General features: G+C 45.9%; 40 protein-coding genes, 1 other RNA gene and 1 pseudogene. 13 read left to right on the top strand and 29 right to left on the bottom strand.

The window, feature by feature from the left end:
- Window positions 1-402 precede the first annotated feature (402 nt).
- Window positions 403-774: a helix-turn-helix transcriptional regulator gene (locus tag QUA70_RS20980; protein WP_333326132.1), complete on the top strand. Its 372-nt coding sequence runs from the start codon at window positions 403-405 to the stop codon at window positions 772-774.
- A 432-nt stretch (window positions 775-1,206) separates the two neighbouring features.
- On the opposite strand, the pseudogene QUA70_RS20985 reads toward QUA70_RS20980, so the two are convergent.
- Window positions 1,207-1,402 (bottom strand): annotated as a pseudogene (locus tag QUA70_RS20985) (IS701 family transposase); the annotation flags it as partial.
- A gap of 117 nt (window positions 1,403-1,519) precedes the next feature.
- Between QUA70_RS20985 and QUA70_RS20990 the strand changes: the two are divergent.
- A complete protein-coding gene (locus QUA70_RS20990) occupies window positions 1,520-1,663 on the top strand; it encodes a hypothetical protein (protein ID WP_333349611.1) in 144 nt (47 codons plus the stop codon).
- A gap of 468 nt (window positions 1,664-2,131) precedes the next feature.
- Here the strand turns inward: QUA70_RS20990 and QUA70_RS20995 are convergent, their stop codons facing one another.
- A complete protein-coding gene (locus QUA70_RS20995; protein ID WP_333349612.1) occupies window positions 2,132-2,326 on the bottom strand; it encodes a hypothetical protein in 195 nt (64 codons plus the stop codon).
- On the bottom strand, window positions 2,323-2,583 hold the full coding sequence (locus QUA70_RS21000) for a hypothetical protein (protein WP_333326138.1): 261 nt from the start codon (window positions 2,581-2,583) through the stop codon (window positions 2,323-2,325). Before QUA70_RS21000 ends, QUA70_RS20995 begins: the two co-directional genes overlap by 4 nt.
- Before the next feature lie 276 nt (window positions 2,584-2,859).
- On the opposite strand from QUA70_RS21000, the gene QUA70_RS21005 reads away from it, so the two are divergent.
- Complete coding sequence (locus QUA70_RS21005) at window positions 2,860-3,510, top strand: Uma2 family endonuclease (RefSeq protein ID WP_333349655.1); 651 nt, start codon at window positions 2,860-2,862, stop codon at window positions 3,508-3,510.
- Between the two features lie 22 nt (window positions 3,511-3,532).
- Here the strand turns inward: QUA70_RS21005 and QUA70_RS21010 are convergent, their stop codons facing one another.
- Entirely contained in the window at window positions 3,533-4,477 is a 945-nt protein-coding gene (locus tag QUA70_RS21010) for a glutathione S-transferase C-terminal domain-containing protein (protein ID WP_333349657.1), read from the bottom strand.
- Between the two features lie 234 nt (window positions 4,478-4,711).
- Here QUA70_RS21010 and QUA70_RS21015 point away from each other — a divergent pair, with 234 nt between their 5' ends.
- Both QUA70_RS21015 and QUA70_RS21020 read left to right on the top strand, forming a co-directional pair.
- Window positions 4,712-4,936 carry an addiction module protein gene (locus QUA70_RS21015; RefSeq protein WP_333349614.1) on the top strand — a complete coding sequence of 75 codons (225 nt, stop codon included), beginning with the start codon at window positions 4,712-4,714 and terminating at the stop codon, window positions 4,934-4,936.
- A 3-nt stretch (window positions 4,937-4,939) separates the two neighbouring features.
- On the top strand, window positions 4,940-5,239 hold the full coding sequence (locus QUA70_RS21020) for a type II toxin-antitoxin system RelE/ParE family toxin (protein WP_333349659.1): 300 nt from the start codon (window positions 4,940-4,942) through the stop codon (window positions 5,237-5,239).
- 59 nt (window positions 5,240-5,298) lie between these two features.
- On the opposite strand, the gene QUA70_RS21025 is transcribed toward QUA70_RS21020, so the two are convergent.
- A complete protein-coding gene (locus QUA70_RS21025) occupies window positions 5,299-6,201 on the bottom strand; it encodes a hypothetical protein (RefSeq protein WP_333349616.1) in 903 nt (300 codons plus the stop codon).
- A 331-nt stretch (window positions 6,202-6,532) separates the two neighbouring features.
- On the opposite strand from QUA70_RS21025, the gene QUA70_RS21030 reads away from it, so the two are divergent.
- Both QUA70_RS21030 and QUA70_RS21035 read left to right on the top strand, forming a co-directional pair.
- Window positions 6,533-7,468 (top strand): class I SAM-dependent methyltransferase, encoded by a 936-nt coding sequence (locus tag QUA70_RS21030; protein WP_333349618.1) that lies wholly within the window; start codon window positions 6,533-6,535, stop codon window positions 7,466-7,468.
- A 303-nt stretch (window positions 7,469-7,771) separates the two neighbouring features.
- Window positions 7,772-8,095 (top strand): hypothetical protein, encoded by a 324-nt coding sequence (locus tag QUA70_RS21035; protein ID WP_333349620.1) that lies wholly within the window; start codon window positions 7,772-7,774, stop codon window positions 8,093-8,095.
- Between the two features lie 32 nt (window positions 8,096-8,127).
- On the opposite strand, the gene QUA70_RS21040 is transcribed toward QUA70_RS21035, so the two are convergent.
- From QUA70_RS21040 to QUA70_RS21080, 9 genes are all read right to left on the bottom strand, one after another.
- On the bottom strand, window positions 8,128-9,480 hold the full coding sequence (locus QUA70_RS21040; protein WP_333349622.1) for a cytochrome P450: 1,353 nt from the start codon (window positions 9,478-9,480) through the stop codon (window positions 8,128-8,130).
- 106 nt (window positions 9,481-9,586) lie between these two features.
- Entirely contained in the window at window positions 9,587-10,456 is an 870-nt protein-coding gene (locus QUA70_RS21045) for a methylated-DNA--[protein]-cysteine S-methyltransferase (RefSeq protein ID WP_333349624.1), read from the bottom strand.
- Window positions 10,457-10,722: 266 nt separating this feature from the next.
- Complete coding sequence (locus QUA70_RS21050; RefSeq protein WP_190733295.1) at window positions 10,723-11,232, bottom strand: MogA/MoaB family molybdenum cofactor biosynthesis protein; 510 nt, start codon at window positions 11,230-11,232, stop codon at window positions 10,723-10,725.
- A gap of 83 nt (window positions 11,233-11,315) precedes the next feature.
- Window positions 11,316-11,651: a photosystem II reaction center protein Psb28 gene (gene psb28, locus QUA70_RS21055; RefSeq protein WP_333057059.1), complete on the bottom strand. Its 336-nt coding sequence runs from the start codon at window positions 11,649-11,651 to the stop codon at window positions 11,316-11,318.
- Window positions 11,652-11,860: 209 nt separating this feature from the next.
- Window positions 11,861-13,321, bottom strand: a complete 1,461-nt coding sequence (locus QUA70_RS21060; protein WP_333349625.1) for a DUF1565 domain-containing protein — start codon at window positions 13,319-13,321, stop codon at window positions 11,861-11,863.
- A gap of 307 nt (window positions 13,322-13,628) precedes the next feature.
- Window positions 13,629-14,225, bottom strand: a complete 597-nt coding sequence (locus QUA70_RS21065) for a Uma2 family endonuclease (protein ID WP_333326161.1) — start codon at window positions 14,223-14,225, stop codon at window positions 13,629-13,631.
- A 154-nt stretch (window positions 14,226-14,379) separates the two neighbouring features.
- Window positions 14,380-16,119, bottom strand: a complete 1,740-nt coding sequence (locus QUA70_RS21070; RefSeq protein WP_333349627.1) for a hypothetical protein — start codon at window positions 16,117-16,119, stop codon at window positions 14,380-14,382.
- Window positions 16,120-16,278: 159 nt separating this feature from the next.
- Window positions 16,279-17,259, bottom strand: coding sequence for an SMP-30/gluconolactonase/LRE family protein (locus QUA70_RS21075; RefSeq protein WP_333349629.1), 981 nt, complete (start codon window positions 17,257-17,259; stop codon window positions 16,279-16,281).
- 266 nt (window positions 17,260-17,525) lie between these two features.
- Window positions 17,526-19,250 (bottom strand): zinc metalloprotease HtpX, encoded by a 1,725-nt coding sequence (locus tag QUA70_RS21080; protein ID WP_333349630.1) that lies wholly within the window; start codon window positions 19,248-19,250, stop codon window positions 17,526-17,528.
- A gap of 226 nt (window positions 19,251-19,476) precedes the next feature.
- On the opposite strand from QUA70_RS21080, the gene QUA70_RS21085 reads away from it, so the two are divergent.
- The 3 genes from QUA70_RS21085 to folB all read left to right on the top strand — a co-directional run bounded on the left by QUA70_RS21085 (window position 19,477) and on the right by folB (window position 22,820).
- Window positions 19,477-20,760 carry a glutamate-5-semialdehyde dehydrogenase gene (locus QUA70_RS21085; protein ID WP_333326168.1) on the top strand — a complete coding sequence of 428 codons (1,284 nt, stop codon included), beginning with the start codon at window positions 19,477-19,479 and terminating at the stop codon, window positions 20,758-20,760.
- Window positions 20,761-20,942: 182 nt separating this feature from the next.
- Window positions 20,943-22,310 carry a serine/threonine-protein kinase gene (locus QUA70_RS21090; RefSeq protein WP_333349632.1) on the top strand — a complete coding sequence of 456 codons (1,368 nt, stop codon included), beginning with the start codon at window positions 20,943-20,945 and terminating at the stop codon, window positions 22,308-22,310.
- A 153-nt stretch (window positions 22,311-22,463) separates the two neighbouring features.
- Entirely contained in the window at window positions 22,464-22,820 is a 357-nt protein-coding gene (gene folB / locus QUA70_RS21095) for a dihydroneopterin aldolase (protein WP_333326172.1), read from the top strand.
- 276 nt (window positions 22,821-23,096) lie between these two features.
- Here folB and QUA70_RS21100 read toward each other — a convergent pair whose 3' ends face one another.
- From QUA70_RS21100 to QUA70_RS21155, 12 genes are all read right to left on the bottom strand, one after another.
- Complete coding sequence (locus QUA70_RS21100; protein ID WP_333349634.1) at window positions 23,097-24,647, bottom strand: AGE family epimerase/isomerase; 1,551 nt, start codon at window positions 24,645-24,647, stop codon at window positions 23,097-23,099.
- 299 nt (window positions 24,648-24,946) lie between these two features.
- Window positions 24,947-25,252, bottom strand: coding sequence for an NADH-quinone oxidoreductase subunit NuoK (gene nuoK, locus QUA70_RS21105; protein ID WP_228042566.1), 306 nt, complete (start codon window positions 25,250-25,252; stop codon window positions 24,947-24,949).
- A gap of 82 nt (window positions 25,253-25,334) precedes the next feature.
- On the bottom strand, window positions 25,335-25,961 hold the full coding sequence (locus QUA70_RS21110; protein WP_333326175.1) for an NADH-quinone oxidoreductase subunit J: 627 nt from the start codon (window positions 25,959-25,961) through the stop codon (window positions 25,335-25,337).
- Window positions 25,962-26,076: 115 nt separating this feature from the next.
- Window positions 26,077-26,652, bottom strand: a complete 576-nt coding sequence (ndhI, locus tag QUA70_RS21115; protein WP_333326178.1) for an NAD(P)H-quinone oxidoreductase subunit I — start codon at window positions 26,650-26,652, stop codon at window positions 26,077-26,079.
- 103 nt (window positions 26,653-26,755) lie between these two features.
- Window positions 26,756-27,874: an NADH-quinone oxidoreductase subunit NuoH gene (nuoH, locus tag QUA70_RS21120; RefSeq protein ID WP_333326180.1), complete on the bottom strand. Its 1,119-nt coding sequence runs from the start codon at window positions 27,872-27,874 to the stop codon at window positions 26,756-26,758.
- A 611-nt stretch (window positions 27,875-28,485) separates the two neighbouring features.
- Window positions 28,486-28,876: a transfer-messenger RNA gene (ssrA, locus tag QUA70_RS21125) on the bottom strand.
- A 234-nt stretch (window positions 28,877-29,110) separates the two neighbouring features.
- Window positions 29,111-30,871, bottom strand: coding sequence for a protein kinase domain-containing protein (locus QUA70_RS21130; protein WP_333349636.1), 1,761 nt, complete (start codon window positions 30,869-30,871; stop codon window positions 29,111-29,113).
- Between the two features lie 60 nt (window positions 30,872-30,931).
- Complete coding sequence (locus tag QUA70_RS21135; RefSeq protein ID WP_333349638.1) at window positions 30,932-31,168, bottom strand: type II toxin-antitoxin system prevent-host-death family antitoxin; 237 nt, start codon at window positions 31,166-31,168, stop codon at window positions 30,932-30,934.
- 161 nt (window positions 31,169-31,329) lie between these two features.
- Window positions 31,330-31,572 carry a hypothetical protein gene (locus QUA70_RS21140; RefSeq protein ID WP_333349640.1) on the bottom strand — a complete coding sequence of 81 codons (243 nt, stop codon included), beginning with the start codon at window positions 31,570-31,572 and terminating at the stop codon, window positions 31,330-31,332.
- A 137-nt stretch (window positions 31,573-31,709) separates the two neighbouring features.
- On the bottom strand, window positions 31,710-32,237 hold the full coding sequence (locus tag QUA70_RS21145; RefSeq protein ID WP_333349642.1) for a GNAT family N-acetyltransferase: 528 nt from the start codon (window positions 32,235-32,237) through the stop codon (window positions 31,710-31,712).
- A gap of 43 nt (window positions 32,238-32,280) precedes the next feature.
- Window positions 32,281-34,218 (bottom strand): glycosyltransferase family 39 protein, encoded by a 1,938-nt coding sequence (locus QUA70_RS21150; RefSeq protein WP_333349644.1) that lies wholly within the window; start codon window positions 34,216-34,218, stop codon window positions 32,281-32,283.
- A 321-nt stretch (window positions 34,219-34,539) separates the two neighbouring features.
- Window positions 34,540-35,118, bottom strand: a complete 579-nt coding sequence (locus QUA70_RS21155) for a hypothetical protein (RefSeq protein ID WP_333349645.1) — start codon at window positions 35,116-35,118, stop codon at window positions 34,540-34,542.
- Between the two features lie 489 nt (window positions 35,119-35,607).
- On the opposite strand from QUA70_RS21155, the gene QUA70_RS21160 reads away from it, so the two are divergent.
- On the top strand, window positions 35,608-35,940 hold the full coding sequence (locus QUA70_RS21160) for a DUF565 domain-containing protein (RefSeq protein WP_333349647.1): 333 nt from the start codon (window positions 35,608-35,610) through the stop codon (window positions 35,938-35,940).
- Between the two features lie 60 nt (window positions 35,941-36,000).
- On the opposite strand, the gene QUA70_RS21165 is transcribed toward QUA70_RS21160, so the two are convergent.
- Window positions 36,001-38,205, bottom strand: a complete 2,205-nt coding sequence (locus tag QUA70_RS21165; RefSeq protein ID WP_333410664.1) for a hypothetical protein — start codon at window positions 38,203-38,205, stop codon at window positions 36,001-36,003.
- A gap of 370 nt (window positions 38,206-38,575) precedes the next feature.
- Between QUA70_RS21165 and QUA70_RS21170 the strand changes: the two genes are divergently transcribed.
- Window positions 38,576-39,712, top strand: a complete 1,137-nt coding sequence (locus QUA70_RS21170) for a glycerate kinase (RefSeq protein WP_333349651.1) — start codon at window positions 38,576-38,578, stop codon at window positions 39,710-39,712.
- Window positions 39,713-39,944: 232 nt separating this feature from the next.
- Here QUA70_RS21170 and QUA70_RS21175 read toward each other — a convergent pair whose 3' ends face one another.
- Window positions 39,945-40,310, bottom strand: coding sequence for a hypothetical protein (locus QUA70_RS21175; RefSeq protein WP_333326202.1), 366 nt, complete (start codon window positions 40,308-40,310; stop codon window positions 39,945-39,947).
- A gap of 327 nt (window positions 40,311-40,637) precedes the next feature.
- Here QUA70_RS21175 and QUA70_RS21180 point away from each other — a divergent pair, with 327 nt between their 5' ends.
- Entirely contained in the window at window positions 40,638-41,165 is a 528-nt protein-coding gene (locus QUA70_RS21180; protein ID WP_333326204.1) for an orange carotenoid protein N-terminal domain-containing protein, read from the top strand.
- Between the two features lie 610 nt (window positions 41,166-41,775).
- Here QUA70_RS21180 and QUA70_RS21185 read toward each other — a convergent pair.
- Window positions 41,776-43,122 (bottom strand): ABC transporter ATP-binding protein, encoded by a 1,347-nt coding sequence (locus QUA70_RS21185; protein ID WP_333349653.1) that lies wholly within the window; start codon window positions 43,120-43,122, stop codon window positions 41,776-41,778.
- Window positions 43,123-43,194: the final 72 nt, after the last annotated feature.

Raw genomic sequence — 43,194 nt, forward strand, 5'->3', positions numbered from 1 at the left:
TGTTCTGAGTGCAATTTATCTCACTTAGCCCCAGTCTCCCATAAAATAGGTACTTTATTTCCGCCATGCTGTACTAGATACCATACTCTGCCATTAGTATTCAAATCTTGCCTTTCGTTTCGTAAAACAAGCCGCAGCCATTAGACATCACCGATGAGGAGTCTACAAGCCTTATTGCGTTAAGGCTGGAAGCTTAAATTCGGTTGGCGTCTATTGTGCTCAGGGCAAAATAAAACTGCGCCGACACTACATTATGCGGGCAGAGTTATAATTGATTGAGTTATTAAAGCTGTTAAGCTGTTACTGGGGCTATTGACCGATAACTTCAGGACAATACCACCGCTCAAGGCTAATCATAGATTTTTGTCACAAAACGTTACAATGATTTCCGAAATTTTTAGGATGACTATTGAACGCTACGGGATATCTGGAAAACAGTTATCCAAGTTTTCAGGCGTTAGCGAGAATCATATTTCTGAGTTTCGGCGGGACAAGACAGGCATCTCTACGGAGGTGCTGTGGAAATTAATCGAGGCAATGGACCAGATTAAGCCGGGAGCCCGCGTTTACTTCTGTAATCGGCTGACGGGTGGAGAGGGATTTGGCAACAGCAGCCAGATGTCAGTGCCAAAGCAACTAGAGTCTTTGTTAGATATGCAGATATTGGTTGATGGACTCTCTGACGACAGTTTGGCCTTGCTACTGATGGTAGTGGCGGCGCGGATTAAGAATAGTGTTTCCTCTCCTGCTAAGGGTTTTGAGCTAATTGGCTAATAATTTAACGGCCTGTTTGTATAGGCAAGAATTCCACAGCTCTTGCCTCATTAGACCTCTCCGAAATAAAAATTGCTAGTGCGATCGCCGATAGTATAAAATAGGATTTTACCGTTACCAAAAATATGAGTCAGCTTCAGGAATATATTGATAAGCCTCCATCTGAAACTCAAAGGTTGCTAGGTATGAACTACGAACAACTAGATAAATTTAATTAATTGTTCACGCTGAGGGTTTACACGCTCAAAAACAAGCAGAAATAGAGCAAAAAAACGAGACTTATTAAGGCGGCATGGGGCCGCCATCGTAAGTTAACAGATGCTACTGAAATTCTATTAACTTTATTTAACTTGCATCAACTTTCGATATTTAAAATGTTAGGAATACAATTTGATGTGAGTGAAACAACAGCTAGCGGGACTTAAACAAATTTTAAGCCCAAACCAAGCCTAAACGATCTTTATATGCAGCTTGGGCGTCCATGTTTTCTTGCAGCCCGCGCACAAATCTATAAGATATAGCTCTTCTCAAAGAAAGCTTCTAAGGCCTCACTAAATGTCTCTAATGGTTCCTTGGTTCATCGTCGTCTCAGTCCCCCAGTTAATTGATGCCAAACAATAAAACTGTATTATCCCAATTGGTCGCCTGTTCCTTGTTTGAATCAAATTGATAGTATAGCAGAAAATTTATGGGCAAAGGCCGATGACAGTCGAGCGATGGGGTAAATTCTAGAGATTTAATCGACTTGGCTATTCAAAGGTTAGCGACTCCGATTCCTCAAAAGGCGATCGACAAAGCTGAAGCAGCTTATCAAGTTATGGAACCGATCGATCGATTCAGTATTTTCAAGATCGTCCTGATTATCGGGAAAAATGCTATGAGGTTTTGAGTATCGCAGAGCCAAATAAAGTTATTAACGGTATAGATTTACTCGCTCAGGATTTAGGCGGCGAAATAACAGTCAGGACATTTAGCGAGACTATAAATGATCTTGACAATCCTTCGTTTCCAGGCTCTACGCCGACTTTAGCCGAAATTTGCATAAAAATAAAATTTTGCCGGATAGATGTATACCCCCCATTTCTCTAGAGCGCGGAAATTCAAAGTGAATCAAAAAGCTAGTCTGTAAGCAGCGATCTAAAAACCCGGTTTTTTCAAAAAACCGGGTTTTTAATCAAGTTTTGAAGGTTTCTTAATAAGCTAAAACACATTTAATTTGCACAAACAAAACCAATAAAAATCTTGTGTGGTGTCCCGCCCGCCCTTTCATCCATCCGCCTCCATCGTCCCGCCTGTGCGAGGGATCGGTTCAAAAAAAGCGATCGCGTTCCTTAAACTTTTTGTGGCTTTGGCTAATTTACAATTCTGCTGTTGAGCTATGGAGCAATCGCCTGACTCGATTCAATCTTTGCTGACGAAGCTGTTCGGCCAGCATGGCGTTAATTTCTCCTAATTCTAAATTGACTTCTTGAACCTCCATCCGAGTTCGGCGGAGGTTAGATAGCAAACGTTTGGATGTTTCGGGAGCGGGGATGCGCGGTTGTTTATTCATGGCAAATTATATTCCATCTTAACTTCTTCAATACTACGCTCCAGTGCCGGAATCTTTGCTTGGGTTCGTGCTATAGCTCGTTCTAGTAATTGTAGCATATCAGGAGACGCAACAGGTTGAGATTGGGCAATTTGAAGCTGGATAGTAGATAGTTGAGAGTAAGAGGATTCAGCATCTTCGGCTGCACTTTTCATTTCATCCAGTGCGGTAATCGTTGCCTCTGTCTCTCCACATAGTTCAAAAATGGTTAATTCCAAGGCTAAAGCTTCATTGACAATATCTAAACCCTGCTGTTTTATTTGAGTGATAATTTCACTGGTTCCTGATGTAAATCAGCCCTATTTACACCCCCTATAAAAACTTATTGTCATTAAATTTTAGCCTAAAATAGTGTAAAAGAAAAACGCGATGGCTGTAACATCCCCGATTTATTTAAGAAGCAGTCGGGCTGGTGAGTGTTTTTTTGAGGTGGGTCTACTTAATAACTTATTTCATGTTATCATAAAATCACTTGAGAGCAGAAGGGAATGGCAATGCAAACCCAAGAAAAACCAGCAATCGAAAAGCAACCACAAACAGAGAAACGCTACTACACGCCAGAGGAATATCTCGCATTAGAAGAAAGTGCGATCGACAAAAGTGAATACCTTGATGGGGAGATAGTACCAATGTCAGGCGGAACAGCAAACCACAACAAAATCGCTGGGAACTTTTACAAAAAATTCCCCTTGACTGTGAATGGTCAAGATTACGAGACATTTATCAATGATGTGCGCCTGTGGATACCCCAAACTCGCCGCTACGTCTATCCCGATATCATCGTCATTCAAGGAGAACCAGTCTATCAAGGAAGTAACAAAACAATTGTCACAAATCCTCTGCTAATCGTCGAGGTTTTATCCAATTCAACCAAAGACTACGATCGAGGTGGTAAATTTCTCGCCTATCGCTCAATCCCGGAATTTCGAGAATACATTTTAATTGACCAATACAGCTATCACATGGAACAATTTGCTAAAAATTCTAATGGAAAATGGGTATTAACAGAATATGATTCAGACGAATCTGTATTAATCCTAGAATCCGTAGAATTTCATATGTCGCTGAGAGAGATTTACGCACGAATTGATTTTGATGTTAAAGACGAAGAAGTCAACCAGCCAACAAGTGAAATTCAAGCATAAGATCGAGTCCGCGCCAACTTGTTCAAACACCTGGTTTGTGTGGGACTTTTTCTCGATCGTGAGGTTTGAGCAAGCTCGCCGGATCGGGCCCTGCGGGGATAATGCAGCCTGGATTCAGCGGGAATAAATTGCCGTAATAATCACGCTTCACAGCCTCTAAATCGCAAGTGCCAGCAACTCCCGGTAACTGATACAAGTCGCGCAGATAAGCTCCCAAATGCTCGTAATCCTGAATGCGGCGCACATTGCATTTGAACAAGCTGTAGTAAACTGCATCAAAACGGAATAGAGTAGTAAATAGCCGCACGTCTGCTAACGTCACCCGATCGCCACAAAGGTAACGACTCCTCAAGAGCGATCGATCGATCTCGTCTAAAACAGCAAACAATTCACTACCAGCCGAGTCATAAGCAGCTTGAGATTGCGCGAAACCGCAGCGATAAACGCCATTATTCACCGATTGGTAAATCTTCTCATTCCACTCGTCAATTTGTTCTCGCAAATCCAGAGGATAAAGATCCATTTCAGGATTGCTAGCAAACTCGTTAAACTCCGAGTTTAGCATTACAATAATTTCCGAACTTTCGTTATTGACGATCGCCTTTTTCGAGTCATCCCACAGCACCGGCACTGTACACCGCCCCTGATAGCCCGGTAAAGCCAACTGGTAAAGTTCCGGCATCGTGTTGCAGCCAAATGTCTCCGACTCCATCACCCACATTCCCCCTTCAGAGGGATAGACAATAGACACGGATATCGCATCTTCAAGCCCTTTGAGCGCTCTCGTCACCAGTGTGCGGTGCGCCCAAGGGCATCCCGTACCCACGAAGAGGCGGTACCGTCCCGCAGCGGGCCCGTGAGGGTTGTCTGGTGCAGTGCTGACAAAGTTGCGGAAACTGCTGCTGGGGCGAATGTATGCTCCGGTGCGATCGGGTGGTGCTAGTTTTGACATCATTAATTGCCACATTGATGTCCAGACAAATTTGCCGAGCTTGACTGTTACGGATGAAGGAAGCGATTTGTTTTTCACAATGCGATTAAAAGAGGTTTGCTAAACATAATCTGCTTATTTTAACTCACATTGCGAGGTTTATTCCCTCGTCCCTAGGATCTGCCTGGAAACGCAGATGCTTTGGCTCTGGCTCGAGCTTGGTTTTGAGTTATAATAATCTACTAAGTCCTTGGCGCTTAACTCAAATTTATGGATTTCACAGGCACTTTAAATCAGATCGTCGCCCTCAGCGTTCAAGATCGGATTCGTCTTGTACAAGCAATCTTAGACAGTATAGCGGCAGAACAGGTTCACCCAGACCTGACAGACTTTCAAAAGCAGGAAATCGATCGCCGAATTGATGATTCTGAAGCAAATCCTGATAATGTGCTGACTTGGGAAGGAGTTAAAGCTTCAGTCAAAGCACGAAAATAAACTATCAATTATGCGTTAGTATTCCGTCCAGAAGTTCGTGAAGAAGTTGATGAAGCATACACTTGGTATGAAAGTCAGCAACTAGGACTTGGTGACGAGTTTTTAGACTGTATGGACGAAATGCTCGATCAAATTTGCCAGATGCCGGAGTCCTATCCAGTTGTCTATCGCGATCTTCGGCGATCGGTGGTGCGTCGCTTTCCCTATGCTGTGTATTATCGCATTCTATCAAGCCGAGTGATAGTGACCGCCATTTTTCACGGGCGCAGAGACTCAACAGCATGGCAAACGCGAACCTACTAACAAGTTCCCTCGTTACCATGCTCTGCCTTCCTCTGTTCCCTCACCTGGGAACGACTTTTCTAGGATCGGCCGGAGGCTATTTCAGCATAAGCTCGATCGATCAATCGGCGAGCAACCGTCTGAATTCCCGTATGTTCGTAATAATTGGTAGTCATGTCTAAAAACGCCGCCACATAATCCAATTTGTCATCGGTAACATCAACGTATTGCTTGAGATGGCCTAAAACTATGGCGGGAGTTAAGCCGCGAGACTGTACTAAATTGTTCATCCAACCTTGGGCTGAAGCGAAAGTTGTTGTCACAAATCCGAACTTTTGTGAATTATTTGCACCGGGAATTAGGTTGCTGATATTTTGGAATGTTGAGTTTTGCTGCAAGGTTGAAGGATTCAATCCGCCTAGGGTATTTTGTGCTACTCGAATGAAGTCCGGGCCAAGGGGAATTAAACCGTCAGCACAAACTAAAGCAGCCATCCGCATCAGAGATTCGCCTTTGTAATGGGATAAATAATTACCAAAGCTTCCCACATTGTCAAGGGAAATATTGTTAAGTTTGCAGTAGGCAATTAGCTCGATCGCCACTTTGACGCACAAGTCGATCGTTTGAGTTGTGTCAGCTTTGGGAGTGAGGCGGTTGAGAAAGGAAAGAAAGCCAATGTTTTCGCCGATTTTATTCGCCATAGCCGTTGCACCTAACGCAGTATCGGCGCTGTCTGCTAACTGGTAAAGCCTGACTACGCCTTGATATGGCTCGTTGGGGTTAGCGTAAAGCTCGATCGCGCGATCGCGAATTTTCTCAACTAATTTGCGCTTTGTTTCCCCTGTCACCGCTTGAATAGTATTATCAAAACCCGTGAGATTGTTCCACTCCCCCGGAACCACAAAATCGAGGGATTTGAGCATCATCACAGTGACGCCCCCAGACGGCAAATTGTCAACCAATTCCACAATAGATTTGCTCATCACAAACTCCTGAATAGCCAGATTTAAAGTGTTCTTCCAAATACTCCAACTTCGGCAAATCCGATTCCAGATTCCAGATGAATTCCCCAGAAGGAAGTAGGTAAGCACAAATAAATATTATACCACCCGATCCACTTTTGCCCTACTCTGATCTTTTCTCTCTTCTCTAACTCTGCGTTCTCAGCGCCCTCTGCAGTTCATTTAAAAAAGTCTTTTTCCCAAAACATTTGCATTTCACTCGCCCTCACCAAGTTAAGTTTCATTATATCGATCGACTCAAAATCCTCGCACTGTGTTAAAATAAGTGGCGCAAAATAGAAAAACATAAAACATGACGGTTGCAGTTAACAAAACTCCGGGATTAGCCTCGCGCTTAGTAAATGGCGTCCTTTCCATCAAGCCTTTGGCTAATCTAGCCAAGCACCAAGCGCGGGAAATGATGATAACAAGAGCCGAAAAAATTGGAGTGCATTGGCGACAAGAATCGCAAGCACTTTTAGCTCGAAATTGGGATGCAGAATTGCTCAGTGTCCAAAATTCCGATCTGGTTTACCCGAAATATTATCTAACTTCATTTCACGCTTATGAAAAAGGTAATATGAGTTGGGAAGCTGCTACAGAAGTAGAAGTTGCCGCCCGTACAGTTCACGCGGGAATTTGGCCGGAAGCGGGTGCAGAAGGCGATGCTAAACTCCGCGCCAGCTATCACGAAGTCATCAAATCTCAAATTGCTTCTTCACCGCAGGATATTGTTGATTTGGGATGCAGTGTGGGAATGAGTACCTTTGCCCTTGGGGATGTTTACCCGGAAGCGAAGATGACTGGGGTGGAGTTGTCGCCTTATTTTTTAGCAGTTGCTAAATACCGTTCCCAACAGCGAGAATCTGAATCTTTAAATCAAAAATCTCCGACTTGGGTTCACGCTGCTGCTGAATCTACTGGTTTGCCGGCGGCGGCTTTTGATTTAGTTTCTATTTGTTTAGTTTGTCACGAATTGCCGCAGAAAGCTACTAGAGAAATATTCCGGGAAGCGAGGCGTTTGCTGCGTGTTGGCGGACATTTGACAATTATGGATATGAATCCTCAGTCGGAAGTGTATGCCAAAATGCCTCCTTATATTTTGACTTTGCTCAAGAGTACGGAGCCTTATTTGGATCAGTATTTTGGGTTAGATATCGAGCAAGCTTTGGTAGATTCCGGTTTTGCACAGCCGACAATTACTTGCAATACAGTCCGACACCGGACTATTGTTGCTAAGGCAATATAGCGGTTTTCAGTAAAGTGAAGTACAGATATCGGGTAGGACACGGCACTGCCGTGTCTAAAGCTGTATTTATTTAATTCGATTGAAAACTGCTATAAATGGTAAAGTTGCATAGATATTATTCAATCCTTGGGGCGGTGCGTGAGTGTAAATAGTCTAATCTGTGGATTTAAAAATTTCTGCTATCGCACCCCCTACTGATAAATAATGGCGATGCTACCGGATTTGATATTAGACAGCCGTAGAAGCTATTCACAGCACCATTTGTTAGACATTTTGATAGAACCCTAAAAGAAGGACATGAGCATGAACCCGACCGACCCCTCTCAAAACATCATCGATTGTTTGCAGGTTATCTTGGATGCCACTGCATCGAAAAATTACGAGCTTTTTACTACAGTCGGTGATGCAGGCTACAAAGCGAGCATTACACAAAAAATGTTTGACGATGTTAGCGAGCAGCTTGCTTCCCGCCTGCAAAAGGGATACTCAATTAATTATTTTGGTGAGATAAAACAAGGTAATTTTCCGATTTATTTGTGGAAGCTGAGTTTTGAAGATGGTGGAGATGAATTTGTGGCACACATGACTATGAATGGAGACAAAGTTGCGGGGATTTTCATCGAATAATATATCTTGCTTGAGACGGCGTTTTACTGAATCTAACGCCGATCGCCCACAACCGTTAATCGAAATCGATCGGGCGGCACAAAGGTGATTCCCCGGCGGGCGGGACGAATTGGCCGATCGAGATTCGATACAAACTCACGGGAAGACAGCACTGTGGCTAAAACCAGCTTCATTTCAAACAGCGATAACGCCATCCCGATGCAGCTTCGACTCCCGCCTCCAAACGGTAAAAATTCAGAGGCGGAAAACTTGCGGTCTAAAAAGCGATCGGGATTGAACCCGGCGGGATTTTCGTAGGTTTCAGGGCGACGGTGCGCCAAATAGACACAGGGGATTAAAATCGTTCCCGGTTGATATGTATAGCCTTCGAGTTCGATCGTCCGTTTCACCTTGCGCGGCTGCGAAATTAAGGCAATTGGATAAACCCGCAGCGCTTCCTTGCAGACTGCTGTTAAGTAGGGCGACTGCGAAAGTGCGATCGGATCGGGATTTTCGCCCAATTCATCCAATTCCTGCCGCAACCGACTAAGGCATTCGGGAAACTGATGCAGCCAGTAAAACGCCCAAGTCAACGCCGATCCAGTCGTTTCATGTCCCAACAACAACAGCGTCATCAACTGATCGCGCAATTCTCGATCGCCGATCGATTCGCCGGTGTCGTAGCGGGCCATCATCAACACTGACAGAATATCCGTGCGAGACGAATCGAGAGAATGCGATCGCCTCTCGGCAATTTCCGCATAAATCAGCGAGTCAATCTGCGCCATCTGCTCCAAAAACTGCCCCCACGGGCTCCAAGAGCCCAAATTTTGCTGCAACGGTTCAAAGAAAAATTGTATAGAGTACAGCTCAGAAGTGATCGCCTCTAAAAGCTTACTGAGCAATTGTTTCAGCCGTTCGTAGCGCTCTCCCGGCACTAATCCAAACACGACTTGCAAGATTACTTGCAGTGAAATTTCTGACATTTCTTCGCGGACTGCGATCGCATCTGGGGCTTTCCAGTCGATCGTCTGCTTTTTCGTCAAATCAACAATCAAATGCCCTTGACTGTGCAACTGTTCGCGATGCAGCGCGGGCATTAATAGCTGTCGCTGTCGCAGATGTCGCGGCCCTTCATTCATAATTAGGGATTCATTTCCCACCAGCGGGCGAAATACGTTGGTCACTTTGCCAAACTCAAAGGCATCGGCTAACGTCGTAAACACCGCCTGAATCGCTTCTGGACTGCCCAGAAACACCACGGGGGGCGAAGCGGGCCCCAACACGCGGGCGGTAAATGTATCGCCGTATTTGGCAGAGTAGCGATCAAAAAATGCGATCGGGTCAGCTACCAGCGAAAGCGTTTGGAACAAAGCAGGAGAACGTGATCCGGTAGGCAGGGTCATTGAAAAACTGGCGATACAGCAATATTTCTAGTGTATTATCGATCGACCTTGCACCCTGAAATTTATCTGCGATCGATTGCTTCGGCAAGTAGCAAAAATAGTAATGCTATCGGGATCGATCGCAGATTGTACGGCTAGCTTCCCAACCTAACATGACTGTTTTACGCTCTACTCCCCAGCCATAGCCACCGAGTTCTCCAGATTCTCGAATGACTCGGTGACATGGAATTAAATAGCCGATCGGATTTTTACCGATCGCATTTCCTACAGCTCTAGCAGCAGTTGGGCGTGCTACCAGTTGAGCTATAGTTTGATAAGTTGCGATCGCACCAAATGGCAATTGCAAAAGTGCTCGCCAAACTTGAATCTGAAAGTTAGTGCCTTTTACCAAGAGCGTTAGTGGTTTTTGCTCGCTGAGAGTTTCTGAATTGAAAATCAGGTCACGCAATGATTGAGTCGCTTGCTCATCACGAATGATTTCAGCGTTTTTCCATGCCAATCGAAGTCTTTGTGCGGCGGTTTGTTCGTCTGTTGTCTCCAAAAAATAAAGATTACAAATACCACGGGTAGTTGTCGCGATTAGAGATGTGCCAAAGGGGGTATCATGAATGCCATAGCGAATTTGCAAACCTGCTCCGCCTGCTTTGAACTCCCCTGGTGACATTGCTTCTAAGCTCACAAATAAATCGTGTAATCGTCCGGGACTCGATAGTCTCACGTCCAATGTTAGGTCTAGAAGGCTTTTAGTCTGAGTGATTTGTGACTTGGCATATTCAACTGTCAGATATTGCAAAAACCGCTTGGGGCTAATGCCGGCCCATTGAGTAAATAGCCGTTGAAAATGATATTCACTAAGTCCTATGTGCTGGGCCACAGTTGCCAGATTGGGCTGGTTTAGGTAATGTTGTCGCATAAAGGCGATCGCCCGAGCAATCCGGTGATAATCTTCGCTAGCATAGACACTCGCATTCTGCATCGAAATCATCTAGTCTAAGTCAAGGGAATTTTAATGTTTCCTTACTTTAGCCATAGAGTAGGCTCAAAGCCACCCGTTTCTTGCGGTGAATGCAGTCAGTCGATTTGAGATTTGAGATTTTAGATTTTAGATTGAAGAAAGCGACTTCACTGCTAAACCCGGGGGCTTGCGATGAGGATTCAAAGCTTTTTTCTCACTCCACGGATTCCTCGGGCGATTTGTAACCAAATTTCTTAATTGTCAATCCATTAACCGAACTTTCGCTCTCACCCTCCGCGCAACTGCGTCACCAAGTGAACTAATTCGGGTAAAATTAGCTTTTCCACAGCTAGTTTCACACCATTGCTAGATCCCGGAAGAGAAAAGACTAACTTGCCTTGATACACCCCTGCAACTGCGCGAGAGGCGATCGCCCTCGAACCAATTTCTTGATAGCTCAAAAAGCGAAATATCTCCCCAAATCCCGGTAAAATCCTGTCAAGCAAACTCTCCATCACATCATAAGTCGTATCTCGGGGAGCGATGCCCGTGCCGCCGTTAAAAATGATTGCATCCACATCTTCACGCTGGGAAAAAGCCTGCATTTGCAATACAATTTTGGCCGCATCATCTTTAACAACAGTGTAAGCTACCACAGAGTGACCCGCATCTTTTAGCAGCTTCTTAGTTAACAAGCCACTATTGTCTGTTTCTGCCGAGCGCGTGTCGCTAACAGTAATGATAGCGCAATTGACGGTTATTTTAGATAAGTCGGGGTGAGGAATTTGCGTCGTCATAGTTTCTTCTTCTAAGTAATCGGCAATCGGCAAAGGGCGATCGGCTAACTACCAATTACCAATTACCAATTACCAACTACCCATTATGCCTTGCTAAATCCTAAGCCGTTTGATTCCGAGTAGCGTTCCATAAAACGCATAAATCGATCCCATTCTTCGGGACTTCTCATTAGATAAAGAGCTTCCAAACCCGCAGGCTGACCGTTGATAAACTTAGCCTTAACCTCGCGAGTGAGGAGTTCGCCTTCTTCGTCGATCATGTACATTCCAGTAATGTCTTCGGTACTGGTGCTGCTGAGAGCTTTGGGATTTTCAAAGATAAACGTGGCAGTGCCTTGAGCTCCCGTTTTAGAACGGGTTAGGCGCACTTCGGGCACAGCATCTTCGTCTATACCCCGAGAGAATTGAATTTTAGCCATAATTTGACAGTCGAACCTTAAGGATTGCTTAATTTCTTAATGTTTAATCATAAAACGATTCGGGTACTCGCAAATCAAGACTTGGGAGAGTGGAAGTGGGTGAGAGTGGGTGAGAGTGGGTGAGAGTGAGGCAATCGGAGACAAGGGCGAGGGGATATGGGTTGGTTCTTTGTACCCCAAGTTCTCCTCTCCGTTGTCTCCCAATTCCCTTAGACGATGTAAGGAGAGTTAATAGGATCGGCCCGCTTTGTGGCTACCAGAGTTTGGTAGATGAGGGCGGATATCTCGCCACGGGTGATGTCGTGGGTGGGGGAAAGCTTTTCGCGCGCGGGATAGTTGACCACGATTTTGCGCTCTGTGGCGGTTGCTATCTCATCGGTGGCAAAACTGGGAATCTGAGCTCGATCGACATAAACGCTCAAAGAATTGGGGTTGCCGCCGCCCAACTGCAAGCCGTTTACCAAAGATACGATCGCCTGAACTCTAGTCAAATTCTGCTCCGGGCGAAACGTGCTGTCTGGATATCCAGCCAAAAAGCCAGCTCGATTAGCTTGGGCGATCGCTCCCTTGGCCCAAAAATCCGCCGCCACATCCTTAAAAACCGTCGCCTCACGGCGCGGCACCAATTCAAACGCCTTAGCCAACATAGCCGCATACTCAGCTCTAGTTACACTCTCGTAAGGTTGAAAAGTGCCGTTGGGAAACCCGCTAACAATATTCATCTTTGCCAAGCGATCGATAAAATCCTTAGCCCAGTGCGTGCTGATGTCGCTGAAGTTTAGCCCGCCAGGAGTCGGAGTTGGCGTCACATTGCCCAAATCAAATAAACCTTTCACCCGTGAAGAATTGAGCTGATTTCCCACCGCAGAAATCTTAACGCCAGTCGCATTTTGCAAGTCTAATTCACCGTTATTCAGAAAAATATTGCCGCCCAAATCTTGAGCCGTACCAATATCTGGCAGCGACTTCCCCACCGCAGTCAAACCATCTTCAGTATTTTTTTCAATGCGATTCTTGCGTAAAATCGGCTGAGATTCCCCCGCTAAAACTATACCGGAGCGATTTTCCAAAATTTGGTTATCAGCAATCAAAGGAGCCGACTGAGCTTGCAGAGAAATGCCGAAACCCGTCTTTTGAAAAATATTGCGCCGTATTGCTCCTTTAGCAGTTCCCGCCGTAATTATGCCAGCCGCTGAGTTTTCTACAAATATGTTGTCGAGAATCGCAAGATTAGCGGTTCCCGTGGCAAAAATGCCTTCGCGCTTGCATTGAGTGAAAGTGCAGTTAGCCACAGTCGGAGAAGTGGACTCAATCCAGACTCCCGTGCCGCGACTATCGAGATTAGTAACAGTTACTCCGCGCAATTGGGAATTAGTTGCTAGCAGTATGGTGATATTTTGACCCGCAGCGCTGGGACTGACAAATTTGCCGCTTCCTTGAATTAGAGTGCCTCTACCTTTGTTAGTTTCATTGCCAATAACTTTTACTACTGAGGGAATTTCCAAGGGGAATTGTTCGCCACTAGCTGCGCTGTAAGTTCCCGGTGCTAGTTGAATCGTAGTTCCTGATGCAGCGCGGGCGATCGCACGGGCTATAGTTTTGAATGGGGCTGATTGGCTGCCGACTGCGGAATCGCTGCCTGTTTGCGGGTTGACGTAAAGTGTTGTCATGTTTGTGCCCAAGAGATAATTGGCGATCGAGCTTTTGTGCAATTTTCATTGTCTGTGAACTTGACCCCGGATCTATATTCAGCTTTGATTGCGGAGATTATTTAATTGCACGATATCTGCAACATTACCAATTAGGAGTTGCAACCACAGGGGGATTCCCCCTACAAAAGACTGTATTTCTCGTTCCCAGCAACAGCATAACCAGACTTATTTAAGAAGTCCCGGATATAGGGAGGCTATTTTTTCGAGATGTTGCCAAAACCACTAAAATTTCGATCGCGAATTAGGAAAATCGAACGTTTTGCTGTCATGTACGATCGAGCGAGATTCCCTGCCCAAAAACCTTAACCGCTTCAGCTAAATCAGTTTCACCCATTAAAATGCAGCGTCTTAGCAAATCGATATCTAGCGTTTCCAATCCTGACAGTTGACTCTGAATTACTTGCTCGTAGCCATCTTCCCCAAGATGATACAGCCGCAGCGTGCCATCTTCCCAAAACCAGATTTCAGGCACGCCCAAAGCGCGATATTTTGGCAACTTGCTCAGTCCACCGCTAGTATAAATCACCTCGATCGACAAATCGGGAATCAACTTAGGTTCTCCCAAACAAAACGATTTGTCTGCTTGAGTTGAAGCTTCTGGCGTCTTCTCCTGCGTCATTGAACCAGAAGGGTAAAACTTAATACCTTGTTGCAGCAGAAAAGTGGTCACCAAATAACCGATGATTTCAGAAAAATTTTCGTGTTGGAATCCCGGCATCAGAATCTCGATCGCCCCTGCAAAAAAAGACAACTTTATGCCAGGGGAATCTTCCGAAACCTTCTGGATTAACTTGAATTGCTCCCAAGTGCCGTTGAGCACCACTCGCCCATCGAGAGTTTCCCGATCGAGAACTTGTGTCATTGACCCGCACCATTATCTCCTATCGGCATTATAACGCATTGTGCGATCGCTCCTACAGAAGATCCGTGCAGCAAATGTAGCTTCAGAATCCGAACAGTGCTTTCTAGTTCCCAGGCTATTCCTGAGAACGCAGATGCTTGGGCTCTGCCTCGCCTTAATTCCCGGTCAATTTCACAATACAAGACGCATCCAAAACCACTACAATTTGATTCTGAAAAACAGTACAACTTGTGATTGCTGAAGCTAAGGCGGGAATTTTCCCTTGTTTTAGAGAAAGCAGCGCCTGCGGTGTAGAATTAAATTGATTTAGCCAGCCATCATCCTTTACATACTGAAGAGTCAACGCCTTGCGATCGATCATCCAAAAATCAACTCCATAGCTATTAATAAAACTTTGCAATACAGCTCGATCGGGAGTGTATTGAGCGCGAATTAAATCGTTAAGTCGCTGCCGATATCTGCTGTAGTAGCCTTTCTGGTACGGCACTGCATATTCCTTTGCCACCAGAACCGAACGCTGACTAAATGTTGGCAGATGGTCAGTCTCTGCCGCGATTGAAGCAATCAAGATATCTTTAGGTTGTTGCTCAAAAAACTTGTACAAACTCGGCATTTTACCTTCTACATACCCAACTGTGGGAAATTTTTCGACCAAGCAGGGATAAAGGACAACGGCGATAGCGATTGTCGCTGTCGTAATTAGTGCAACTAGACTTTTAAAATGAAATGTTGTTGCGGTTTTTGATGCCCAATGACCGACTCCATCGATAATTAAAGTGAGAGCGATCGCACTTATCAACACAACAATAAATCGCAAGCTGTAGGCAGTATAGCGGCCTGGTTGATACAGCTTAAAAATGGTAGCGTGAGCCGCAAGAAACATCGCCGAGGATGCTAAAAATAGCTGAAGCAAAAGCCAGATTTTGCTTTGAATCTGATTTGCTAAGGGAAAAGCCGATCGCAAAAACAGCAGCAACGGAAATAGCAATCCGACACAGTGAGTTACAGGCGTAAACAGCGACTTGGGAAACATCCCGCTACCCCGCCCTGTCAACCAATAATCTTTGGGGTTTGGACGAAAAAAAGCATTTCTGCCGTTTGGTGCAAATTCAGCCATTTGCTTCGCTTCTGCTGCGGTATAAGTTGGGCCAAATTCAGAGTTATCTAAGGCGTAGGGCAGCATTACTAAAAAGATTACTCCCAAACCTGTAGTGCAAAATAGGTAATTAGTTCGATCGCCCGACAAGCGCAAACCGCCGTTTTTCCAGCATAGCAGCCGCAAAACTAAAATGCCGGCAGCAACCAAGGCGTAAGGAGGATAGAATAGTCCGATAAGTGCGATCGCTCCCAAACAAGGCAGCAAGGAACTGCGCGACAAATAATATAAAAAAGCCAGAAATATCGGATATATAAAAGCTCTTGCTGTTGCGGAAGCCAAATCGTCGGTCATCCACATATGCTGATTTAGCAGCAAAGATGCAATAAATCCAGTCATCGGCACTGGCAGCATTTCTAGGCAAAGGCCAAAACAGTAATAAGTGGAGATTAAGCCGAGAAATAGCGGCAATATTTTGTGAAAAAATAGCGGGTTAATGCCAATTGTTGCGGCTAATTTGTAGAGCGTGCTGTATCCTGCGGGGGCGACTGATTGAAAGTAATTAGCAATGAAATCGTTGGGGAATAATTCAGGATCGACAAACCGCATCATCCAGAAAACGTGCTGCCTCGCATCGTCTTGCACCATATACTCGGCGCTGAAGACCTGCTTGAGTCCTAAAATAGCATAAAGTGCGGTAAATGTCAAGCTCAAAGTCAACCAAAATATTGTGTGAGATCGGGATGTGCGATCGACTGTAGCAGTGAGAAATTTGTGCAACCGAGCTATTAATACCATTTGAGATTTGAGATTTTAGATTAAAGAATTGAGCAGGACTGATTCTCAAAACTGAGATTATATCATGCCCGCTCAATTACCTCTAATAAAAAGTGTTTGTAGTCAGGACTAAAGTCATCACTACAAACCGCTTTACTTTCAACTTCGCCTTATTTTAGATTATTTTCCAGCCCGCACGCCCGCAATTTTAAGCCGAATCCGATAAAGACTTTTACTTGCACTAATGTAAAGCGTTTTGCGATCGCTTTCTCCCCAAGCCACATTAGTCGCCGTCTCAGGTACAGAAATCTTCCCCAAAAGCTTACCATCCGGCGAGAAAATCCACACTCCCCCCGGCCCGGTGCTGTAAACATTCCCCTCTACATCAACTTTTAAACCGTCGGGAACTCCGCCTTGACTAGCGTCTTTTAACTCCGCAAAAAGCTGCTGGTTGGTAACAGTTCCGTCTGGTTTTACATCAAAAATGGCAATGTATCCCGCTTCCGAATTGTTGACATAAAGTTTTTGCTCGTCTGGTGAAAAAGCGATACCATTCGGCACCACCAAATCCTTAACCAACAGAGTTAATTTTCCGTCGGCTGCCAGCCTGTAAACACCGTAAAAACCCAACTCTTCCTGCTCTTTACTAACACCGTAGGACGGATCTGTGAAATAAATGCTGCCGTCGGATTTAACAACCAAATCGTTCGGACTGTTGAGCCTTTTTCCGTCATATCTATCCGCCAAGGTGATAACTTTGCCGTCTTTTTCTGTGCGGGATACGCGGCGATTTTCGTGTTCGCCAGTAAGTAGGCGGTTTTCTTTGTCTAAAGTATTCCCGTTGGCTTTTCCCGAAGGGCTGCGAAATACCTCAACTTGCTGATTTGAGCCGAATTTATAGATAATATTGGCGGGAATATCGCTAAACAGCAAAAAGCCGTCTGGATGCCAAATCGGGCCTTCTATAAATTGGAAATCGCTAGCTAGTTTTTCTAATTTAGCGCTGTCATCGAGAATACGTTGCATGGTATTTTTTTTGTCCGGGTTTTCCGTTTGGGCGGTCAATTTTGTTAAGTTACCCCTAACTTTTTGGCTAGGGTTGCTGACTGCTAAAGTTAATACTATCAACAACCAACTAATTGTAGCAACTTTGATTGTCATATTTGCTCATCAATGAATTACTTCTTTCTCACCATAAGATCACCGATCTCCCTCTTTACTTCTTCCTTCCTTCTTTCTTTTCTACAAAAGCGCTATCGCGCCCCTTCGCTAACAAATCTAAAGCGGTTCGTAAACTAACTATTTTGGTCATAAAAAAAGATAATTGAGAGCACTATTCAATTCGATAGTACCGTATGTAACAAAAAAATAAGCTCGAAAATGCGAGCTTAATTATATTTAACTTAAAACGTTTTACCTGTCAACAGTTAAGCGGGAAATGAAACAAATAGCGCCGCAATACCAAGAACGATCGCACCGAGACCCATCACAAAAGACCAGAAGCGGTGATAACTGTTAACCACCGTACCGCTATCGCTTTCAAGCTGAATTAAATCCATCCAAGGTGCAACACCCCGGCGGAACCAACCCAAAGTCCTAACATCCATTCCAATCAAACTTTCAACCCGTTTCATGCCAAACAGAAAATTACCAATTGGCCCAAAACGAGAAGCATATCGCAGATAAATCATTCCCGTTCTATCTTGCAATTTCAAATCAGATCCGAAGGTATAACCCGCATCGCCGCGACCAATTAATTCGCCTTGCAGTTGCGCCGGTTGACCCCGCAAAGGACTTGCATAAGGGTCAGACATTAAGGTTAAAACATCCAAATGTTCTGCTTGTTGGTAATTCGGGAACATCACCAAAGTCTTGAGCAAAATTCCCACGCCCAAACCGATTAAAGGACAAGCAACCATCATCATCGGATTTACAGCATACAGGGAAATGCCGATGGCAAAACCCACCGCTAAGCCCAGAGTTTCTGCACTGTACAGCAGCAAATCGAACACAAAATTGCCGTACAATCTCCGCTTGCTCAAATCGTTGCCTTCGCCGATAATTCGGCCCATGTCAAACTCAACATCCAAGCCTAATTGTTCGGCATAAGTGCTCAAAGCGCGAACTCGTTTACCAGTCAGCGGGTGAGTCGAGTTCAACTCCATCCACCAACCCCAGGGATTAAACATATCCCACAAAAACACTCGCCCAATCTTTTCTGGTTCCGAAGAAATCCTGTAAGCAGTGCCAGTAGATGTGGCAGCTTTGGCATCGTAAATGCCTAAAGCGCGAGTTCCTTCTAATAAGCGGCTGGGTTCGGTGGCTCTTTGTCCTTCTTCCAAAATACCGTAAGCAATTTTTACCAAAGCGCGAGACAAAGCGTTGGGATTTCCGGTTGTTTCGGCGGCAAAATGATCGGCAAAATATTCTCGCGTCCGCGACAAATACAGCAATAAATAAGTGCCGGCGATGTAAAACAAATAAGCAACAGCAGCTACACTACCCGCCGCATCTTTAGCTTTGTTGCCACCACTTCGACCCATCCTTTGAGCTGTAGTGTAAATTAAATAAGTAATCTGCACCAAAGTCGAAGCTAAAGTCATTACTGCAAAGTCCCAGTGGACGATGTGACCGAGTTCGTGGGCGTAAACAGTGGCAATTTCGTCGTCGTCTAAATAGGTAAAAAGACCTTGACTGACGACTAAGCGAGCGCTGTTGGGAAAGGAACCGTAAGTAAAAGCAGTAGGGTTTTGGTCGTCAATAATTCCTAAACGCGGAGAAGAGAGTTTTTTCTGCTTGCAAACCTTCTGAATAACTTTAGCTGTTTCGGGACTTAGGCTTTCAATTTCTGCTAGGGAAACCCAGCGAGTATTGTATAGCCAATTTTGGCTTAAGTCCATCAAGTAAGGGGATAGGAAAAAAGCAGCGATGTTAAAAATCAGAGTTATGGGAAGTGCGATCGCCAATCCGGCGACTGGATCGGGGCTGTTGAGAATCAAAACAGAGGCTAAAGATAGCGCTAACACCATACCAAACAGCATGGTGATGGTGACGCCGGAAGCTAAAACGAGATTCCCGCCAGTTTTCTGTATCAGTTTAACGCCGGCTTTGGCGGCTCGCCCTGCCTTGCGTAAAGGGGCATGAGATGACATAATAATCTCCAAAGGTTATTGACAAATGGAAATGACCGTGGGATTTTATCTATACTTCACTGTTTTAGCCTGTTAATGCGGATTGCTGTAAGGAGTCTCAACAAAAATATAGAATTTCCTCTAGAATTGTTAAGACTGAAAACCGCCCCGAAATTTATTTGTGCGGATTCAATTCCACACTCAAAATTCAAAACCCAACAATCAAAACTATTTAAAAGTTACTGCCATGTCTATTATTGAAATTGCCCAAAAAACGCGCGTATCTGCTAGAAAATTGGCAGTTTTGTCCGCTGAGTCCAAAAATCAAGCTATTGAAGCTATTGCGAAAGCTTTAGAAGCTGCTGCGCCGGATATTGTGGCGGCGAATGCTGCTGACTGCAAGGCGGCTGAGGCGGATGGAATTGCGAAACCGCTGTACGATCGCCTAAAGTTGGATGAGAGCAAGTTGAAAAGTGCGATCGCGGGCGTGCGCGACGTTGCCAAACTCCCAGATCCCGTAGGTTCCGTGCAAATTCACCGTGAATTGGATACAGGATTAATTCTGAAGCGCATCACCTGTCCTTTGGGCGTTTTAGGCATTATTTTTGAAGCGCGCCCAGAGGCGTTAATTCAGATAGTATCCTTGGCAATCAAATCAGGAAATGGCGTCATCCTCAAAGGCGGTAAAGAAGCAGTCCGTTCCTGCGAAATATTGACAAAACTGATACATCAAGCATTAGCAGAAACAGCGGTTAATCCAGAAGTCGTGCAGTTGCTAACCACGCGGGAAGAAACAATCGAACTGCTGAAAATGGATGAATATGTAGATTTGATTATTCCCAGAGGTTCTAATTCCTTCGTGCGGTTTGTACAGGAAAATACGCGGATTCCCGTGTTGGGGCACGCAGACGGCATTTGTCATTTGTACGCAGACAAAGCGGCGGATATTCAGAAAGCAGTAGAGATTTCTGTCGATGCAAAAACTCAGTATCCAGCCGCCTGCAATGCCATTGAAACTTTGTTAGTTCACAGTGCGATCGCCCCGAAATTCCTGCCCGCTATTGCCGAAGCTTTGCAGCAGAAAAAAGTCGAATTGCGGGGAGACGAAAAAACTCGCGCCATCCTCGAAAATATTGCCGAAGCAAATGAAGCGGATTGGTCTACAGAATACAGCGATTTAATTTTGTCAATCAAAATAGTAGATTCTGTGGAAGAGGCAATTAGCCATATCAATACTTACGGTTCCAGACACACAGATGTTATTGTTACCGAAGACAGCGAAGCCGCCAAAACATTTTTAAATGGAGTCGATGCGGCCGGAGTTTATCACAATTGTTCGACTCGATTTGCCGACGGTTTCCGCTACGGTTTCGGTGCTGAAGTGGGGATTAGCACGCAGCAAATGCCGCCTCGCGGGCCAGTTGGTTTAGAGGGATTGATTACCTATAAGTATCGAGTTGTTGGAGATGGCCATGTTGCCGCTAGTTATGTAGGGAAGGATGCGAAGGGGTTTACTCATCGGGATTTGTAAATCCTCGATAGGCGATAAAACCAGACACTGAAAAAGCCTGTAGATACTGAATCTTAACCAAAGTGTCCCTTCTCCTTCATCCATCCCAAAAAAAGCGATCGCCCTCGCATTCAAACAAACTTAGCTACAATAAGCTATACTGTGCTCGGCGACTCCCCAACTCGAACAATTTTCCGTTGTTTATGTCTAACTCCTCCCTCCTCGCCCCCGGTTCAACTCTCGAAAAACGCTACCGCATCCTCCGCGAATTAGGCCGCGGTGGCTTCGGCCGCACTTACCTCGCCGAAGATATCAACCGCTACAACGAACATTGCGTACTCAAAGAGTTTTCTCCGGTAGTTCACAGCCCGAAAGCTGCCGAATTGTTCGATCGCGAAGCGAGTATGCTTTACAACCTCCAACACCCGCAAATCCCCCGGTTTCGAGAACTCCTGCGAACGGATTTGGGTGGGAATCCATCTTTATTTTTAGTGCAAGATTATATCAAGGGTCAAACCTACGAAGAAATATTGATATCCCGCCAGCAACAAGGTAAAAATTTTACCGAAGCCGAAGTTACTCAACTGCTATTTCAGCTTTTACCAGTTTTAGAATACATCCACTCAAAAAATTTAATTCACCGCGATATTTCCCCGGATAATATTATTCAGCATGATGCTGACAAACTACCCTTTTTAATTGATTTCGGTTCTGTTAAGCAAATCGCAGCAAATGCCGTACTTCAGTTTAACGGACAATCGGATACGGCGATCGGCAAACAGGGTTATTCGCCAGCCGAACAAATGCGGCTGGGTAAAGTTTCTGCAGCTAGCGATTTGTACGCTTTAGCCGTCACGGCTTTGGTACTGCTAAGCGGTAAAAAGCCTCAAAAATTGTACGATATCAATAATAAAACTTGGGATTGGCGATCGCACGTCAGTGTCAGTCAAAATCTCGGTACTGTGTTGGATAAGATGTTAGCAGACCAGCCGGGCGATCGCTACCAATCCGCAAAAGAAGTCCGCGAAGCACTCAAAGATCCAAAACTCTCTCAAATTGGCAGTATAATTTCCCAAATGGTGACAATGAACTTTGTCGGCCGCCCCTTCAAAAATAGCACTCCAACTTCTACCAGTAATCATACTCCTGTTCACCAAAATCCTCAACTGGTTAATAACAACAGCACATTCAAGTTAATTCCTTGGAAAACCCTAGGGAGTTTAAGTGTGGTTTTGGTGCCAGGAATCTTAGCTTTTAGTGTAGTCAAATCTGGTTTCACATTGCCCAAGTTGCCGGATTTACCTAAATTTTCTTCGCGCCAGCAACCTCCCGATACATCCTTAGAGGAAGCCGAAATAATTCGTCAAGAAAAGATTGGGAAACGACGCAAAAATCTCAACATTAATCAAGATATATTCTATCAAAAAGTTGATGAATTATATTACAATAAATATCCCGAATTCCAAGGTCGTACCTTGACAGAAAAGCCAGAAGATGCTGAAATTAGGCGGAAATGGTATGAAGTTGCTGAGGATTTACTGGACAAGTTGGAGAAAGGAGGAGAGTTGTAAAATTTAAGATAGTATAAGAGTGATTTAACCGCAGAGGGCGCAGAGGGCGCAGAGGGAGAAGGAAAAGGGCCAACAAAGAGAGGGAAGAGAAAGATAACTTTATCTGGTTTAATACAACTTGGTATAGGCAACGCACTTTTAGTTTATTGCAAAATGGATTCTATTCAACTTACAGGAATTCGCTGTTACGGATATACGGGCTATCTGCCTGAAGAGCAAGTTTTGGGGCAGTGGTTTGAAGTGGATGTTACTCTCTGGCTGGATTTATCGCAAGCTGGAAAAAGTGATGATATCGAACATACTCTTGATTACCGCAGCGCAATTACTCTGATTCAACAGCTAGTCAAAGACTCGAAGTTTTTATTAATCGAGCGCCTAGCAGATACTATTGCTCAAGCGCTTTTACAACTACCCTTAGTGGAGAAAGTTAAACTACAACTCTCCAAACCTGCTGCCCCCATCCCTGATTTCGGGGGCCGAATTACTCTAGAAATTACTAGAAGTCATTAGTCAGTAGTCATTAGCGATCAGCCATCAGTCATTAATATTTAGTCAGTCTACTGTCTTCCCAAGCCCCGCTAAGGCGTGTTTTCAAACTACTGAACGTGAACTTCACGGCTCGAAGATTCCGCTAAATTCCCCTTAAAAATATCCAATTTGAGGCCTTTGCTTCCCCTTTTTGAAGGGGGGCTGGGAGGAATATAAGGCTTTGAAAACACGCCCTAGTTCCTAGGCACAGTCAAAACCAATCTCCGCGAGCGCACTTGATTAATCTCTGTACAGCTATTAATGAATATCTGAGAATTTGATTCTGTATACACTGTCTGTTTCTTGATTAGTCACAGGTTCGATTTTATCAATCTTGCCTTTATAGAAATAGGGTCGGATTGTATTAACGGATGGGATGTGCTTGAAGGCATAGTACAGTACCACTGGTTCCTGATGAAACTGACCGGTCGTAATATAGCCAACTAGAGCGTGTTCAAAAGAATGGTAAGCATTTTTCCAAGGCCACTGTTTGGGTAGCTCCTGAAGATTTTTGTTCGTTGAACCATCAACGCCAGTCCAAACTTCACCGTACTTCCGATCAACAAAATAGTTAAACCAGTAATCGTAAGTTTGTGGAAGGTAAATTGCTAAAGAGTGGTTTTCTAGAGCCAGTGAGGCAGTAAATTGGTCTAGTTCTGCATATATCCACCAATCTTTATTTATGTTAACTTTACCCCCTTGATTGATTTCGGATGCCCAGGAACCCGATTTAGGGAGATAGGCTCGTTCTAGAACCTTCGGCCCATTTTTTTCGGCAAACTTGACCAGTGTCTGGTTGCCACTAAGTAAACCAGCCATACGGATCATCCACATCGCTTTGATAGTGTGTCCAAAATCAACTTTTATGTTTTGGATATCCCTATCTAAGGGTGAATTGGCGGCATAAAAAAACAAATTATCATTAGGAGAATAGAATTGGTCAAGCATAATATTTGAAATATCTACCAAATCCTGTTTCCATTCCGCTTGGTATGGTTCAGGCAGGATTGGAGTAATCAGAACCATGTATGCGTTCATCTGGTCTAGTTGAGCAGTCAAACGCTTATCAAGAGCTTTCCCATCGTCTCCGTCTTTTAACTGCCACTGTAGCGCCTTCAGTTTTGGGTTATAGTATGTTTTGAGAATATAATCTTTGACGGCTAGAATGTCGGGCAAGACTTCTGGATCACGGGTCAAGTAGTAATAAAAGCTGATGCCCAGAAGAGAATAAGCCAATTCTTGAGGATTGCGGTACTCAACCGATGGTTGCCAGGACTTTGTTTCACCCTCCCAGAAGGCATAGGTTCCGCCATGTTTGCGATCGAAACTATTCTGACGTAGATAATCTACACCTGCTTTCGCATACTGCAAATACTTGGGGTCACCCGTTAAGTGGAAGGCTACTCCATAGCCATAGATTTGCCGAGATATAGAAACAACATAGTTGCGATTCATTATCAGCCAACTGTTGCCTTTAATTTCCGGGCAGGGATTGCTACGGTCAAGCAGTGTTCCATCGTTACAACGAACAGAAGGGAAATTGCCGATTGGATCTCCTAAGGCAGTCGGCATCGTCCAGAAGGGAAGAAGTTCATTCTGCACATGATTCAACCAACGTTGGGCAGTTGGGAGTTGGGAGGGAATATGGTTAGTAGAGGTTAGGAGAGGCAGAATAACTTGATGCTGAGAATAACCTTGTCGCCCATTGGTAGCCCCAGAAGCAACTCCAAAGTAGCTACCGAAAGGTAAAACGCACAGCAAACAAACAGCTAAAGAAGTGATGGTAAATTGGATCGGATTCCAACGCATATTTGTATAGAGGAAGAGCGAAATGTTTGTTTGTTTACTCGATCGCTATCGGGCTAAGAAAGTCCTTCCAAGAGGCAAATAACCCAAAAATCGCTAAGCCCCCCAAAACATCGGGGGGGGACAAGAGTATTTCTCAAAGTCCCCCTTATTAAGGGGAGTCGCTGTTGCCAGAGGGGTATCCCAAGTATCGCGGTGCGACGTGGATTTAGGAGGCTCTAGACTCGACTACAAGCGAGATTTACAGAGGTTTTCAGTCTTAAGTTGACACCAATGCCTACTGCCTATGACTAACTGACTAATTACCACTTCAGCAAATTAAATTCTTCCATGTCTACGGTATTGCGGTTGCGATAAATCGCCAATACAATTGCCAAACCCACCGCAGCTTCAGCCGCCGCTACCGTAACTACAAACACGGTAAATACTTGGCCCTTAATTTGTACAGGGTCGAGATAATTGGAGAAACCCATCAAATTGAGATTGACAGCATTCAGCATCAACTCGATCGACATCAACACGCGCACTGCATTTCTGCTGGTAATCAAACCGTAAATACCAATACAGAAAAGTGCCGCGGCTAATAACAGGAAATACTGGAGTTGCAGTTGCATAAATTTTGTTGGCGATTTTCTCTCAATCAATATTACTACCAAACAGACAGATAGGTGCGCCGCGCGCACCCTACTGTTACTTAGATTCGGGCGAAGAAACATCTCCGGCAGAAACTAATTCGCGAGGTCTTTCTTGCAAACTAAAAGCTGGTGTTTCAGATAGCTTGTTCGACGACAATTCATCGGGCAAGAAATCGCGGCGTGCTAGCACAATTGCTCCTACCATTGCCATCAACAAAAACACTGATGCTAACTCAAAAGGTAGCAAAAAGTCAGTGAAGAAATGTTTGGCGATCGTCACGATCGAACTTTCGGCTGGTGCTCCTGTCGTCGCCACAATAGTCCAAGGAGTAGACACTACCATCGTACCCAAAAGCGCAAACAAGCCTACGCAAACTACTGCTGTTGCTACTTGACGCACCCAAGCGTTGGGAATAGTGCGGAAATCTTCTCGCTTGTTCACCAACATAATCGCAAACAAAATCAAGACGTTAACAGCGCCAACATAAATCAATACCTGCGCTGCTGCTACAAAGTCGGCATTCAGCAACAAGTACAAGCCGGCAATGCTGGTAAATACGCCGCACAGCAAAAAAGCTGAGTAAACGATGTTGGAGAACAGCACTACTCCTAATGCTCCTGCAATCATCATTACGGAGAGTATGCCAAACGAAACAATTTGAACCCCTTCGGCTAGATTCACAATTTTTAATCCTCAATCATTAGTTTTCTATTGTTCGTTTTTACTCATTAGTTAGCAGCCATTCATAATTGTTATTTCACTAATGACTGATGACTGCTGACTAATGAGTAATTACCTATTTTTCGAGAATTTCCTCTGAAGGGAGACCTGCGCGCCGATCGCTGCTGGGAACTTCATGAGGGTTGATCACACCTTTCGGCAAATAAGCGAATTCCCGCAGCGGTGTCACCATCGGGTCATCTGTAACCTTGTAGGGCAAACGTCCGAGGGCCACGTTGTCAAAATTCAATTCGTGACGTTCGTAGGCAGCTAACTCGTATTCTTCTGTCATGGACAAACAATTAGTCGGACAATATTCTACGCAGTTGCCGCAGAAGATACAAACACCGAAATCGATACTGTAGTGCTTGAGTTGTTTCTTCTTACTTTCTTTGTTAAATTCCCAATCCACTACAGGTAAGTTGATCGGACATACCCGAACGCAAACTTCGCAGGAGATGCACTTGTCAAATTCAAAGTGAATTCTGCCCCTAAAACGTTCGGACGGAATTAATTTTTCGTAAGGATACTGCACCGTAATCGGGCGGCGTCTCATGTGGTCAAAAGTAACAGATAGCCCTTGACCGATATACTTAGCAGCTTGAAGAGTCTCTTTGGCGTATTCGCCTACTTGATTGAGGAATTTTAGCATGGTGTTCTCTCTCTGTACTTGAGTTTTTGGTAATTGCTAATTAATAATAGGTAATTGGTTAACAGCTATTTTTGTTGAGCTGTTGCCCTTTACCTATTATTAATTAACCGCCAAAAGCAAAGGGAAAGGCAAGTTTCAAAGCTGCGGTCAATAGCAAATTAACTAGAGAAACAGGAAGTAAAAACTTCCATCCCAAATCTAGCAATTGGTCGATCCGAACTCGTGGCAGAGTCCAGCGGAGCAGAACTGCCAGAAACAGGAAAAAGTAGGCTTTCAGCATGGTCATCGTAATGCCCAGCGTGCCGGTAATTACCTGCAACCAAGGAGTCGTCTCGCTCAATCCCAGGGCATTTGTGATGACTCCGACCGGAATCGGGCATTCCCAGCCGCCGAGGTACAAAACTGCTACTAGCAGGCAAGAAAGGACGAGGTTAACGTAGGAAGCGATATAGTACAAAGCAAATTTCATGCCTGTGTACTCAGTCTGATATCCTGCTACCAATTCTTCTTCTGCTTCTGGAAGGTCAAATGGTAAACGTTCGCATTCTGCGAGTGCTGCGATCCAAAAAATCAGGAAACCCGCAGGTTGCCGCCAAACGTTCCAGCCGACAATGCCGTAGCCTGCTTGTTGATGTACGATGTCGATCGTACTGAGACTATTGGACATCATCACAACTGCCAATACTGCCAAAGCTAGGGGAATTTCGTAGCTGAGGGATTGAGCCGCGGCTCTGAGTCCTCCGAGGAGGGCGTATTTGTTGTTTGAAGCATAGCCGGACATCAGCAAGCCGATCGGCTGAATGCTAGACAGGGCAATCCACAGAAATATCGCTGTCCCCATATCGGCGATCAGCATATGCTCTCCGAAGGGCACGATTAAGTAGGAGAGAAAAACTGGAATCACCACAATTACCGGGCCTAGGGTAAACAGCAGCGCGTCAGCTTTTGCCGGTACAATGTCTTCCTTGAATACCAACTTCAGCCCGTCAGCAACGGGTGCTAGCACTCCCAGAGGGCCGATGAATTCCGGGCCGATCCGCTGTTGAGCGGCGGCGGAAATTTTCCGTTCCAGCCAGACGCTAGTGAGTACCCCGAAAACGGCAGCGACAATCATCAGCACCATTGGCAGCGGTAGCCAAAGCACTTGGGCGATGTCCGCCGGTAAGCCCCAATTCATGAGGGCTTCTACGAAACTTCCTTGTAAGTCAATTCCTGGGTTCATTTGTCCAGCTTTTGAGCGATCAGCATATAATTTTTCACCCGTCCTTCGTAGGAGTAGGCTTAGAAATCGGGGTCTTTGTAAAGATTTTTAATGCTTTACCGCCTAATAGTATATCGCCCGACAGGCTCCAAGAACGCACAGACAGGGTGAAGTTCTAATTATATGAGCCTGCAGCGTAGCTAATAGGTTGGTAATTTATGTTTGATGGTTGACTGTTGACTGTTGACTGTTGGCTGTTGGCTGTTGAGTGCCCGATCGATTTTGAGTAAGAAATCAATCTGGATTTATGCACTCTCGTGTCTCAAACCTCGATCCCTCCTAGCCCCCCTTAATAACAGGGGGAAACAATATCTGTAGGGGCAAACCCCCCGTGGTTGCCCCGATGCCTGAAACGGCCATTGGATGGTCGTGGGGGGTAGGCACGGGGGCACTACCCCTACAAAACCCTGATTTTCCTGAGAATGAAACAGCCCTGGGATGCGAGGGGGATCTAGACTCAGCTATAAGCCAGATATAGGCCAAACAAAAGGGCCCAGAGTTAACTCTGGGCCCTTTTAATGCTTTAAAGTGGCTTTCAAATGGTTTAAACCATTGATTTTACGTCACTTTTTTTATGGAACTGGGCAGAATCGAACTGCCGTCCAAAGCGGGTATTTACCTTCCGATCGTTCACAGGTTTATCCCTTCTAATCCTCAGGGCGGGAACCATCTTTATCCCAAATGGGGGGATTTTCTAGTGATTGCTTTCCCAGCTAGCCGACTAGAAACGTTTAGCTAGGGCATCCGTTGGGGGTTGTTATGCTACCGTTAACGGAGTGAGGTGGCATACACTCTAAACCAAGCTCAAGAAGTTTTTAGGCTACAGCTACGGCTTTGCGAGCGAAAGGAACGATGTTGTTCGCATTTACTATTTTTTTTGAGCCGATATTAACGAGAGTAGACTCCCTCTCGACCTGCATCACGGAGCAGCTTTCGCCACCCTGTCGAAACCATTACAGCCCCTCGTGTGTTCTTTTATGATAGACAATATTTCGTGTTGCGTCAAGTCGATTTTGGATTTTCGATTTTGGATTTTCGATTTTGGCACAAAGCTGAGTCGGGAATATTTACATCGTGTACCATTTTCTTGAACAGGCTTTCCGGCCTTTTGCACAAGAGTTAAGTTTTCCTGTGGGGTGGGCCGAAGAGCCCGCCCAGGTTTCTTGACAAGGGTACAAAATGTCAGCCATGCCAAGTTTAATGCAAGTTGTCGTCCCAGACGCCGATGTAAATCCGATCGCGCTCATTGCGTTCGATCATCCCTTCGAGCGAACCCTTCCTAAACGTAAACCGATTACTCCGGCGCTGCTGCACGTCGCCCAAGCCTTGCAAAATCTCCCCGCTGGCGCCGCCCACCATCCCGTTTAAGGCGGTTCGCACCACCAAATCGTCCACCGACTGGGCAAAAGAACCCTCTGTTTGTACTAGCTCGCCCGAATCGCGCTCGTAAATGTAGCCGAGAGTAATCCGGTTCGGCAATATTTCGTAGAGTGCGGTGCGAGTATTTGGCCAATAGCCCCGCGCTTGAGAGTCAGTCGGTTCTCCCAATTCGGATAAAATCTGACTTTCCGCCGTACCAACGGCATACCCAGGGATTGTGGGAGTCTTCTGATAATTGGTTCCCGGTTGTTCGCTGGGTGCGGGCGATCGATCTGGCGGCAACTCTTTGTCAACAAGTTTTTCTGTTGGTGTGGGTTCTACCGCCTCGGGAGTTGGCACTGGTGTTGGAGTTTCAGCAGCAGGCGCTGGAGTTTCAGCAGCAGGCGCTGGAGTTTCAGCAGCGGGCGCTGGAGTTTCAGCAGCAGGGGCTGGAGTTTCTCTGCGAGTCGGCGAGAAAGGCGTTGGTGTCGGCGCGGGAATTGGTGCGGGGCTTGAGCGCGCCTGTGGATCGGCCGGGGCCGAAGTGCGATCGTCCTGGGCCACCGGTGCGGGTTCCGAAGACGGCCGGCTGAGGAAAACCCTAGCAATCCCGACCAAACCTGCAACAATAAGTGCGATCGCCACGAACCCCAAAATCCACCAAACCTTGCGGTTGCCTTCCCCTGAAGGCACCACAGCAGGCGCTGTTCTGGAACCCGCAGGCGACTGAGGCCCGTGTCCCGGAATCACCGCCACCGTCGGCCCGGTGCTCGGCGACGCAGCACCCCCCTGCCCATGCAGCAACGACAGCCACTCATCCACACTAGCAGGGCGATTTTGAGCTTCTACCGTCATCCCCCGCATCACAGCAGAACTGACGGTTGTACTTAGCTGAGGCCGCAAGTCGCGGGGTGAAGGCATCGGTTGGCTGGTGCGGAGAATTGCAGCCACCGGCACTTGTCCTGTCAGCAAAGTATAAAGCGTCGCGGCCAGACCGTAAACATCTGTGGCGGGCGTGTATTTTCCTTGGGCAAAATACTGTTCTGGCGGCGCGTAGCCATCGGACACCATATTAGTGTGAGATTGAGTTGCACCGGGAGTAAACTCGCGGGCAATTCCAAAATCAATCAGCACGACTTCCTGAGTACCTTGGCGCAAAATAATGTTTTGTGGCTTGATATCTCGGTGCAGCAAACCCTTTTGATGAACCGCCTTCACAGCAGCGCCAATTTGAGTTATGTAGGAAATTGCGAGTTCTTCTGGAAGCGGTCTATTTGGCAACACTACATCGCCCAAATTCTGACCGGCTATGTAATCCATCACCATGTAAGGCTGCCCGTCTTCGACAAAAAAATCGCTGACGCGCACAATATTGGGATGGACGCAGGAAGCCAACCGCCTCGCTTCGTCTTGAAACTTGCGATCGAACTCAGCAAAATTGGGTTGCTGCCGCAGAGATTCGTTGAGGGTTTTAATGACTACAGGCTGTCCTAAATAGCGGTGATTTGCCCTGAAAGTTATTCCAAAGCCGCCGCGGCCCAATTCTTGTTCGAGGGTGTACTTTCCACCCTGTAAAGTTTTGCCGATTAGCGCATCCATAGGTTCAGGCGATCGCGACCAGATAATATGGCTGATTATGGCACGTCTAGTGGGTTCTCCTCACCACTCCAAAGAGCGATCGCAATCCTCGATCGGCGTTGCCAGTCCTTCCCGAATCGATTCCCGCATCCCCGCCACTGAGAGAAGATACAGTGTTTCCTCAACAGAGGCGGAGTCTGATTCACAGAATAATACTGTATTGCTAGTCTGTCCTGCGATCGCGATCGGTTGAAGTGACTGACTCATGGGAGCGATCGACTGCTGTAACTGCTGTTGAGCTTCATTGATTGGAATCATAATCTTCCACTTTTCTAAATACGCTTTTCTCGATGATGTTGGGTGGCTGTAGACACTCCCTTAATTATGAGCATATGAAGCCCAAATTATTTCATGTGCTGTGATACTTGCTTTGTCTCAGGATTCATCTAATCTACTCCGTAACGCTAGTTAACTCACGATCACTGATTGACATCTTGAGCCACCATCATTGCATTGATATGGGTAAAGATGCGATCTAATTCCCCAATGGCGTCGAGTTCCGCTGCCTCATCTGCCATTAGTTGGTCTGCTTTCTTCTTCTCTAACAATTGTTCCATGCGCTGTTGGAGCGATTCACTAAATTTGAACAACTTCCACCGATCGACTTTTTCAATGCAAATCTCATGGATTAACGAGGAGGGTTTGTTGAGAATTGAAACCATTATAGGCTCCGAGCTTCGGGTTTTAGGTAGTGACTAGATTATAGCTTTTATTCAATCTGGCAGACTTAATGCTCCAACCGAGAACCTTCAAATTACCGCCAAAACCAGTGACTAAAACAGCCAAACGGCGTTACACTTCAAGTCGGATGATATTCATCCCTGCTTATTTGCCATCGCCATATCTTGCCTTCTTCAGGATCGTTTACCTCTGCAATGAACTTCATTCCCACTTTTTGCAACACGCTATTCGAGGCATTTTTTTCAGCTAAAGTGTGGGCGATGACTGCTTTAACCTCCTCGTGAGCGAAAGCATAATCGATAATTCCCTGGGCTACCTCAGTTGCAAATCCACGATTCCCATATTCGGAAGCAATTTCATAACCTATCTCTATAGTCCCCGACTCATCAGGTGAGCCTTTGAAACCTCCGTTGCCGACCAGCAATTCATTTTTTGGATGAATAAAGAAGTAGTTGCGCCAGTCAGTTGGAGGCGGATTGGATTCGCAAGATTCGTCAGCAGGGAGGGAAAATGCTTCCGGGAAATGAGGCCAGCTATTAGGCACTATGACATTTAAAATTGCTGCAAGCTCGCTTTTATTGCGCAAGAAAGCTTCTACGTGAATCCTTTCGACGGGAAGTAGTTGAAGATTGTTAGTTTTAATCATTTTTCTACCTTGTTTAACCCATTATGAAATAACACTATAGACGCTATCGAAACGCAGTTCTCGGAACCCTAGCGAGTTGGTAAGCCCCCCGACTGTCCACCAATTGATATTGATTGGGCTGCAATCCTAATTGCACAAATTTCTCTGGATATCCCAGCACCAAAATAGAGGGAGAAGTTGGGTTTTTAGATTCCTTAATGTAGTCGATCGCCTTTGTGACAGCTCGGTAGTAAGTCACCTGCCCTTGGGTATAAAAAACTAGACTTGGTTTCCAGAAACCAACCATAATAAACTCTTCCCCAGGCAGTTTTTGTTGAACCGCAACCTGCGCTAGCTGTCTCAGGGGTAACTGGCGGTTGATATCGACCACTTTGTAGGCAGGAGTAAGACCGAAGATGATAAATGCTACTAACCCGATAAGGTTAGCAACCAAAATCCAGCGCTGTTGCCGCTTCCAGAGTAAAAGTGCGATCGCCACCGCTGTAGTTATCCAAATCGCACCGCCGACAATCAGCAACCCCGACTGCTGAATTGCTTGGGGAAAATTGGGCATAGCCGGGTCGTCTCCGAGCCAGTTGTAGCAGTAGAAAGTTGCTCCGGCTATAATTAATAAAAATATGACATTGAAAATGTATGTAACTAACAGCCCTCGCGGTAAAGAATTAGGGTTTTTTTCTAACTTTGCCCGCCTGTTTTCTGGTTCGTTGCCTGCAATAATATCGCTCCACAGCAGCGTTACCAAAATCGCAGCGGCGGGGATTAAAGGCAATACATAACTGGGCAATTTGGTCACGGCGATCGTGAAAAAGCCAAAGATGCAGCCGAACCAAAATAGGGCAAATAAACTCAACTGAGCCGATCGCGGTTGACGACGCCAGTAACTGCGCTGCCAAAAACGGGTACGGGCGAGCGCCACAGGCAAATAAATCGACCACGGTGCAAAACCAACTAGCACTACAAAAAAGTAAAAATACCAAGGGGCAGAGTGCTTGTTGACTACTCCAGTAAAACGCTGGAAATTGTGATAGCCAAAAAAGCTGTCAATATAAGTTTGACCATTGGCTAAAATAACGAAAATGTACCAAGGTAGGGCGATCGCCAGAATAATCAAGATTCCCGACACCGGACGCATTTCACGCCAAAGTTGCCGAAAATTTCCCAAATAAAGCCCGAAGCTGCCAACAATCAGCGCTGGGACGACAATTCCCACAGGCCCCTTAGCCAGAATTGCTAAGGCAATTAGTACGTAAAAAGTCAGATACCACTTATTGGGAAATCGGGAAGCGGAAACAGTGGAAAATTCTGCTTGTTCTCTCTGTTCTTCTAGAGTGTAACCGAGGAAAAATGCGAGTAGTGCCGAACACATACAGCCGACTAATAGCATATCTGAAACCCCAGTCCGTCCCCAGGCAATAGTTTGGGGATTTAAAGCTATTAGGGCAGCACCAATCCAAGGAGTAGAAAAAAAGATTGGGAGATTGGGGGAGTGTCCGAGGGGGGGAGTGTCCGAGGGGGGGAATTTTGCTTCTTCCTCATTCTGTCTTCCTTCTTCCTTCTTCCTTCTTCCTTCTTTCTTCGATTTTGATAGGGTATAAAATCCGAGGCAAGTCAGCCCGATCGCGCACAAAGCCGAGGGAAGACGCACGGCCAATTCGTTAACGCCCAGAGTGCGGTAAGCCACCGCCATCAGCCAGTAAATCAACGGTGGCTTGTCAAACCTGGTTTCGCCGTTGAAATAAGGAGTAATGAAATCCCCTGTCACCGTCATTTGACGGGCGGCTTCGGCAAACAAGGGTTCCGTTTCGTCAACTAAACCGATGTTGCCGAGATTCCACAAGAAACCCACCCAGGCGATCGCGCACAGCCATAAAATCGATAGCAGCAAAGGTGCGATCCTCTTCGTTGGCGTAGCCCCCGTAGGGGCGGGCTTCGCTAACGGGCGATTCCTCAACTCTGACAAATTTTTAATAACTTCCTTCACCCAAACTTCCTGCGATTTTAGATTTTAAATTTTAGCTCGCTTAGAGAGTCTATCGAAAGATTCGCATTCTCGAAACTCCCAATTTGATCGAATGCGGTTCAACAGAGATGTTGCACCATTCTCAACAAGGCTTTCATGGGCGGGATCTCCTGCCCAACCCCCTACTCCCCACAAGAAAATTCACTCTTTGTGGAACAGGCATCTTGCCTGTTCTATATAATGATGCCGCTATGTGAGGTTAACTCACATCTTGCACCATTCTCAATAAGACCGTATCAACCGGCTTTCTCGACCAAAATCTCGGCACCTGCTGCTAAGCGTTCACGGCTGCAAAATTAATTGCCATTCTCCGGCTGTGCTGTTCCAAGCCGGCGAGGGTGTCTCCCCAGCGACAAAAGGCCCCCAGTAGCGGCGAGAACCATCCTGAGCAAAAACCACCAGAATGTCTCCCCGTTTGACTTGTAAATTCCCCTCCGGCAGCGATAGCATCAGGCCCTTGCCGCCGCCTTCCCCCGGCGCAAAATCCCAGTGCGCGGGTTTGCCGTAGGATTCCTTGGCTTGCCGTTTCGACAGCAGGGCCACTCGCACTGGGTGTTCGCTGCGATTGCTAACGCGCAGACGGCCGGAGGCCTTAACATTTATAGGGATTGAGGAAAGCAATTCCTCCTCTGGATCTGGGGGGGTTGGTGTTGAGTCGGGCTTGGGCTCGCTGGCGGTGCCTGCAGAAGCTGTCGGGACTGGGGGAACCGGGGGTGTGCGGGGATGTGCGGTGGCTTGTGAGGGCCAATCGCTGGAAGGATTTGAACCGTTGGAGATAGTGATTTCAAAACGGCCTAGAAACATTCCTGTAATTAGGACGATCGACACTCCAATTACGATCTGGTAAATTTTAAGATTCATAAATTTTAGGCTTAAAGGATAGGCTGCACCCGAAATTAGTCTTAACTATTTTTAATGTAAAACCAGGGTCTGCTGTGTCACAAGATACAGTTACACTTAATTACTTGAGCGTTCTCGGCTATAAGTCGCCGATCGCTCAATACCATTTTAGATGTTAAATTTTAGATTTTAGATTGCGACATACTGACCCCGGTAAGGATTTGAAGTTGGTCGGGAGGGGCATTTGTTTACTCATCGGTATAACTTTTAATACCAGTTGAAAAAAACAATGCCACTATAAGCTGTTCGGCATTTAAAAGACGATAGTATGGTGCGGAGCGTACAGAAGTGTTTCCCCTGTAAGCGTAAGTGTTCGCGCCTGACGCGCCCTACAAGCCTCGTTAGTGGTTTAAATGCGTAACAGCTTAAGCCAGTGCTCCAAACCCCAGTAGTTATCAGTGATTCCCCATCTCAAATCTCTAATATCTCATCTCAAATGGTATAACTTTTATGCAGAATACCCGAATTAACAGATTAATTGATGTTCTCAGCGAGCGATTCCGAGGCTGGCTGAGCAATCCTTGGCGGCGGATTTCGCTCCTGCTAATTAGTCTGCTATTCGGCACTTTTTTGGGAACCGCTATTTCGACGATCGCCGGACAATCTGCGGATTGGGATATTATCGCAGCCGGGCTGTTGGTGTTATTGACTGAGTTCGCGAGCTGGCTGGTTTACGGCGGCCCGCGGCCTGTAGCCCGTTCTTTTTGGGTGGAGATGCTCAATGCTCTGAAAATTGGCCTGACTTACAATTTATTTGTGGAGGCTTTCAAACTGGGTTCCTAACAAAAAGGCCCGTCATTCTAGGCGGGCAAAAAGGGTGGATCTCAATTGACACTCCCCGACCTAATCCTCGAGCGTGTCGCCCACATCCGAGACCACAAATTCCTCTTCAGGCTCTAGCAAACCGTTCTGGTTCTCGTCATAGCCCAAACGAAGCGGCTTGCCATTGCCATCCCAGCTACTGTAGTCAATCAGCAAGGTTTCGTTATCCGCCAAGGTGATGCCATCATCCGCCGAGTCGAATATCTCAATGCTTTCATCCCTAATCCGCTCCATCGCGAGGCTGAAAATTGTATCCCCTGTCGGTGATGACGTGACCACTCGCATCCGCACTAAACGCGACTCTGCATCAATATCCAGCACAACCGTATCATTCGGTTCTAGCTCAAAATCATTGAGGAAAAAACTGAAATCCGCCTCGGGTGTTTCAAACCCCAGGAATAGCTCTGGAACTTTCCCAGTTTGCGTAGTGTAGTAAATTTCCGAGTCGGTGGGAACAATGAAAATTTTATCGGTTTGATTGGGTTCCAAATCCACACCATCGACCTCAAACACATAGCCAGAGCCGAGGTAGCTGACAAACTCAGAGTCTGTGGGTTGGCTGGGGGCTTTGAGATCGAAGCTCACGAACCCATCATTGGAGAAAGTGTAGTAAGTCTGAGCGGGGTTCTCCCAAGAACGCAGACTGCTAGGAAATGTTATCTCGATCTTGGGCGCGTTAGGAAAAAACCTACTAGCTTCATTCCCTTGTGTTCCCAAAGCACCCTGATAGGATGTATACGAGCTATCGATGTTTGTTTGAATATTAGTAGGTAATATTCTTATATCTCCAATCAATAGATTGAGGTTGTTGAACGTTGCTATGGGGGGCACTGATATCGGGATTGCGTTTTCGGTTAGTGGCAAGTTAAACGGTGTGCTGTTGGCCTGTGCGGCAGATCGATCTGGTGGTGCGCTCGATGCAGTCGCAGCCGAGAAAGCCCAGGGTTGCGTTCCGAGGCGGGGATCTATCGGCTCAAAACCCAGGGTTTGGCTCTGAGCATCGCCGCGATAGTCATCCTCCGTTAACGTTGCATCCGGCGAATAAAACCACGTATTCGCTGCTGTATTGATGATAATTTCCCGGTGTTCTTTGGGATAATTGCCATCGTAAACCTTGATGGATACCTGATTATTGGGCAACTCAGTTAAGCTAATCGGCGCGACGGAATGCCCCCCGGAACCATCGGGATTAGCGAACCGCAACGTCCCCACCGCCGAGCCTGGAGTGTTAAAACTATTCCGCAGAGCTGCTAAAACATCATTAGGGGAACTTTTGACCGTGGTGTCCCGATCGACCAAAGCGGTGGCATACCAATAAGCAATCTCGCGCTGCAACTTCGCGTTCCCCTCCACAGTCAAATCCGCCGCCCGTTCCGCTCCAAAATCTTGGGGACGAATCTTTCCTTGGTACATCAACAAACTCAGCACCGAAAGCCCTTCACAAAAGCCATCTTCCATCGTGCTGTTCGCCCACTCCATCCACTTCTCGGCGGTTGGAGTCAAGGAAAAACTACCGTCACTGCGGACTGGACTCGCCAAGACGACATCGCCAAACATCCGGCGCATTTCCACCGGACTGAGGGTGGCATACTGCGGTGATGACTTATAGTTAGCAAAGCTAAACCCGTCTGCGTCTGTCGAGAAAACAGATTTTGCTGCGATCGAGGGGGTTGGCAATGGCTGCAGGAGCGGCGGGATTGCGGCGCGACCTTCCTGCATACCGTATTCCAGATAATGCTGAAGGGGACTGAGTTGTTTTCCGGGGTTTGTCGCGATCGCCACTGCTACGTCAGGATTCGCTTGTAAGTAGTATGTAGCATTGAATTTAGCACCGATCTCGCGCCCTTCAAACTGACCGAATTTGACGAAATGGGAATATGCTGTCAAAGGGTCAGGCTGTGCGGCGCTGGTGGTGATCGCCACCCTCACATCGGGATTTTTCTGAAGATATTCAGTAGTGTTAAATTCAGTAATCGGATCGCGCCCTTCGTACTGACCGTAACTGATGAAATGATCGATCGCCGTTATCTTGCCTGCCTGAACCGCCTCTGCCACACCTGGATAGGCTGAGAGATAAAATTGCGTATCAAACAATGGGCTCGGATTGTAACCTTTCTGGTTACCAACACTCAAAAAGTGAGTCAGTCCGCCGATCGCCTGCGCTTTGGCTTCTGGGTAGGTTCTAATATAATAGGATTCGTTGAACAATGAATCGATTTCCAGCATATTTTGTGAAGAGTAATCGAATCGATGGGCGTTTGAAAATTATACGATAAATCCGATCGGCATTCGGCAACCGAGCGAGCCGCGATCGACGATGATTTTCAATTACAATATAAATATAATGAGTATTGAGAGCATAGAAAGCATTAGCCATTCAGAGTTGGGCGTTGCTGATTTACGGTAGGAAAGGCTAAATATGCAAATCATAGAAACCAGTATTCATAACGCTTCGGGATTTTCAACTGATTTTTTTTCATACCCTGATTAAGCAACGCCCAGAGTTGCAAGTAAGTATAGCTTTTCTGACATGGTTGAGGTACACTTAAAAATTTGTAGGGAACTGCCCCCGCGTCCGATCGCGAGATTGAAAAAGATGGATCGATCGAACTTAAATCCTCTAGAAATTTTAGAAAGATGGAGAATCGGCGATCGGGCGATCGCCCGCGAGTTAGAATTGCTAACCGCTTGGGAACTTGCGGATAATTTCCGATCGCGCGCTTTTGGCATTACTCCCGACAATGCAGCCGATGTTGTCCGCTGCAAAACCGATTTGTTCTTTTCTCTGCTTGACGAATTGTATACTTTCCCCCTCAAGTCAACTGTTTTTCTCGAAATTTTGTGGCATCTTTGGCTGCCGCTGGCAATGCAATTATCGACTGCCAAACAAAGTTTAAACCGTCCTTTAATTCAAGGAATTTTAGGAGGGCAAGGAACGGGAAAAACTACTTTATGCCAAGTTTTGAGGCTGATTTTGGGAAAATTGGGATATTCTACAGTCAGCCTTTCTTTAGACGATCTTTACAAGACTTATGCCGATCGCCAACTACTCCAAAAAGCCGACCCGCGTTTAATTTGGCGCGGCCCCCCCGGCACTCACGATCTTGACTTGGGAATCGCAGTTTTAGACAATTTACGCGGTTCTCTAACTCACAATTTAGCAGCAGTTGAGAATCCCAAATCTGATGCCCTCAAACCGGATATAATTAAAAATATAGCAATTCCCAGGTTTGACAAATCTGCCTATGGAGGTGCAGGAGATAGAAGTCAACCCGAAATTATTTCCGCTGCGGATATTGTACTGTTTGAAGGTTGGTTTGTCGGTGTGAATCCGGTGGTTGATGCCAAATTAAATGAGTTTTTGGCGGGTGCACCGTTTCCGATTTCCACAGAGGGCGACTGTCAGTTTGCGCGCGATATGAATGCGAAGCTGCACGACTATCTGCCGCTGTGGAACCGATTAGATCGGTTGATGGTTTTGTATGCCCAAGATTATCGCATTTCTCAAGTCTGGCGCAATCAGGCGGAACGGGAAATGATGGCGGCGGGGAAGTCGGGAATGTCAGAAGCTGAAATTAATCGGTTTGTCGAATATTTCTGGAAAGCGCTGCATCCCGAGTTATTTATTAAGTCGATGCTGGAGGGCGATCGGGTGGATTTAGTAATTGAAGTTTTGGGTGATCGCACTGTCGGCCGAATTTGTCGGGCGATCGACTTACAACTAAGCGATTAGGAACAGTTAAAATTAACCCCTTAAGGACACAACAATGTTGTGTCCCTACCCTATTGCAGCCTTTAAGGACACAACAATGTTGTGTCCCTACTGTATTGCAGCTTATCGTGCACTCACTTGACAATTCAGGACTTATGCAAAAAGTGATTTGACGCGCGAATTATAGGGGTAAGGCGGGCCATAAGCACCCTACAATACAGAGGTTTTGCATCGAGGATGGAGAATTTCTAAATTAACTGCCGGGAGTCCCAAGATCGATCGCTTTCTGGATCAAATCGTCGGTAACATTGCCCGGGATACCTGCGGGCGTAATGTCCTGAGCCATCGAACGAAAATCAGCGGGATTACCGCTTGAATCTGCCGGAAGGGGGATATCTTTAGGAGCGGGAATAGCAAATTTAGGTGCAGTTGCAGCGGCTGCAGCTTCGGCGCCGGCACCCGTGCGATCGATTTCACTAACGCTGAATTCTTTTGAAGCTTCGTAGTCTGCTGATACATCAACGGTCGGCAACTTTTGTTCTCCAGCTTGCGCGCTTTCAGTGATCTGAGCAGCGTCAAAGTTTTCAGTGTTATTGGGTTCTGTATTGATTTCAGACATAGCTGACTCCTTGCTAGTTTTATTTAACAATTCACTGTATCAATTATCACTTGAATCCCAGGCTTTTTCATCTACCCGGAGATGTATCGTTGGCTTCTATCTTAAGAATGATTTCTTCTAGGGTAGTGCCTTAACATTACACCACTTTCCGAAAAGAATGCAGCTTTAGGCAAGCTCCCAACCCATACATACTCAGCCCTTCCCCATTCTTTAATCTAAAATCTAAAATTTAAAATCTAAAATCGTATTACCTCTCGGGGATGGTGACTTGCACTTACAAATCTTGATACTTATATATTCTGGAAACATTTTTAAGGAATTTTATTTATGAACTCACCCGCCGCGACCAATCCTCACTCTCTCTCCAACGACACTCAAAACATCGTTCAGGCAATCAACGGGTTGGGTACAGATGAAAAACTGGCGCTGCTCTACTTTGTTTATGAAAAAATGGGAGATTCAGTTACACCAGCCGCTCCCGCCGCCGCCGACCCACAATTAGCTCCCATGCTGCTCGATGATTTTTACAAGCTTTCCCATGACCAACAACTGAATATAATGCGCGGTATTGTCAACCGCGACGACACGCCGTATTCTCACGCTTACGGAGCTTTAACTGCTAACAATCAGTTGGTGGTTTGGTATGCTTGGGCTATTGGTATGGGGGAAACAATTGTCGATATCCCTGAAGGATATGAGGCAACTGAGGCTGTCAATGGCGTGTTGGGTCACATTGAAGGTCTTGATTTTGAACAGCAAATTTCGGTGCTGCGTGACGTAGCTAATAATATGGGCTACACCGATGTTAAACCAATTGCTACTCAGGCCGAAGTAGGGAAAACTTCTAGTCTTTAGATAAGACTCGACAGTTCAAACCGCTGCTGAGAGTCAAACGAAGTTCGTCTCTGTGGACTAAATTGCCTACCTTACCGTGACAATTTGCAGGTCAAACCTTTTTTTGCCTTAGTCCTGTATAAGTAGGGTGCTCTTCGGCGCACCTTACTGCTATAGAACCGATTTGACATCTTTTCTTAAAAAATAAAAGGTCAGAACTATTTTGATGATTGGCATGACGAGAAGGATGAGCACAAGCGCCGCGTAACTCATCCCGGTTTACAGGCCGCGATCGCCAAGATACCTGGTCAAGCAGGGCAACTAATCGGTTTACTCGATATTCTTTGGGAAACGGCCACCGGGGAAGTTGATGTTGTTTCGTCCATTCCTGTAAGCCGCGTAGAAGCCGGGTGCAAACTGGCTGAGTTCTACTTGGGACAGGTAACGCGGCTGCAAGGGGATGGGGATGTCTTGAATGGCGAAATGCCCCCCATCTTGGCAACGCTGTTAGAAAAGGTGAGACAATTTGGTTTGCTGACAATTCTTAATCTAGCGGGTGTATCTACGAAACCTGCCTTGAGGTTAAAGCTGGAGGTTAAATGTAAGTCAAACTTGATTAATGACATTCCGGTTAGCGTTCTCCGATTTGCTGTCGCCACATGGCGTAGTAAAGCCCCTTCTGAGTCACCAGTTCATCATGGTTTCCACTCTCCACGATTCGACCTTTTTCCAAAACAAAAATCGGATCGGCGTGCATAATCGTAGACAATCGATGGGCAATCAAGATTGTAATTTGCTCTTTCAGGGCTGAAATTTCTTTAATTGTTTCAGTAATCTGCTCTTCGGTCAGAGAATCTAACGCAGATGTTGCCTCATCGAAAATCAACAGCCGTGGTTGACGAATCAAGGCGCGGGCAATGGAAATCCGCTGCCTTTCACCGCCCGATAATTTGACACCGCTTTCACCCATTATTGTATTGATACCTTGTTCCGATTGGGCGAGTAAATTGTCACAGGATGCTTGTTTGAGTGCTGCAATAATTTCTGCATCGGTAGCATCAGGTTGGACAAATTGCAGGTTTTCCTTAATTGTGCCTGCAAATAAATGGGTGGACTGGGTGACGAATCCAATTTGTCGCCGTACCTGGTTGTACCGAATATCTTTGGTGGAAATGTCGTTGTAAAATACTTCTCCGGTACTAGGTTGATATAAGCCCACTAGCAATTTTACCAATGTTGATTTCCCCGACCCTGAAGGCCCAACAAAGGCGATTGTATCCCCCAGATTTGCCGCAAAAGAAATTCCATCCAGAGAATTTTGAGATGCTCCCTGATGTCGAAAGACAACGTTTGAGAAGCTCAAACGATTCACCTGTCCAATCTCGATGGGTGATTCAGGTCGGCGTTCAATCGGTTTTTGCATCAGTTGATCGAAGTGCTGCAACGATGCTTCGGCTTCACGATAGGTCAGAATAATGTTGCCCAGTTCTTGCAGCGGCGCAAAAATAGAAACAGAAATAAATTGCATGGCAATTAACTCGCCTGTGCTCAACACATCTCGAAAAATGAGCCACAGTAGTGTGAATAAAATGGAGAGCTTTAGCAAGCTAAGCGTCGTTCCCTGCAAAAACGATAAGAGCCGGATTTGTTTTACTTTCTCCATTTCCAGGGCAAAGATTTGGACGGTTTGTCCTTGTAAACGCCGAATCTCGGGGAAAGTTAGCCCCAAACTTTTGATCAGCTCAATGTTATGCAGCGACTCGGTAATAAACCCAGAGCTTTTAGAAGTTTCGCGCATAATTGAGCGTTGTTGTCCTTTGATTTTTTGGCTCAAAAGTCCGGTTAATCCCCCTAAACCCAACACGCCAACTACAAATACGGGCACCAGTGCCCAATGTTTGGTCACAGCATACCAAACCAGAAAGCCCACTCCGACGATTGACGAAAATAGGGTATTAATAAACGAATTTATAAACAATACTCCGGACAGTTTTTAAAGAGGGATGCGACGCCTACGGCAAGCAACGCTTACGCAATAAATCACAGAAGC

The sequence above is a fragment of the Microcoleus sp. LAD1_D5 genome (assembly GCF_036702115.1).
Lineage (GTDB): Bacteria > Cyanobacteriota > Cyanobacteriia > Cyanobacteriales > Microcoleaceae > Microcoleus.

What these genes read in the sequence shown, in the direction of transcription:
- QUA70_RS20980 (WP_333326132.1), top strand. Translation starts at nt 403, where the DNA reads ATGACTATTGAACGCTACGGGATATCTGGAAAACAGTTATCCAAGTTT.
- QUA70_RS20995 (WP_333349612.1), bottom strand. Translation starts at nt 2,326, where the DNA reads ATGAATAAACAACCGCGCATCCCCGCTCCCGAAACATCCAAACGTTTG.
- QUA70_RS21005 (WP_333349655.1), top strand. Translation starts at nt 2,860, where the DNA reads ATGCAAACCCAAGAAAAACCAGCAATCGAAAAGCAACCACAAACAGAG.
- QUA70_RS21010 (WP_333349657.1), bottom strand. Translation starts at nt 4,477, where the DNA reads ATGTGGCAATTAATGATGTCAAAACTAGCACCACCCGATCGCACCGGA.
- QUA70_RS21015 (WP_333349614.1), top strand. Translation starts at nt 4,712, where the DNA reads ATGGATTTCACAGGCACTTTAAATCAGATCGTCGCCCTCAGCGTTCAA.
- QUA70_RS21025 (WP_333349616.1), bottom strand. Translation starts at nt 6,201, where the DNA reads ATGAGCAAATCTATTGTGGAATTGGTTGACAATTTGCCGTCTGGGGGC.
- QUA70_RS21030 (WP_333349618.1), top strand. Translation starts at nt 6,533, where the DNA reads ATGACGGTTGCAGTTAACAAAACTCCGGGATTAGCCTCGCGCTTAGTA.
- QUA70_RS21035 (WP_333349620.1), top strand. Translation starts at nt 7,772, where the DNA reads ATGAACCCGACCGACCCCTCTCAAAACATCATCGATTGTTTGCAGGTT.
- QUA70_RS21040 (WP_333349622.1), bottom strand. Translation starts at nt 9,480, where the DNA reads ATGACCCTGCCTACCGGATCACGTTCTCCTGCTTTGTTCCAAACGCTT.
- QUA70_RS21045 (WP_333349624.1), bottom strand. Translation starts at nt 10,456, where the DNA reads ATGCAGAATGCGAGTGTCTATGCTAGCGAAGATTATCACCGGATTGCT.
- QUA70_RS21050 (WP_190733295.1), bottom strand. Translation starts at nt 11,232, where the DNA reads ATGACGACGCAAATTCCTCACCCCGACTTATCTAAAATAACCGTCAAT.
- psb28 (WP_333057059.1), bottom strand. Translation starts at nt 11,651, where the DNA reads ATGGCTAAAATTCAATTCTCTCGGGGTATAGACGAAGATGCTGTGCCC.
- QUA70_RS21060 (WP_333349625.1), bottom strand. Translation starts at nt 13,321, where the DNA reads ATGACAACACTTTACGTCAACCCGCAAACAGGCAGCGATTCCGCAGTC.
- QUA70_RS21065 (WP_333326161.1), bottom strand. Translation starts at nt 14,225, where the DNA reads ATGACACAAGTTCTCGATCGGGAAACTCTCGATGGGCGAGTGGTGCTC.
- QUA70_RS21070 (WP_333349627.1), bottom strand. Translation starts at nt 16,119, where the DNA reads ATGGTATTAATAGCTCGGTTGCACAAATTTCTCACTGCTACAGTCGAT.
- QUA70_RS21075 (WP_333349629.1), bottom strand. Translation starts at nt 17,259, where the DNA reads ATGACAATCAAAGTTGCTACAATTAGTTGGTTGTTGATAGTATTAACT.
- QUA70_RS21080 (WP_333349630.1), bottom strand. Translation starts at nt 19,250, where the DNA reads ATGTCATCTCATGCCCCTTTACGCAAGGCAGGGCGAGCCGCCAAAGCC.
- QUA70_RS21085 (WP_333326168.1), top strand. Translation starts at nt 19,477, where the DNA reads ATGTCTATTATTGAAATTGCCCAAAAAACGCGCGTATCTGCTAGAAAA.
- QUA70_RS21090 (WP_333349632.1), top strand. Translation starts at nt 20,943, where the DNA reads ATGTCTAACTCCTCCCTCCTCGCCCCCGGTTCAACTCTCGAAAAACGC.
- folB (WP_333326172.1), top strand. Translation starts at nt 22,464, where the DNA reads ATGGATTCTATTCAACTTACAGGAATTCGCTGTTACGGATATACGGGC.
- QUA70_RS21100 (WP_333349634.1), bottom strand. Translation starts at nt 24,647, where the DNA reads ATGCGTTGGAATCCGATCCAATTTACCATCACTTCTTTAGCTGTTTGT.
- ndhI (WP_333326178.1), bottom strand. Translation starts at nt 26,652, where the DNA reads ATGCTAAAATTCCTCAATCAAGTAGGCGAATACGCCAAAGAGACTCTT.
- nuoH (WP_333326180.1), bottom strand. Translation starts at nt 27,874, where the DNA reads ATGAACCCAGGAATTGACTTACAAGGAAGTTTCGTAGAAGCCCTCATG.
- QUA70_RS21130 (WP_333349636.1), bottom strand. Translation starts at nt 30,871, where the DNA reads ATGGATGCGCTAATCGGCAAAACTTTACAGGGTGGAAAGTACACCCTC.
- QUA70_RS21135 (WP_333349638.1), bottom strand. Translation starts at nt 31,168, where the DNA reads ATGATTCCAATCAATGAAGCTCAACAGCAGTTACAGCAGTCGATCGCT.
- QUA70_RS21140 (WP_333349640.1), bottom strand. Translation starts at nt 31,572, where the DNA reads ATGGTTTCAATTCTCAACAAACCCTCCTCGTTAATCCATGAGATTTGC.
- QUA70_RS21145 (WP_333349642.1), bottom strand. Translation starts at nt 32,237, where the DNA reads ATGATTAAAACTAACAATCTTCAACTACTTCCCGTCGAAAGGATTCAC.
- QUA70_RS21155 (WP_333349645.1), bottom strand. Translation starts at nt 35,118, where the DNA reads ATGAATCTTAAAATTTACCAGATCGTAATTGGAGTGTCGATCGTCCTA.
- QUA70_RS21160 (WP_333349647.1), top strand. Translation starts at nt 35,608, where the DNA reads ATGCAGAATACCCGAATTAACAGATTAATTGATGTTCTCAGCGAGCGA.
- QUA70_RS21165 (WP_333410664.1), bottom strand. Translation starts at nt 38,205, where the DNA reads ATGCTGGAAATCGATTCATTGTTCAACGAATCCTATTATATTAGAACC.
- QUA70_RS21170 (WP_333349651.1), top strand. Translation starts at nt 38,576, where the DNA reads ATGGATCGATCGAACTTAAATCCTCTAGAAATTTTAGAAAGATGGAGA.
- QUA70_RS21175 (WP_333326202.1), bottom strand. Translation starts at nt 40,310, where the DNA reads ATGTCTGAAATCAATACAGAACCCAATAACACTGAAAACTTTGACGCT.
- QUA70_RS21180 (WP_333326204.1), top strand. Translation starts at nt 40,638, where the DNA reads ATGAACTCACCCGCCGCGACCAATCCTCACTCTCTCTCCAACGACACT.